Below are 57,671 nucleotides of genomic sequence, written 5' to 3' on the forward strand. Positions count from 1 at the left end.
AAGTCCTCGTCGGTCAGCACCCGGTGCGTCACGTGGACGGTGGTCTCGGTGATGCCGTACATGTTGACCAGTTCGGGCGAGCCGGTGCCGTGCCGCTCGACCCAGCCGCGCAGTCGCCCGAGGTCCAGCGCCTCGCCGCCGAAGATGATCCGGCGCAGCGCGGTCAGCGGCTCGCCGGCGTGCCGGTCGGCCTCGATGAACTGGTAGAACGCCGACGGGGTCTGGTTGAGCACGGTCACCCCGCGCTCGCGGACCAGCCGGTGGAAGTCGACCGGGGAGCGGGTCAGCCCGTACTCCGGCACCAGCACCTCACCGCCGTGGGCCAGCGCGCCCCACAGCTCCCACACCGCGAAGTCGAAGGAGTAGGAGTGGAACTGGACCCAGACGTCGTGCGGGCCGAAGCCCATGTCGGGCCGGGTGTTCGCGAGCAGCGTCACGACGGCGGAGTGCGGGACGACGACGCCCTTGGGCCGGCCGGTCGACCCGGAGGTGTAGATCACGTACGCCGGGTCGTGCCAGTCGATCTCGGGCGTGGTGGTGTCCTGCGGCAGGTCGTCTCCTTGCGCGAGCACGCGGGCCGGCACGCCCGCCCTGGCCGCCAGCTCCGTGAAGCGGTCGCGCTGTTCCCTGTCCACGAGAACGACCGTCGGGCGGGCGTCGGCCAGGACGTACTCCAGCCGTTCGTCCGGGTGGGCGAGGTCAAGCGGCACGTACGCGGCCCCGGCTGAGACGATCGCGACCAGGGCGACGACCTGCTCAACGGAGCGCGGGACAGCGACGGCGACCCGTTCGCCCGGTCCGGCCCCGGCCGCGCGCAGCGCCGAGGCCAGCTCGTTCTTCGCCCGCAGCAGTTCGCCGTAGGTCAGCGACCGGGTGCTGCCGTCGAGACCGCATTGGGTGACGGCGGTGGCGGCCGGTGCGCGGCGCGCGGCGGCGTCGAACAGCCCGCCCAAGGTCTGCGGGGTGATCCGCGCGGGGTGTCCGGCCCCGCCGGTCACCAGGTCGTCCGGCCGGGTGAGCAGGCCGGTCAGGTTCCGGACGAACGCGCGCAGGATCGCCCGCGCCTGCCCGTCGCGCAGCAGTTCGCCGTCGTAGATCAGGTTGAAGCGGGGCCGACCGTCGAGTACGCGCTCCACCACCAGCGTCAACGGGTAGTGCGGCGCGCCCTCGTTCACGATGTCGGTGATCACGAACTCGTCGCCCGGCCTGCGCAGGCTGTCCACCTCGGTGGCGACGTCGAACACCACCAGGGTGTCGAACAGGGGGCCGCTGCCGGCCTGGCGGCCGATCCTGGTCAGGGAGACGTGCTGGTGCGCCAGCACCGCGCTCTGGTGCCGGCGCACCGAGGCGAGCAGTTCGCGGGCCGTGGTGGTGCCGTCCCATCGGACGCGTACGGGGATGGTGTTGATGAGCAGGCCCACCACGTCCTCGATGCCGGGCACGTCCGCCTCCCGCCCGGACACCGTGGAGCCGAACACCACGTCCTCGCGGTGCAGGATGCCGCCCAGCGTCACCGCCCACGCGCTGTGCACGGCGACGCTCAGGGGCACGCCCGCCGACCGGACGGCCGCGTCGACGTCGTTCCCGTTTTCGTTCCCGTCCTCGACGGCGGTTTCCGCGAACCGGCCGGACGGGGTGTGCCCCTCGGCGACCAGCGAAGGGCCGGGCAGACCGGCGAGCTGGTCGCGCCACACCCGGTCGCTCTCGGCCTCGTCACGCGCGGCGAGGCGGCGTACGTGGTCGGAGAAGCCGTCGTGCGGGTGCCCCGTCCCCGGCGCGTGGTACTCGGCGAGCAGCGCGCGCAGCATCGGGGGCACGGACCAGCCGTCGGCGACGAGGTGGTGCACGGTCTGTATCAGGACGCTCCTTCCCACACCCGTGCGGATGAGGGTGTAGCGCATCAGCGGGCCGGCAACCAGGTCGAACCCGGCGCGGCGGTCCCGTTCCGCGAGGTCACGGATCTCGCCGGCGGTGATGCCGGGGCGATCCAGGGTCGTGAACGGGGCTCGCACGCCACTGTCCAGCACCGAGACCACGCGGCCGTCGGCGAGGGCCACGAACCGGGCGGCCAGGTTCGGGTACAGCGCGAACAGGCGGGTGGCCGCGGCGGCCAGCCGGTCGGCGTCCACGGCACCGTCAACCGCGCCGTCCACTGGGCCGTCCACTGGGCCGTCCGATGGGCCGTCCAGCGTCAGTATCTGCTGCTCGACGTAACTGCCCGCGGAGTCGTCGTCGAAGACCGAGTGGAAGTACAGGCCCTCCTGCAGCGGGGTCAGCGGCAGGATGTCCCGCAGCGCGGGGCCGTCCAGGGCGTCGACGTCGGCCTGGGTGAGGGACACCGCGCCGAAGTCGCTGGGCGAGTGACCGCCCCGCTCCAGCGCGGCCACCCCGATCAAGGCCGCCCGGAAGTAGTCGCCGATCGTCGCGATGTCCTCGTCGGCGAACATCCCGTCCGGCCAGGAGATGGTGGTGACCAGTTCGTACGCGCCGGTCGGGCCGGGCTCGGCGATCGCGTTGAACTCCAGGGCGCGCGGCAGGCGCATCCTCGGGTCGCGTCTTTCGCCCAACTGCCCCGTGGCGCCCGCGAGCTGCCAGTCGCCCCACCCGCCCGCGTCGAAGCGGCCGAGGTAGTTGAACAGCACCTGCGGGGCGGGCGCGTCGAACCCGGTCCCGGCCAGGTACCGCAGGGCGCCGTAGGACACGCCGTTGCCCGGCACCCGGGCGAGGTCTTCCTTGACCGCCTTGAGCGCCGCGGACAGGTACTCGGGCGCGGTGAAGTCGGCCGTCGCGCCGGGGTCCACGGTCACCGGGAACAGCGTGGTGAACCAGCCGACGGTCCGCGACAGGTCCGGCTCGTAACCGGCGGCGCCCGCCACGAACCGTCCTTCGCGGCCGTGGCCCTCCAGCTCGATGTGCGCGAACGTCTGATCGTCTCCGAGGTCGCGACGCCACCTGGCGAGTGCGACGGCGAGCGCGGTCAGCAGCACGTCGTTGACGCCCGCGTGGAACCTCGCGGGGATCTCGCCCAGCAGCGCGGCGGTGACCTCGGGCCCGACCGAGACCGCCTGCGCTCTCTCACGCGCGACGGTGTCGGACTCAGCCGGCGGACGCCTGCCCAGCGACCCGTCCGCTCCCGGCAGCGGGCGGGCGAAGTAGCCGCGGTCCGCCTCGAACGCCGCGCGCTCCAGCAGTTGCGTCCATCTCCTGAACGACGTGCCCACCGCAGGCAGCTCGATCGGCACGCCCGAGGTGAGCTGCCGCCACCCCGTGGCCAGGTCCTCCATCAGGACCCGCCACGAAACGCCGTCGATCACCACGTGATGGACGACCAGGACCAGTTGCCGGGCCTCGGGCCGCCAGACGGCGCGAAGCATCACGCCGCCCTCCGGGTCCAGCCCCTCGATGGCGAGTTCGACGCACTCGCCGAGCGGCCGGTCGCTCCGCAGCCAGCGCGCGACAGCCCGGCCCGCCTCCGGCTCCAAGCCTGCCCCCGCGCCCGACCCCGTGCCCGCCCTCGTGCCCGCCCCCGTGTCCGCCTCCGCGTCCGACCGCGCGTCCGACCGCGCGCCCGACCCCGCGTCCGACCCCGCGTTCGCCTCCGGTATGTCGAAGCCCCATCGCGCGCCGCGCGTCAGCCTGGCGCGCAACATGTCGTGCCGCCCGACCAGGGCGGCGAGCAGCTCGTCCAGGAGGTCGGCGGTCAGGTCGGCCGGGGTGTTGAGCACCACCGACTGCACGAAGCCGTCGATCGCGTCCGTCGTCCGGCCGAGCCACTGCACGATCGGCGACCCTGTGACGGAGCCGGTCGCGACATCCTCGCGGTCCGCGGCGGGCACGCCATCACGGCTTGCCGCCGCCGCCACCGCCCGCAGGGTGCCGCTGTCGAAGATCTGCGCCGCCGTGAGGTGGAGTCCCGCGTCACGCAGCGCGCTCAGCAGCGAGATCGCCAGAATGCTGTCTCCGCCCAGCCTGAAGAAGTTCTGGTCGGCACCGACCTCGTCCAGCCGGAGCAGCGACGCGACCGCCGCGCACACCACCCGCTCGTTCTCCGTGGCGGGCGGGAGGAACGCGGCCACCTCGGGCAGCGGCTCCGGCAGCGCGCCGCGGTCCAGCTTGCCGTTCGGAGTGAGCGGGAACTCCTTCATCACCACGACGTGCGCGGGCACCATGTACTCGACCAGGTGCTCGGCGGCCCACTCCCGGACCTCGCCGGCCCGCAGGCCCTCGCTCCCCGCCACCGGGATCACGTACCCCACCAGGTAGGTGCCGCCCGCCGCGTTCTTCTTCGCGACGACGCAGGCGTACCGCACCCGGGGGTGCTCCGCGAGGCCGACCTCGACGTCCTCGATCTCCAGCCGCATGCCGCGGATCTTGATCTGGTTGTCGGCCCGGCCGAGGAAGTCCAGCGACCCGTCCGGCGCGAACCGCGCGAGGTCGCCGGTCCGGTACAGCCGGGAGCCGTCGCCGGCGAAGGGATTCGCCACGAACCGGGACGCCGTCAGGCCGGGCGCGTTGACGTACCCGCGGCCCAGGAGGAACCCGCCCACGTACAGTTCGCCGCCGACGCCGACCGGGACCGGGCGCAGCTCGTCGTCCAGCACGTACAGCTCGGTGTTGGGGTTGGCCCTGCCGATCGACGTCGACAGGCGTTCGGCCGCGCCCCGGTAGATGACGTGCGAGACGCCGATCGTCGTCTCGGCCGGGCCGTAGCCGTGGTACATGGGGATGTCGAGCCGGGTGCGGAAGCGTTCGTACAGCTCCGGGGTCAGCACCTCGCCGCCGCACCACACGTGCCTCAGGCTGGCCAGCCGCCCGGAGTCGCCCGCGATCTCCAGCAGCACGTCCAGCATGGACGACACCAGGTACGTGAAGGTGACGCGCTGCTCGGCGATCACGCTGAGCAGGTGATGCGGGTCGCGTTCGCCGCCGGGTCGCAGGATGACCAGCCTGCCGCCGTACACCAGTGGCAGGAAGATCTCGTTGATGGAGATGTCGAAGGACAGCGGCGCCTTGAACAGCGACGCGTCGTCGTGGCCGAACCCCAGGATCTCCCTGCCCTGCCACAGCAGGCGCTCGCTGATCGCCTCGTGCCGGATCATCGCGCCCTTGGGCCGCCCGGTCGAGCCCGACGTGAAGATCACGTACGCGAGGGCGGCGCCGGGCACGCCGACCTCGGTGTCGTCGGCGGGATACGAGCCGAACCGCCAGTCGTCGAGGTCGAGGCCCACGGCCTCCGGCTCGCCCGCGTCCCGCTCGCCGGAGTCGTTGAGCTGCACGACGACCCGGGCGTCCTCGATGACGACCGCTCTGCGCTCGGCGGGCCACTGCGGGTCGAGCGGCACGAACGCGCACCCCGCCTGGAGCACGCCCAGCAGCCCGATCACCATCTCGGCGGAGCGGCCCAGCGAGATGCCGACGATCTGCTCGGCGGTGAGCCCGCGGGCGATCAGGTGGTGGGCCAACTGGTTGGACAGCTCGGCCGCCTCACGGTAGGTCAGCGACCGGCGCCCGTCCACGATGGCGATGGCGTCCGGCCGGGTCCTGGCCTGCTCCCTGAACATCTCCACGAGGGTCGGGCGGACCCGGTCGACCCTGGTGTCGTTCCATTCGGCCAGGGCGGCGAGCCGGGCCGGCACGCTGGACGGGCCGACGGTGCCCAGGGGCCGATCGGGGAAGTCGGCCAGATCGTCCAGCGCGAGCTGTGCGTCGGTCAGCGAGACGCTCTTGGGGACGGTGATGCCGCGGCCGTCCGCGCCGACCTCCCAGCCGCCGTCCCCGCCGTTGTCGACCCATCCGAGGACGTCGGCGAACAGGGTGCCGGGGGTGAGGTCGAGGCTGTCGGGGCCCTGGCCCGTCGCCCAGTAGGCCAGCCCGATGGCGCACGCCTTGGTGATGGTGCTGTCGGAGTGTTCGCCGGTCCGCCGGCGCACGTCGGCCAGGCGCGCGGGAGAAAGCAGTGCGAGACGCGTGCTCGGTTCCGTCATCGAAGACTCAGCCGTCCCTTTCGAAGGATGAAGGTTCTTGCCATGCGCGCCACAGCCGCGCGTACCGGCCCTCCAGGGCCACCAGTTCTTCGTGGGTTCCCTGCTCCACGACGCGGCCGGTGTCCAGCACGGCGATGCGGTCCGCCGCCATCGCCTGGGTCAGCCGGTGCGCCACGTACAGCGTGGTGCGGCCCGCGCACGCGGCCGACACGGCCCTGTCCAACTCGGCGGCGCCCTGGCTGCCCGCCTCCGCGGTCGACTCGTCCAGCACCACCACCGGGGATCGGCCCAGCATCAGCCGGGCCAGGGCGATCTGGGCGACCTTGGTGCCGTCCAGGCGCTCGCCGCCCTCGCCGACCAGGGTGTGCAGCCCGTCGGGCAGGGCCGCGACCCACGTGTCGGCGCCGACCCCGCGTAACGCGTCCATCAGCTCGCCGTCGCTCGCCTCCGGCGCGGCCAGCCGCAGGTCCTCGGCGAGCGGGCCGGAGAACACGTGCGTCTCCTGCGTCAGGATGCTCACCAGGGCCCGCGCCCCGGCCTCGTCCAGGTCGGCGAGGTCGGCCGACCCGATGCGCACGGACCCGGCCTGCGGGCTGCCGATGCCCGCGATCAGCGCCGCCAGGGTCGACTTGCCCGCGCCCGTCGCCCCCACCAGCGCGAGCGAACCGCCCGCCGGGATCACGAGGTCGACCTCCCGCAGGACCGGCCGCTCGGAGCCGGGATAGCTGAACGTCAGCCCTTCCACCGTCACCGGGTACGGCCCGCCCTCGACGGGCACGGCGCCCGCGCGGCCCTCGGATCGTTCCTCTGGGGCCTCGCCGAGCACCCCGACCAGCCGGGTCAGGCTCGCGCCCGACTTCTGCGCCTCGTCGAAGGTGAACAGGATCGCGCCCAGCGGATTGAACAGCCGGTGGAACAGCAGCGGGGCCACCGACGCCTCGCCCAGGGTGACGGAGCCGGTCTCCAGCAGGACGTACCCGACCACGATGATGAGGACCAGCCCGATGAACTCGGCGCGGTTCTCCCTGCCGACGAACCGGCCGAAGAACCGGAACACCTCGACGCCGAGATCGCGCACCCGCCACGACTCGCTGGTGACCCGCTCGCGGAAGACCTCCTCAAGGCGGTACGCCCGGACGGTGCCGATCCCGTTCAGGCCGCTGATCAACGCCTGCGCGCGATCGGCCTGGGCCTCCCGCTGCCGCCGGTAGAGCGGTGCGGACCTGGGGAGATACCACCGCAGGGCCAGCCCGTACGCGGGCAGCGCCCCGGCGCCCGCCAGCCCGAGCCGCCAGTCCAGCCCGAACATGCCGACCGTGGCGATGACGACCAGCACTCCCGACGAGAACACCGTGGGGACGGCCGTGCGGATGCCCTTGGACACCACGGCCACGTCGTCGCCGACCCTGGACAGCACGTCGCCCCGGCCGGCCTGCTCGATCCGCGCGCTCGGCATGCGCAGCACCGCGCGGACGGCGCCTTCCCGCAGTCGCGCGAGCAGCTCCGCGCCCAGCCGCCCGATCAGGTACGTGGACGCCGCCGCGGCCGCCGTGCCGAGCAGCGCGGCGGCCACCATCAGCACCCCGACCGTGACCAGGATCGACCGCGACTCGCCCGCGATCACCCCGTCGACCACCTGGCCGAGCAGGAACACCGGCAGCACCTGGAGCGCCGCCCCGGCCACCGTGGTGAGCACGGTGGCGCTCGTCAGCCACGGCATCTCACGGGAGTGCGCCGCGACCCATCGGGTGGCCTCGCGTCCGGTCGCCGTGCGCAGGATGGCCGTGCCGGAGCCGCTCACGCCCGGACCACGGCAGGCCGGGGACGGGACGTCGTGGCGAGCATCGTGGCGGGCATCGAAGTGGACAGCGTCTTGGGCATCGTCATGGGGATCGTCGTGGGCATCGTTACCCGGCCGACTTGACGAGCTCGTCGATCGCGTACGGCAGGGACAGCAGGGTGCTCTGCGACATGGCCGCGCCGATCGCCGGGCCCTCGCTGTCCAGCAGGTACGACACCTGACCGTTCTTGACCGCGGGCAGGTTGGCGAACAGCTCGAACTTCTTCAGCGCCTCCTGGTCCGCCCGGTCGGCGATGACGAAGATGTGGTCGACGTCGATCAGGTCGATGCGCTCGGGGGACAGCACGGTGTAGAAGCTGCCGCCCGCGATCCTGTCGATCTCCGCCGCGCCCTTGAAGCCGATGCCCGACACCAGCCGTCCGCGTACGTCGGTGGTGGTGAACGGCGCGACGGAGTTCTTGTACCAGGACACCGCGACGGCGGTCCTGCCGGCGAACTCCGGGTGCGCCTCGCGGGCCGCGTCGAGCTTGTCCTGGATGTCCTTCACCATCCGCGCGCCCTCGTCGGCCTTGCCGAGCGCCTTGGCGATGTGCACCGCGTTGTCCTGCCACGGCGCGCTGAACGGCTCCGCCTCGGCCTTGGTGCGGCCCACCGTCGGGGCGATCTTGGAGAGCCGGTCGTAGGCGGCCTGGTCGATCTCGGAGTAGACCGCGATGATCAGATCCGGCCGCAGGGCGGCGATCTTCTCGTAGTTCGGGCCGGAGTCGCCGTTGTTCATGACGACCTCGGGGCGGGCGTCACCCCACTTGTCCTTCACCCAGGGCCACTGGGTGTTGAGGTCGGGGGACCTGCCCGGCGGGTTCGGGTACTGGTCGACCATGCCGACCGGCTTCACCCCGAGCGCCAGGACGGCCTGGTCGTCGGTGTAGCCGACGGTGACGACCCGCTGGGGGGCGCCGGCGATCCGCGTGGACCCGAACGCGTGCTCCACGGTGACCGGGAACGCGCCGCCCGTGGTGGCCACGGGGTCGCTGCCCGGCGTGTCCGTCGGGCCGGAGCCGCATCCCGCGATGAGGCCCGCGCCGAGCGTCGCGGCGGACAGTGCCGCCGCGATCCGCCGCAAGGTCTTCGTGACCGTTGTTCGTTGGAGGAGCATCCGGAATCCCTTGCTTTCGTGCGATCCGCCGCAGCCCTGACGTGGAGCAGAAGAACCGTAACACGCCGATATTAGGTTAGGCTAACCTTACCTTCAGCTCTTTTTGAGGTTCGCCCTCACCAGCAGGTAGACGAGGAAGGGGCCGCCGATCGCGGCGGTGACCACGCCGACCGGGAGAGCGAGCGGCAGCGCCGTACGCGCCACCAGGTCCGCGCCGATCAGCAGCAGCGCGCCCACCAGGCCGGAGGCCACCAGCGGCGGCGTCGGGTACCGCGTCAGACGCATCGCCACCTGCGGCGCCACCAGCGCGACGAAGGGGACCGGGCCCGCCGCGCCCACCGCCACCCCGGCCAGCAGCACCGCGCACAGCAGCAGGACCGCCCGTACCATCGAGTGCCGGACGCCCAGGCCCGTCGCGACCTCGTCACCGAAGTGCAGCGGCCTGAGGTGGAACGCGACGCACGACACGACGGCGATGAGGGCGAGCGCGCACCACAGCGCGACCCGGACCTCGCCCCACGACCGGTCGTCCAGCGAGCCGACCAGCCACGCCTGGGCCCTGGCCACGTCCCGGAGGTCGGCCGTGGCCAGCAGCCAGATCGTGAGCGCCTGCGTGACGGCGCTCACCGAGATGCCGATGAGGATGAGCCGCAGGCCGTTGATCCCGCGCCGCCAGGCCAGGAAGTACACCAGCAGACCGGTGCCGAGACCGCCCGCGAGCGCCGCCGCGGACAGGCCCACGGAGTCGGCGATCGCCGCGGCTGCCCCACCCGACACCGTCACCAGGAACACCGCGACCGCGCTCGCGCCCCCGGTGATCCCCAGGATGTCCGGGCTGGCCAGCGGGTTGCGCGCGATGGACTGCGTGAGCGCCCCCGACACCCCCAGCGCGACGCCCACGACGAGCCCGGCCAGGGCACGCGGCATGCGCAGATCCATGATCACGAATTCGTCGACCCGCTCGCCCCGGCCGACAAGCGTGGCGATCACCCGGGGCAGCCCGATGGGGAAGTCCCCGACGGCGATGGACCGGCAGAACACCAGGAAGGCCGCCGCCGCCAGCAGCAGCGTGACGAACACCATCCAGGGCCGCCACACGAACGACGCCCGGCCGATCCGGACGCCCGGCGTCACCGTACGCCGCACTGCCGTCTCGTTCATATCGTCCTGAACTTTCCGCGCCACACCAGCGCCGCAAAGAACGGCGCACCGGCCAGAGCGACGACGACGCCCGCCTGCAACTCGCCCGGCCGAATCACCACGCGCCCCACGATGTCGCAGACCAGCAGGACGACGGCGCCGAGCAGGCCCGCGCACGGCACCAGCCAGCGGTAGTCCGGCCCGGTGAGATACCGGGCCACGTGAGCCACCATGAGCCCGAGAAACGCGATGGGACCGCACGCCGCCGTCGTCGCGCCCGCCAGCAGTGTGATGGCGACGACGCCGACGACCCGGCTCCGCGCGACGTTCACCCCCAGCCCTCTGGCCACGTCGTCACCCAGGTTGAGCAGGTTCATGGCGGGCAGCGTGGTCGACGCCAGCACCAGCCCGGCCGCGACGAACGCGGTCACCGGCCAGATGACCTCGAATCCGGCCCCGGCCACGGAGCCCGCGTTCCAGAAGCGCAGCGCGTTCAGCGACGCCTGGTCCGACAGCGAGACCGCCGTGGTCATCGCCGTCAGGAACACCGCGACCCCCTGCCCGGCCAGCGCGAGCGTCAACGGGTCGCCCGCTCCCCTGCCGATGCTCGCCAGCCCGAACACGACGACGCCGGCGGCCGCCGCCCCCAGGAAGGCGAACCAGACGTACTGGAACGGATTGGACAGCCCGAACAGCAGGATCACCGACACCACGGCGAACGACGCGCCGGAGTTCACCCCCAGCAGTCCGGTGTCGGCGATCGGGTTGCGCGTGTACCCCTGGATCAACGCGCCGGCGACCCCCAGGGCGAGGCCCGCCACGATGGCGAGCACGGTCCTGGGCACCCGTACGGTCCACACGATGAGCGCGATCTCGGTGAGCCGCTGGTCGGAGCCCGGCGCCGCGAACAACCCGTGCCACACCTCGGCCGGACTCAACGCGCGTGCGCCGACGGCCAGCGACACCACCCCCGCGACCAGGAGGACCGCCGCGAGCGTGCCCAAACCCACAACCCTCCGCCGGTGGGCTCGCGTGGCCTCGGGCGCGGGACGTCTCTCCACGGTCGTAGTCGTACTCATCGACGTGCGTCGTTCCTCTGGGGACGTGCGGCCAGGAGGACATCTCGATCATCAACTTAGGTAAGTCTATCCTTAGTCGTTGGTTGACGGTAGGGACGGAGGAGGACAGCGTGAACGACACCTTCGCCAGGTACGGGTTCCCCGACAAACCCGGCACGGACGAGTTCTGGGCGGCGGTGGCGGCGGCGCGAGCACTCGCATCGGTATCCGCCCGCGACGGCTGGACGACCCTGTTCCTGTGGCGCGGCTCCCCGGCGAGCGTCGGGTTCGAGAGCTGGTCCGAGCCGGTCCCCTTGCGCCGATGGGGCGACACGGACTGCTGGTACGCCGAGGTGGCCATGCCCGCGCGGCTGCGGGTGACGTACCAGTTCCGCACGGACGACGCCGCGTACGCCGACCCGTTCAACCCGGTCGGCACCGGTGCCGACCGGTCCGTCGCCGCGACCCCGGACGCTCCCGCCCAGCCGCACTGGCCCGCCGTCGGCCCCGACGACGTCCTGCCCCTGCCCGGCACCCGCCTGCGCTGGGCCGGCGAACGACTCGGCGGGCGGCGCACCGTTCGCGTCCACCCGGTGGGCGGCGGCGGGCCGTTGGTCCTGCTGCTCGACGGAGACGACTGGCTGTACCTGCACCCGGCCATGACCGCGTTCGACTCGGCCGTCGCCCATGGCGAGATGCCCCCGGTCACGCTCGTCTTCCTGCCCGCCCGGGACAGGGACGCCGAGTTCGGGTGCGAGCCGAAGCTCTGGGAGGCGATCCGGGACGAGTTGCTGCCACTGGTCGCCGCGAGCGGCGTACCCGCCGGTCGGGGACCGTTGGTGGTCGCCGGGCAGAGCCTCGGCGGGCTGAGCGCGATGTACGCGGCACTGGAGTTCCCCGATCTGGTGTCCGGCCTCGCCTGCCAGTCGGCGTCGTTCTGGTGGACACCCGACGCCGCGCACCTGGCCGACCCCATGGGCGGCCCGATCGGCGGCGCCATCGCCGCCCGCCTGCGCGAGCGCCCCGATCTGTCCGGTCTGCGGGTCGCGTTCGACGTGGGAGAGCACGAGACCTCGATGCTGCCGCACTGCGAGCTGGTCGAGACCCTGACCGAACAGGCCGGTGCGACCGTACGCGTTTCGCGGTCGCCCTCGGCCCACGATCGAGCAGGCTGGCGCCACGCCCTGCTCAGAGACGTCGCCTGGGTGCTCGCCGGCGCTGAGGGGTGACGGCCGGTCCGGCCGACCGGACGCCGCCGGTCGCGCCGATCGGCCGTCACCCTGAGTCCCGCGCCGGCGAAGGTCAGCGCGAGAGCGCGTAGGCACCGCCCACCCGTACGGCCACCGCGTCGGCGATCTCTCCGGCCCGCACGGCGGTGTTGGACAGCAGCGTCGAGGTCAGACCATGGGTGTGCTCGGTCGCCCCCTGCACGTAGATGCCGCAGCGCACATGCGCGGACGTGGCGATCCGGTAGTCGCGCTCGATGCGCAGCGCGCCCGAGGGCAGCCGCTCGCAGTGCTCGCCGGTCGCGCCCAGCAGCGTCAGCGGGTCGCCCGGCCGGTAGCCGGTGGCGTAGACCAGCGCGTCGGCCTCCAGGACGGTCCGCTCTCCGCTCGGCAGGAACTCGACGGTGGCGCGCACGCCGTCGGCGCCCTTGGCGACCTCGACGACCCTGGACGCGTTGAGTATGCGCAGCCGCTGCTCGCCCCGCACCGTTTCCTGGTAGTGCCTGCGGTACAGCTCGTCGATGAGGTCGAGGTCGACCACCGAGTAGTTGGTGGAGGCGTGGTAGGCGAGCAGGCTCTCCTTGACCGGCTCCGGCGCGCCGAAGTAGTGGTCGACCGCGACGGAGTCGAAGATGCGGTTGGCGAACGAGCTGTCGTCGGCGGGGGTGTATCCGTACTTGGAGAACACCGCGCACACCTCGGCGCCGGGGAAGCGGCCGTGCAGGTGGTCGGTCACCTCGGCGGCGCTCTGGCCGGCGCCGACCACCACGAACCGGCGGGGGTTCGTGACCGAGGGGAGCCGGTCGAGGAACTCCTCGCTGTGCCAGACGCGCTCGTCGCCGACCGTCCCGTCGGGCAGCACGGGGACCAGGCCGACGGCGATGACCAGGTTGCGGGTCCGCCGGGTGCTCAGCTCCCCCTCGCCCCCGCGGACCACCACGTCGAGGTAATCCACCGCGCCGTCCACGGTGACGGGGGTGACCGCGACGACCTCCGAGCCGTACTCGACCTGGTCGGCGAAGGGCGCCGCGGCCCACTCCAGGTAGTCGTGGAACTCCAGGCGCGACGGGAACATCGTCTTGTGGTTGATGAAGTCCAGCATCCGGCCGCGCGCCTTGAGGTAGGACAGAAAGCTGAACTCGCTGGTGGGGGTGCGCATGGTGACCAGGTCCTTGAGGAAGGAGACCTGCATCGTGGTGCCTTCGAGGAGCATGCCGCGGTGCCATCCGAACGTGGGTTGCTTCTCCAGGAACACGGCGTCTATGCGCTCGCCGGTACGCGCCTGACGCTCGCGCAGCGCGATGGCCAGGGCGAGGTTGGAGGGTCCGAAACCGATGCCGACGAGGTCGTGGACGGGCTGCTCGGCAGTGGGCATGGAGGGCCTTTCGAGAGAGCGGTCCGGGGTTGCGGGCCATGGGTGGAATCAGCATCCAACTTAGGTTAGGCTCGCCTAATTAGGCGAGCCTAACCTCTATTCCACTCACCTCACAAGGAGAGCGCTGATGCGGGTCGTGATGTTCGGCTACCAGACCTGGGGGCACCGCACCCTCCAGGCCCTACTGGACTCCGGGCACGACGTGGCGCTGGCGGTCACCCACCCTCAGAGCGACCACGCCTACGAGAAGATCTGGAGCGACTCGGTGGCCGAACTGGCCGGGGCCAACGGCGTCCCGGTCCTGCTGCGCAACCGTCCCGACGACGAACTGCTGCTCACCCTCAAGGAAGTCGGGCCTGACCTCATCGTCGCCAACAATTGGCGCACCTGGATACCGCCCGAGATCTTCACCCTGCCCGGGCACGGCGTCCTCAACGTGCACGACTCGCTGCTCCCGGCCTACGCCGGGTTCTCCCCGCTCATCTGGGCGCTCATCAACGGCGAGAAGGAGGTCGGCGTCACCGCCCACATGATGAACGCCGAACTCGACGCCGGGGACATCGTGGTGCAGCGCGCCATCCCGGTCGGCCCCGGCGACACCACCACCGACCTGTTCCACCGCACCGTCGACCTCATCGCCCCCATCGTCGCCGAGGCCCTCGACCTCATCGCCTCCGGCCGTACCGACTGGACGCCCCAGGACCGCTCCAAGGCCAGCTTCTTCCACAAGCGCTCGATCGAGGACGGCAACATCGACTGGACCTGGCCCGCCGAGGACATCGAACGGCTGGTACGCGCCCAGTCAGACCCCTACCCCAACGCCTTCACCTACTACAAGGGCGAGCGCATCCGCATCCTGAAGTCCTCCACCTCCAAGGGCGTCTATGGCGGCACCCCGGGCCGGGTGTTCATCCGCGAGGGCGACGGCATCGTCATCGTGGCCGGCGCCGAGGCCCGCCGCGGCCGCAGCCACGGCCTGGTGATCGAACGGGTCCGCACGCAGGACGGCACCGACCTGCGTGCCGACGAGGTGTTCACCACCATGGGCGGCTACCTGTCCCGCCACCCGTGAGGCACTCGACCGCCGGCCCGCCGGCGCTCGGCCAGGCGACCCCACACTGACCGCGACGACGATCGCGAAAGAATTAATTCTGACGATTGCGGATTTCCAGGACACTGACCGCGCTTTTTACGCCCTTTCGGAAAAGGCCGTCGAAGGCCGGAGATAGACATCTTGGCGACGAGGGGACAGCCGGGCGACAGCAGCAGGACAGGCGAGCCGCATAAAATTCTCACCGGATACGGGCGGTTTCCAGATGAGCCGACGTCCGCTCTATTGTCACCGGACGGACGGGAAATGCCGCGCCATGCCTGTCCACGCCGTACACCGACTCTTCTCGGAGGCAATGCCAACATGCGTAAGCGCACACGCGTCGCTGTCGTCACCGTCGCGTCCGGACTGGCGCTCGGGCTGCTGTGCGCCCCGGCGAACGCCGAGCCCTCGCCGGGCTCTCCCGGGCTCGGCGACCCCATCTACAAAGGGGCGGGCAACGGCGGGTACGATGTCGAGCACTACGGCATTCGGCTGGCCTACCAGCCGAGCACCGACGAACTGTCAGGGCACACCACCATCCGCGCGACCGCGACCCAGGACCTTTCTCAGTTCAACCTGGATTTCGCGTTGAAGGTGACCTCGGTGCGGGTGGGCGACGCTCCTGCCGCGTTCCGCGTCGACCCGGCCGACAAGACCGAGCTGGTGGTCACACCGAGCCGGCCGGTGCAGAAGGACCGGCCGTTCGAGGTCGTCGTGGCGTATGCCGACGTCCCATCGCAGGTGCAGGTGGACGGTGTCCAGGTCTGGCATCGCACCGCGACGGGCGGCCTGTCGGTCGGTCAGCCCCTTAGCGCCGAGACCTGGTACCCCTCCAACGACCACCCCTCCGACAAGGCGACCTACGACGTGTCGGTGGCCGTCCCCGACGGCACCACGGCACTGTCCAACGGGATCCTGTCCGGCCGGGCTCATGAGCGGCCCGGGTGGACCAGATGGAGCTGGCGGGCCGGGCAGCCGATGACCAGTTACCTGGCGTTCATCGCGCTCGGCCGGTTCGAGTACCACGAGGGCGCCAGCCCTCGCGGGCTGCCGTACTACACCGCCTACGACGAGTCGCTCGGAGAGCGACTGCCGATCGCCAAGCAGACGATCGAACGCACCCCTGAGGTCACCGACTTCCTGGCCACCAAGTTCGGCGCCTACCCCTTCGACTCCATCGGCGGGGTCGCCACCAGCGGCTTCGGCTTCGCCATCGAGAACCAGACCAGGTCGGTCTACGGCACCTCCTTCTGGGACCGGCCGAACCCCGACTGGGTGGTGGCGCACGAGCAGGCGCACCAGTGGTTCGGTGATTCCGTGTCGCCGGCGAACTGGTCGGAGATGTGGCTGAACGAAGGCTTCGCCACGTACGCGGAGTGGCTGTGGTCCGAGCACAATGGCCGCGGCACCGCCGCGGAGCTGGCCGACGCCTTCTACGCCCGCTACCCGGCCGACGACCCCTTCTGGCAGCTCGTTCTCTCCCCCGGCACGAAGCTGTTCGCCGCCGCGGTGTACGAGCGGGGCGCGATGACGCTGCACGCGCTGCGCACGGAGGTCGGCGACGACGCCTTCTTCCGCATCCTGCAGACGTGGCACCTGAGCAAGCGCGGCGCGAACGCCACGACGGCCGAGTTCGTCGCGCACGCCGAGCGGGTGTCGAGGAAGCCGCTCGACGCCCTGTTCAAGCAGTGGCTGTCCACCCCGGCCAAGCCCCCGGTCGGGCCCAACGGCAGCGCGACCACCTCGGTCGCCGCACCGGCCGTGGTCGCCGACATGGCCAAGCTCCACCAGCACCTCGCCGCCCACCGGCACTGACCCTCGATCGTCGTACGCGGTCGCGCGGCGTGACACCCCAACCGAGCCCGAGGTCTCCGGGTCGCAGGTTCCTCTTGGTCGATGAACCTTCGCCGGAGACCTCTCCGCTCATCCGGGCCACGACACACCGCTTCTCAACGTTTCGCGACGACCCTAGTCGCGACCGCGTACCGGCTGTCCCGCCTCCGCCGCCGCCTCCCGCACGCCGGTCGGGACGGGGAGCGCGTGGCCGGGGACCGTGATGTCACGGACCGGCAGAGTGCCGTTGATGTCGGCCGCAGCCTAGTAATCGGCGTTCTCGTTCCTCCGTCGTGTTTCTGTCTCGTGAAACCCGCAAACATGGCGCATGAAAGCCCGCAGTCTTTTCCCCAGGAATTGGCAGCGCAATTCACGCGTTGGTCGGCGCTGACCGGGATCACTGTCGAGGTCTGGGCCCTGCCGAAAGAAGAGCTGTCCGGCGATGTCGCGACCCTGATCCAGGACACGATTCGCGGCGTCTTCTCGGCGATCGAGCAGCATGCGCGGGCGCGTACGGTCTCCATCGCCCTCACCCTCGCCGCCGGCGGTATCCGTTTGACGGTCAGCGACGACGGGGGTGACATGCCGGTAGACCAGCTGGAGAGCCGGCTGACCGCCGAACGCGCCAAGTTCGCCGCGTTGGGTGGCGGCCTGACCATCAACGTCGTGAAGCTGGAAGGCGCAACGGTGAGCGCCGCCATTCCCCGTTCTGCTCTTCGCGCCGAATGACAGACGTGGCTCACGTTCGGCCGGCTGTGACATTTCGCCGGGCTGCTTCGTCGGTGAGGTGTGACCAAGGGAGTCGGCAACATGATGACCACCCCATCCGAGCCGGGAGCCGGCCGGCTCGATCAGGGCCTGAGCGAGATCATGAGCGAGCGGCGCCAGTTGATCAACCTCGCCTACCGGCTCCTCGGCTCTCTGGCCGAGGCCGAGGATGTCGTCCAGGAGACCTACGCCCGCTGGTACGCCATGACCCGGCAGCAGCAGGAGGCCATCGAGTCGCCCGGCGCCTGGCTCACCACGGTCGCCAGCCGCATCTGCCTCGATCTGCTCGGCTCGGCACGGGTCCGGCGCGAGAGATACGTGGGCGAATGGATCCCGGAGCCGCTGCCCGATCGTACGGAGTGGAGCGAGGGGCGGCCGGGCGGCAGCGCGGTCGACCCGGCCGCGCGGGTCACCCTGGACGAGTCGGTCAACATGGCCTTCCTCGTCGTGCTCGAATCGATGGCCCCGGCCGAGCGGGTCGCGTTCATCCTGCACGACGTCTTCCGCTACTCCTTCGCCGAAGTGGCCGAGATCGTCGGCCGTACGCCCGCGGCCTGCCGCCAGCTCGCCTGGCTGGCCCGGCGCCGTGTTCACGCGTCTCAGGCACCCGCCGCTCCGACGGCCCAGCAGGCCGGAATCGTCAGGGACTTCAAAAGGGCATGGGAGGACAAGGACATCGACGCCCTCATCGGCCTCCTCGACCCCGACGCCACGGGGACAGCCGACGGCGGCGGCCTGGTCAACGCCATGCTCCGCCCGATGGAAGGCGGCGAGCGGATCGCGCGCGCCTTCGTCACCGTCGCCGGCCTGGCAGCGGACCTCACGATCCTGGAGCGTACGGTCAACGGCCGGCCCGGTCTGGTGGCCCAGCAGGGCGGTGTCACCGTGGTGGTGCTGGCCTTCGACGTCGCAGGCGAACGGATCAGGCGCATCTGGTCGGTGCTGAATCCCGAGAAGCTCCGGCCCTGGACGACGGCGCGTCTCGTGCTCGACCAGAGGACTCGATCTCGGACCAGGAAAGGGAGCGATCGATGACCATGACGGAGCGGGAAAAAAGCTCGCTGGCCGGGAGGGTTGCGGTCGTGACCGGGGCGGGGTCCGGCATCGGCGCGGCGACCGCGGCGACGCTGGCGGCCCTGGGAGCGCGGGTGTGCTGCGCCGGACGTACCCTCCAGAACGTCGAGCGGACGGCCGAGGAGATCGTGGCCGCCGGTGGCGAGGCGTTCGGGTGGCGGGCCGACGTGGCATCGCCGGAGGACAACGAGGCGATGGTCCGCGAGACGGTCGCCCGTTACGGGGCCGTGCACATCGCGCATCTCAACGCGGCAACGGGGCACTGGGCCGGTGTTCTGGACTACCCGCTGGCGGAGTGGGACCGCACGATGGCGGTGAATCTGCGTGGTGTGCTGCTCGGACTCCAGGCGGCGGGCCGGGCGATGCGCGAGGTGGGTGGCGGCTCGGTGGTGGTCACCTCGTCGGCGGCCGGGCTCACCGGGGTCCGGATGTCGGCGGCGTACGCGGCGTCGAAGCACGGCGTGCTCGGCTTGGTCAAGTCGGCCGCCCTGGAGTTGGGGCCGATCGGCATCCGGGTCAACGCCGTCTGCCCGGGGTACATCGCCAGCAACGATCTCACCCGGAAGATGGGCGAGGAACTCGGCGTCGCCGGCCGGTTCCCGCTGGGCCGACCGGGGCACAGCGAGGAGGTCGCGAACCTGGTCGCGTTCCTGGCCGGCGAGAACGCGTCGTTCATCACCGGCAGCGTGTTCACCATCGATGGCGGCTGGCTGGCAGGCGGCATCGACCTCGGACATGACGCCGAGGATCAGACAACCGGCGCCGGCCGGATCGCCGCCATCGCCGACTCCTAGCGCGGACCGGTCGTCAGGCCGACGTCATGGCGCTGGTGATCGCGGCATGGACCAGGGCTTTCTCGTCGCTGGTCAGGTCCATGGGGCGGTGGGTGAAGGTGTTGTCCGTGTGGACGCGGACCTGGAGCCCCGACGACCTGGCACCGGCGGTCAGGAGGCCGGTGATGCCGAGCAGGAGGGATGCCGACCTGGTGGCGGAGTCCACGTCCTGATGCTGGTCGAACTCCGCCGCGAGAGCGCGGAGACCTCCGGCGAGATCCGGCTCCGGCACGGTGAGGGCTCCGGCAACCCGGCGTGCCTGCTCGGCGGACCTGTCCTCCCAGTCCGACCAGCGCCGGCCGGGCCACCGCTCCCCGACGTCCAGCAGGGCGCCGCGCAACGTCCGAGTGGTCCAGATGCCGGCGGTCCGGTCATCGAGGTCGAGGTGGACGCCGGCCGCGACCTTCTCGGGGCAGGAAGTGATCGTCGGCCAGGCAGAGCGGTCTTCGTCCAGGAACCCCGGCCCAGCGCCAATGACCTCTGGGGCCGAATCGACGAGGTAGGCCCACGTCCGGCCCTGGTGAGTCATGGTGACCAATTCGTCGCACCATTTTTCGCCCACCTTCAGAGTCGGCCGAGATCGTGCGGCCGCCTCGGGGACGTGGCCGGCTGCCATCCGGATCTGCTGAAGGCCGTCATACGCCCATTCCACCCGCCAGCCGGGCCAGGTCCGGGCGAGTGTGGTCAGGGCCGCGAGCCGGTAGGTCTGATCGCCGTCGCAGGGGCAGAAGAACAGCAGTCGCCGTTCGTCATGGTCGATCAGGCATGCGCCCTCGCATTCATACTCCCAACTGCGAGTAGAAGAGCCTGAGAGCGCCATCCTGCAGAGTGGCATAGTTTGCGCGACTTCCCATGGCCATACCGTATCCGGAGCATCACTGACGGTGATGACCGTTCTGGAAAACTCGTGCCGGGGTATCCCGGTGGGCCCGGGTCTGACGACGACGCGGATCAGGGGTGTGCCCGCCCTTCGCCAGGTGGCGGTGGGCCCACGGTCGTGCCCGGCGCGAGCGGGCATTCGACGCTCTGCCGGCAGCCCGCCTCCTCGGGCCGCTCCAGCAGCCGTGCCAGCAGGTGGGCCGCCTGCCGGCCCATCTGCTCCCGTGGCACCACCAGGCCGGTCCAGTCCGTGTCGGACCCGCGTGCGCCGACGGAGTCGCCCAGCACGACGAGGCTGAGGTCGCCGGGGATCGACAGCCCTCGTCGCCGGGCGCACGTCAGGATCTCCTCGGCGAGGATCTCCTGCTCCGCGACCACCCCGGTGATGCCGGCGTGCCGCATCTCGCCGAGCAGGCCGTCCACGTCCTCGGCGGACTCGATCGTCCACACAGGACCCGCGAGGCGGCGGGCCCCGCCGGACGGCACCGCCCGACGGAAGCCCTTCTCCCGGTCGCGGCTGGGCTGCGCGTCGCCGTCGCCGACGCGGGCGTACGCCACCCGTTCGTGCCCCAGCGCGAACAGCCGCTCGGTGAGCTGCCGGGTCGCCCCCGCGTAGTCGGCGGCGACGTAGGACACGGGCGCGCCGGACACCTCCCGGTGTCCCACGTAGACGAACGGGTAGCCGCGGTCGCGGAGGCGTTCGATCTCCTCGACGTTCGGATCGCGGCCGAGCAGCAGCGCGCCGTCGGTGATCGACAGCCGGGTCGACCCGTCGCGGAAGATCTGGCGCTCGCCGCCGGCACTGGTGAACAGCAACAGGTCGTACTCGAGTTCGGCGGCCGCCTGCTCCATGCCGAGCAGGAACGGGAAGTAGAAGTCGACGCTGGTCGTGGGAAAGACGGGCTCGAACGTGTGCACGCCGATGATCTTGTTGCGTCCGCCGGCGAGGGAGCGGGCCGAGGCGTTGGCGACGTACCCCCACTCGCGGATGGCGGCCAGCACCCGCTCCCGGGTCGCCGAGCTGATCCGCACCTCGGACTCGCGCTCGTTGAGCACCAGGGAGACGGTGGCCTGACTGACCCCGGCGAGGCGCGCGATGTCGGCCTGGGTAGGTCGTTTCACCGGTCCACGGGTCATCGCCGCCTCCTGCTCATGCGTACAACCCGATGAACGCTGAGTCTGGGTTCGGAGAACGGCGATGTCAACAGGGCTGGGGAAAACGAGCCGCCGGTAATCCGGTCGAAATGCTAATGCCCATTAGCATCTGGCGCCCGGAAACGATCTCGACTAGCGTCCGGGGCACTCGCCCCAGGACACGACCTCCTCGTACGTCTGCCGAAACTCGCCCTGTACTGAAGGAGAGCCCGCGTGAGCACCCCCATCAGCCGTCGCGCCTTCGCCACGACGCTCGGCGTCGCCGCCGCCGCGGTCGCCCTGCCGTCCCCTGCCCAGGCCGGGACCGCCCGGCTCGCCGAGCCGTTCTTCGTGGAGACCACCCTGTGGGACTCCGACGTCGATCCGCTCGCCAGCTACCACGTCCACGCGCTGGCCGTCCTGCCCGACGACACGATCCTCGCCTGCACCGAGGGCCGCCACGAGGTCTGCGACGCCGGCCCGCACGACCTGCTGGTACGCCGGAGCACCGACCGCGGCGCCACCTGGAGCCCGACCCAGACGGTGGCCCAGGCGGTCAACGGCGAGACGTGGTCCAACCCCACCTTCGTCGTCGACCGCACGACCGGCGAGGTGTTCCTGTTCCACAACCTGTGCGAGAAGCTGCCGGGCAACACCACGTGCTCGTCCGATTCCGGCACGGTTCACGTCATCTCCAGCACCGACGGCGGCGCCACCTGGAGCGAACGGCGCAGCCTGGCCGGGCTCTTCGACCACTTCCCTTACGACTGGGCGATGCACGGCCCGGGGCCGGGGCACGGCATCCAGCTCGACTCGGGCAGGCTGCTGCTGACCGTCGCTCACCGGACCGTCATCACCGGGGTGCCGGCCGCCGAGCGCAACTACGGCGCGTCGAGCCTCTACAGCGACGACCACGGCCGCACCTGGCGCGCCGGCGGCGAGATACCGCTGGGCGACGGCCTGCCGGCGGTGGGCGAGGCGCGACTGGTGCAGCGCGCGGACGGCACGATCGTCGTCAGCAGCCGGCCGGGGTCGGGCAACGACTGGCCCAGGGACATCGCGGTCAGCACCGACGGCGGCCTCACCTGGTCGCAGCCCAGGATGGACTTCAGCCCCGGCCTGTTCAACGGAGTCGACACCGGCCTGGCCAGGTACACCGGCGGGCCGGGCGGCAACGAGCCCGGCCGCGTGCTGTTCAGCAGGCCGGACGCGCCGATGCGGTGGAACATGACCGTCGCGGTCAGCTACGACGAGGGCCACTCGTTCCGCTACAGCAGGTCGATCAGCCCGATCCGGGCCTACTACTCGGACCTCGGGCGGCTCTCCGACGGCACCATCGTGCTCCTCTACGGCTGTGACGGCGACCTCGACGGCTCCCCGCGGCGGGTGGCGGTGGCGCGGTTCAACCTGGAATGGCTCACCCAGGGCCGCGACAGCCTGGCCACCGGCCCCGGGCTCACCGAGTGCACACACGACCTCGGACGCACCGCGCAACACGCCACCGTCTCGGGCGGCACCGTGGCCGTGGTCGAGGAGGCCACCGCGCGTGGCGGCGCCCGTGCCGCGTTCGTCCCCGGCGCGGCCGGCGCCTTCATCGAGTACCCGTTCACAGTCGCCCGGAGCGGCACGCACGAGTTGTGGCTGCGCTACTACCGTTCCGGCGACGGCGGCCTGGTGACGGTGACCGTGGACGGGCAGACCCCACGAACCTCGGCCCTCGACCTGACCGCGTTCCGCGGCGACGGTTACGACGTCGTGCTGCTGGACACCAGGTCGTTGCAGCCGGGCCAGCACAAGATCCGCTTCACCCTGGCCGGCCCCGGCCGCGGCGGCGGCACGGCCGTCTCACTCGACCAGCTCAGCCTGGTCCAGGCGCCGTTCCCGGCGGACGTGCGCGAAGAGATCACCGTCGACAACGGCGGCCTCGGCTTCCAGACCACCGGCACGTGGCCCAGCAGCCGGGGCATCCCCGGCTACTACGGGTTCAACTACCTGACCCACGCCCGCGGCGACGGCACCAGCGTGGCGCGGTGGCGGCCGGCCCTGCCCGGCGAGGACCGCTACGAGGTCCTGGTCTCCTACGCGGCCGACCCCAACCGGGCCACCAACGCCACGTACGTCGTCCACCACGCCGACGGCACCACCTCGGTCGCGGTCAACCAGCGGCAACGCGGCGTGCCCGACGTGCGTACCGGCGAGTGGCGGTCGATCGGCACCTTCCGGTTCCGCGCCGGCCTCGACGGATACGTTGAACTCGGCGACGGGGCCGACGGCGTGGTCATCGCCGACGCGGTCAGGTTCCGGCGGGCGCCACGGCGATGACGGCCGAGACCCCGGCGCCGGGCACTGCGCGGACGGCCGAGGGCACGGACGCGCCACGAGGCCCGGAGCGCCCGGTCCTCATGACGCGGCACCAGCAGCCCGTCAATGGGGCCCGAAATTGGGATTGGGGAGCCAGGTCGGCTGCTTGCCCGTGACAATGCGGCCATGGACCGTCGGGTATGTCCACACCCCCTTGACATACCTCGTGTCGATTCCCCCGAAGAACTTGACCTCAGACATGTCCCGTCTCATGAATTTGTGAATGGGACGGCTGCCTCCCGGCGCCAAGATCTCGAACACCTGCCCCTTGTGCCCGACAAAAGCCTGCGCGGTCTCCAATTCGGGTGACGTGAAGACGACACGCAGCGGCCTGATCCAGCCCCCCGCAGGATTGGGTTCGAACCCCTCCCGCCAGATCACCTCAGGTGCGCGCTCATCAGCGCGGTACACCGTGCGCAGACGCTTCGACCCGCGCGCCTCGAACAGTGCGGCAAGGTAGTCGCCATCGAGTCGCGCGGCGAGCGTACGCCGCCCGGGCGGGGCCGCGCCCATGGGTCCGCGCCCCGCCCGGGCCGCTCTGGCCAGTGGCTGGGCGGTGGTGCGACTGCTCGTACGAAGCAGCCTCGCGGCCCGCCCGAACATCGTCACCGGCCCGCGCCGGGCCGATTCCAGGAGCTGTGTGAACCCCTTGCGCAGGATGAGCCGGGTGACGACCGTCCTGGCGGCCAGGCCGGCCCCGGGGACGGCCGCCAGCCCCTGGGTGGCGAGGAGCGGGTACAACCGGGAGATGATGAACACGTTCTGGGCCATCACCAGGCCGACGCCTGCCATCTGGGCCCCGCCCATGAGCCGGGCCGCCCTCGCTCCGTTGGCGACCTGCGCACGTTCCCCCTCCTCAGCCGTGTACGCGGCCGCCAGCGCATCGGGAGCCTGGCCCGCGTTGTGGGTCAGCACCCGCGCGACGTGACCGTCCGCGCCACGGCCGATGCCGTCCTGCGCGTTCGCGGAGGAGATCCAGCGCGCCGCCGAGGCGTTCAGCGCCTGCGGGTCGGCATCGGGCAGCGGCGGGGCCGGCATGCCGAGCAACTGCAGCAGAGCGCCGATCGAAGCGGAGGCATCCGGAGTCATCAGACCTGCTTCCCGTCGAGGTGGCCCCACGACGTGTCGCCACCGAGAGTAGAGTCGAGCGGTTCATAGGGGATTCGTCGGCCAAGTGGAGGAAGGGCAGCCATGGCCCAGGAAAACGCGCCGGCAACTGGCCTGTTGGTGTCCCATCCCCACCTGCGGGAGTCCGGCTCGGGGCTGGGCCGGCTGTCGGGGGATCTGCGTGCTGAGGCGACGGCACTGAACGACGCCGTGTCGCAGGGAAACCCGTGGGGAGACGCCGGCGACCTCGGCACCGCGATGCGAGAGGCCGAGCGAGCGCTCACCCGGCGGGCCTTCGAGACATACGTGTCGAGCGCCGACCGATACGACGTCGCGGGCCAGAACCTCGGGGCGATGTCGCGCGACCACCTCGACACCGAAGACGAGATCATCGCACGTTACAGCGCGATCGGCCGCTCGGCCGCGCCACCGGACTGACCTGGCTGGTCGAGCGGCTCGAACCCGTCCCTGGGCAGGTGGACGCCGGCCGCGCTCGACGCGTTGACGGCGACATCGACGTCCGCGGGCAGCAGCTTCGCCAGTTCGCCGCCGAGCATCGACTGCCACTCCTGACGCGTGTCGGGAAGGTGGCCCTCGTGGGAGTAGGTCAGCACCAAGCCTCTCCCGTCGTCGTCGTGGAGGACGGGAATCGCGCCGTTCTCCCCCGCCCCGACCAGGATTTCGGATCGCAGGAACAGCGCGGCGATGGATTCGCCGTCGAGGTAGTCCGCCGAGCCGAGCTGGATGGCCAGGTCGAGTGGATCGGTCGGCTCCGGGTAGCCCATCGCTTCTGGAGACGGCCGGTAGCCGGGATTGCTGCGGAACTCCCCGGTGATCTCCCCTCTTTCGTCCGCGTGCCAGGCCCCGACGACGCCGTAGGGCGGCACGTGGCCGTCCGCGTCGAAGTAGGGGTCGACGACGTACAGCCACTGGCTGGGACGATCACGGGCGGCGGCGCGCAACTCGTCCGTCAGGCTGGGTGGCGGGAGCATGGCGGGCCTCAATCGTCCAGCTCACGAATGCGGGCCAGCTCGCCCAGCACTTCCTGGAAGGCGTGGTCGTACGCGCGCTCCGCGTTCTTGAGCTCGGCCATGGCGGCCGCGGGATCGCTGATCAATGCGGCCAGGTCGTCGTTCTCGCCGAACATCGCGCCCATCAGCCCGTTGACCTGTCGCTGGAAGTCACGAGCGGCGTCGCGGCTCGTCGCCACGATGAGATCGGCAAGATCCGCCGATGGCATCCGCATGACTCGCGGGTCGAGTTCGAGCTTGACGATCCCTTCCCCGTTGAAGTCGACGGCGACCAGCCGGTTCCGCGCCTGTGCCCGGCCGACCGCCGCCGAAATGCGCTGCTGTAACTCCTGCGCCTGGACGAAGTGCTGCTGCGCCTCGCGGAACATGTTCTCCACCTCGGTACTCCCGAAGTCATCCGACGCGGGCACCACACATCATCTCCACATCCGTCCCGTACCAGACCAATGGCTCCAGATGTCTACCGTGCCGAACCGAACGAAGCGTGAACCCCACGGCTGCGACAGGTAAACGATCTTCCGGGTGACGCCACGGCGGCCCCCGCCGCGCGGTGCGGCGGGGGCCGGTCAAGGACCGGTCAGCAGCAGCCGACCCGCGCCCCGGAGGCGGAGACGTCCTGGCCGCCCGGCTGCTCCACGGGCCCGCCGCACACGCACGCCCCGGTCGTCGCGTCATGGTCCGTGGCCGATTCGCCGGCCGATTCGCCGGCCGACTTGCCCAGCGTGTCGGCGTCGGCCTTGACCACATAGACCTCCCAAGGCTCGTTGCCGGGGCCGTGCACCCACGCCTTGTCCTGCAGGGCGTAGCAGCAGGAGGTGTCGTTCTCGGTGAAGGTGGCCAGCCCGGCGTCCTTGAGCCGCTGGGTGGCGGCGTTGACCTGGGCGGTGTCGGTGACCTCGACGCCGAGGTGGTCCATGCGGGTGTCCTGGCCCTCCTCGCCCTCGATGAGCACCAGCTTGAGCGGGGGCTCGGCGATGGCGAAGTTGGCATAGCCGGGCCGCAGCTTGGCCGGTTCGGCGCCGAACAGCTTGGAGTAGAAGGCGATCGAACTCTCCAGATCAGCGACGCGCAGGGCGAGCTGGACGCGTGACATGACGATCTCCCATCACGTTGTTTCGATGAATGTCTAAGCAGTCCCGAGTTTGCGCTCCTGCTTAGGAATCTGTCAAATTAGAGGCATGTCGAAGCAGGAGTTGCCGGTGCTCGCCGCCGAATGCTGCGCGCCGCTGGTCGCCGAGCCGGTCGACCAGGACGAGGCGGCCGAGCTGGCGCGGGTGTTCAAGGCGTTGGGCGACCCGATCCGGTTGCGGCTGCTGTCGCTCATCGGCGCGCACGAGGGCGGCCGCGTCGCCGGTGACGGGGTCTGCGTGTGTGAGCTGACCGGGGCGTTCGCGGTGACCGCGCCTACCATCTCACACCACCTCAAAGTGCTGCGCGAGGCCGGGCTGATCGACAGCCAGCGGCGCGGCACCTGGATCTACTACTGGATCGTCCCGGCCACGCTCAAGCGGCTGACCGGCGTGCTCGCCCTACCAGAAACGCTGCCAGAAGCCCTGCCGGAAGCCCTGCCGGAAACGCGACCCAAGACGCGGCCCGAGACGCGGCCCGAGGCGCTCACAGCGGACGCCCGGTGAGCCTGACCGGGGTGAACCTGGCACGCCGGGCGCTGGCCGAGTTCACCGGCACCGCCGCCCTGGTGGCCGTGGTGGTCGGCTCCGGCGTCATGGCGACCGGGCTCTCGCGCGACGTCGGGGTGCAACTGCTGGCCAACAGCCTGGCCACCGCGGCGGGCCTGGCCGTGCTCATCGTGGTCCTCGCGCCCGTGTCCGGCGCGCACTTCAACCCGGTCGTCACCTTGGCGGCCTGGTTCCTGGCCCGCCGGGAGGCTGACCCGGCGGTGCGCGGCCGGGAGCTGGCCGCCTACCTGCCCGCCCAGGCGGCCGGGGCCCTGGCCGGAGCGGTGCTGGCGAACGCGATGTTCGGGCTGCCTGCCGTCCAGCTCTCGACCCGGGACCGCTCGGCGCCGCACCTGCTGCTCGGCGAGGTGGTGGCCACCGCCGGGCTCATCGTGGTGGTCTTCGCCCTGGCCCGGCAGGGCCGCCCGGCGCTGGCACCGGCCGCGGTCGGCGGCTACATCGGCGCCGCCTACTGGTTCACCTCGTCGACGTCCTTCGCCAACCCCGCCGTCACGCTCGGCCGGGCCGTCACCGACACCTTCGCCGGGATCGCGCCCGCCTCGGTGCCCGGCTTCGTCGCCGCCCAACTGGCCGGGGCCGTGCTCGGCGGCCTGCTGCTGGCCGCCCTGTTCCCGAACGCCTCACAGCCCGGCACGGCGCCCGTCCCTGACGCCGTCCGCGAGACGGCCACCGCAGACCTGCCCCGATAGGAGAACCATGTCCGACCAGCGGGACCACCCCGAACAGCCGCAGGTGTTGTTCGTCTGCGTGCACAACGCCGGCCGCTCGCAGATGGCCGCCGCCTTCCTCACCCACCTGGCAGGCGATCGCGTCCTGGTCCGCTCGGCCGGATCGGCACCCGCCGACCAGGTGAACCCCGCCGTGGTGAAGGCGATGGCCGAGGCCGGCATCGACATCTCCGCCGAGATCCCCAAGGTGCTCACCGTCGACGCCGTTCAGGCCAGCGACGTGGTCATCACCATGGGCTGCGGCGATGCCTGCCCGATCTTCCCCGGCAAGCGCTACGAGGACTGGCAGCTCGACGACCCCGCGGGCCAGGGCGTCGACGCCGTACGCCCCATCCGCGACCAGATCGAGGCCCACGTCCGCGCGCTCATCGACGACCTCCTGCCCGGCGAACGGGGACCAGCGGCACGACCGTGACGGCCGCCGCCATCACGGTCGTGCACGTGGATCGTGCCACGCGGTCGACGGCGGCTCGCGGGAGTTCGTGATGAACCCGCAGGCGTCGTTCGCGCGGCGCGGACCTCGCCGCCGCCGATGTGCGGGTCGACCCGGCCACCGCGATGAGCGGCCAGGTTGGAGGTCGATAGTTCAAACAGTGCTCTGCTGTGGCGGGCACAGCCACCCGCCAACTGCACGCCGGCCCTCAGCAACTGCAGCGGCACCCGGATGTTGACCTGCGTCGGCTCGTCGTGCTCGATACTCTGCACGCGCGACCCGGTTCAGCCGCGCCTTGATCGTCGGGTAGCTCACCCCGAAGATCCGTTCCATCTGCTTGATGGAGCCGTGGCACTGCACGAACGCCGTGACGAAGACCTGATCCTCGACGGTGAGCTGAGCCAGTTGCGGCAGCTCGAACTCGCCCTCGATCGCGATGCCGCTGTCTGCCAGGCGGAGTCCTTGATCAAATCAACCCTAATTACCCCTATGAAAAGTAGGTTTTATCGGGATATATTGCAGATGCCTGCTCAGGGCGCGGTGCCATCCCCGGATCAGCCAGGAGGCTGAAGGCCGACACCCGGCATTCACCTCCTTTCGACGACGAACCATCCAGGAGGCAGCACATGGCCAAGCAATTCGCCGGCGGTCACGCCCGGCCACCCGCTTCGACCAGCGGCGATCGCATTCCCGCGGCCATTTCCTGACGCCGTTCGCACGGCTCGGCGAGCACTTTTCGCCGGCCGTCGCGGCGTAAAGCCCGACCGCATCTCCCGGTCCTGGACGACCTCGCCGTTCCGGACAGGTTCGCCATGCTCTCATGAGTAAGGAATGACATGACTGACAACCACGTGCGGCAAAAAGCGCGCGACCATCTCTGGCTGCACTTCACCAACCACGCGGCGCTCCACGCGGGCGGCGAAGTACCTGTCGTGACCCGCGCCGAGGGCGCCTACTTCTGGGACGACAAGGGGCGCAGGTATCTCGACGGCCTGTCGGGGCTCTTCGCGGTCAACGCCGGTCACGGGCGGCCCGAACTCGCCGAGGCGGCCGCGCGGCAGATCCGCGAACTCGACTACTTCCCGATCTGGAACTCCGTCCACCCGCGCGCGGCGGAGCTGGCCGAGGCGCTGGCCGAGCGGGCGCCCGGCGACCTGAACCGCGTCTTCTTCACCAACAGCGGCAGCGAGAGCGTCGAGACCGCGTGGAAGCTGGTCAAGCAGTACTTCAAGGCGATCGGGCAACCCGCACGGCACAAGGTGGTCAGCCGCGCGCTGGCCTACCACGGGACGACTCACGGCGCGTTGTCGATCACCTCGCTGCCGCCGGTGCGCACGCCGTTCGAGCCGCTGGTCCCCGGCGCGCACAAGGTCCCCGCCACCGACATCTACCGAGGACCCGAGCACCTGCGCGACGACGAAGAGGCCTACGGCCGGTGGGCCGCCGACCGGATCGCGGAGGCCATCGAGTTCGAAGGCCCGGAGACGGTCGCCGCGATCTTCCTGGAGCCCGTGCAGAACTCCGGAGGCGCGATCCCGCCGCCCAAGGGCTACCTGGAGCGGGTGCGCGAGATCGCCGACAGGTACGGCGTCGTCCTCGTCGCCGACGAGGTGATCACCGCGTTCGGCCGCATCGGCGACTACTTCGCGATCAACCGTTTCGGCGTCACCCCCGACATCATCACGGGAGCGAAGGGCATCACGTCCGGATACATCCCGTCAGGGGCGGTGATCGTGAGCGACCGGCTGTTCGAGCCGTTCACGAAGAAGGAGAACACCTTCGCGCACGGCCTCACCTTCGCCGGCCACCCCGTCGCCGCGGCCGTCGGCCTGGAGAACCTGGCGATCTTCGAGCGGGAGAAGCTCAACGAGCGGGTCCGCGCGAACGAGGACCGGTTCCGTTCCGCGCTGTCCGGCCTGCTCGATCTCCCGATCGTCGGGGACGTCCGCGGCGCCGGCTACTTCTGGGGCGTCGTGCTGGTGAAGGACCGGGCGACACGGGAGACCTTCACGCCGGCCGAACGACGGCGGCTGCTGGACGAGTTCCTGGCGCCCGCGCTGCGCGAGGCGGGGTTGCACGCGCGGCTCGACGAGCGCGGGGACCCGGCCGTCCTGCTCGCTCCCCCGGCGATCGTCGGCGAGCCCGAGTTCGAGTTCATCGAGCAGGTGCTCCGCTCGGTCCTGGCCGCCGCATGGCAGCGCCTCTGACCGCGGCTCGATCCGGGCAAGCCGGCACCCAGCGGTCGTTCGGGGTGTACGTGTCGCGCCGGATCGGGTACTTCGTCGCGGTCGTTCTGGCGGTCTACACGCTGGCCTACTTCCTGCTCTACGCGCTTCCCAGCGACCCCGTCGCGCTGATGCTGGACCGCAGGTCGCTGGGGGCGGGAGGAAGCACCCCCGAGCAGCTCGCGGCGTTGCGCGCGCGTTACGGCCTCGACCAGCCGCTGCCGGTCCGGTACGCGGCCACGCTCGGGCAGTTCCTCTCCGGCGACCTGGGCGTGTCCTTCCAGTCGGGCAGGCCGGTACTCCAGGTGCTCGCCGCCGTGGCGCCGAGCACGCTGGCGCTGGCCGGGTTCGCGCTCGCGCTGGCCATCCCGTTCTCCCTCGCCCTGGGGCTGCTGACGTCGTGGCGGCGCGGCAGTGTGGTTCACCGGGTTCTGGTGAACGTGCCGGCGCTCATCTCCGCCATCCCGGCCTTCTGGCTCGGTCTGCTGTTGCTGCAGGTGTTCTCGTTCGAGCTGCGGTGGCTGCCGGCCACGGGCGGGAGCGGCCCGGCGGGGCTGGTGCTGCCCGCGGTCGCGCTGGCGCTGCCGGTCTCCGCCATGCTGACGGCCGTACTGGTGCGCAGCCTGGACGACGTCCAGGGCGCCGGCTTCGTGGCGTTGCTGCACGCCCGAGGGCTGCCCTGGCGGCGCGTGTACCTCGGGCACGTGGTGCGCAACGCGCTGCTGCCGTTCCTGACGCTGATGGGGCTCACCGTGGGCGGCGTCCTGGTGGGCACGGTGATCACCGAGACGGTCTTCGCCCGCGAAGGGCTCGGCCGGCTGCTCGTGGCCTCGGTCGAGACGCAGGACGCGCCCGTGGTCCTCGCGATCGCGGCGCTGGCCGGCGTCGTGTTCGGGGCGGTGAACCTCGTCGTCGACCTGCTGTACCCGGTCATCGATCCCCGGCTCAGGACGCGCGTGACGGGGGCCGCCCGATGACCGCCGCGATCGGCGTGCGTACCCGCCGCAGGACCTCGGCCCGGTACGGCGCCACGGCCTTCCTGGCTATCGTCGGTTTCGCGACCCTCTTTCCCGGCGTCGTCGCGCCCGGAGACCCGCTCGCCGTGGACGTGTCACAGCGGTTGCTGCCGCCCTCCTTCGATTATCCGTTCGGCACCGACGAGCTGGGACGCGACCAGCTCAGCCGCGTCGTGCATGGGGCCCAGACGAGCCTGTCCACCGCGTTGCTCGCACTCGTCCTCGCGTTCGGCCTGAGCATCCTGATCGGCCTGCTCGCGGGCTACCTGGGCGGCCTCGTCGACCGCGTGCTGATGGCGGGCGTCGACGTCCTGCTGGCGCTGCCCTCCCTGCTGATCTCGCTGTTGATCGTGTCCGGGCTGGGCGCGGGGCCGGTCAAGCTCGCGGTCGCCATCGGCATCGCGTCGGTGCCGGCCTTCGCCCGGGTCACCCGGGCCGAGGTGCTCCGGGTCAGCTCCCAGACGTTCGTGGAAGCCGCCGGCGGTTACGGACTGCCCCGGCACCGCATCCTGACGCGCCACGTGCTCCCCCACGCCAAAGGACCGATCACCGCGCTCGCCGCGCTGGAGCTGGCGAGCATGGTGCTGGCGGTGTCCGCGCTCAGCTTCCTCGGCTACGGCACGAGGCCGCCCGACCCCGAGTGGGGAAACATGATCGCCGCGGGGCGCGACCACTTCGCCACCGCGTGGTGGCTGACCGTGCTGCCCGGCGCCGTGCTCGCGGGCGTCGTGCTGGCGCTGCACCGCATCGGCCGCGCGCTGGGCCTGTCAGAAGTGGGGCTCGTGTGAACGCCCCGCGCGAGCGGAACGCGTCGCATCCGCCGTTGCTGCGCCTCGACCGCCTCAGCGTCACCTACCCGGGCCGCCGGGGCGTGGCTCCCGTCGCGGCCGTCGCGGACCTGTCGGTCACGGTCTCCGGCGGCCAGACGGTGGCCATCGTCGGCGAGTCGGGCTCGGGCAAGTCGACGACGCTGCACGCGCTCCTCGGCCTGCTGCCACGGGAAGCGGAGGTGCGCTACCGGGCGCTGGAGATCGGCGACGACACCGGTCTCTCCCACGCCGTGGACGATCCCCGCGAGCTTCGCGGGCGGGCCGTGGGCCTCGTCCCCCAGGATCCGGCCAGGGCGCTGGACCCGCTCGTCCGGATCGAGCGGAACTTCGCCGAGCTGCACCGCCACTTCCTGCGGATCGGGGACAGGGCCGAGAGCAGGCGGCGCACGATCGAGACGCTCCAGGCCGTGGGGGTCGACCGGCCGGAGCTGCGGCTGCGGCAGTACCCGCACGAACTGTCCGGGGGTCTGCGCCAGCGCATCCTCATCGGGCTCGCGCTCGTCGGCCGGCCACGGCTGCTGCTCGCCGACGAACCCACCTCGAACCTGGACACCACGGTGCAGCGGCGGGTGCTCGATCTGTTCGACACGTTGCGGACGGAGCGAAGCCTGGGGCTGCTGCTCGTCACCCACGACCTCGCCGTGGCCGCCGAGCGCGCCGACCATCTCCTCGTCGTCCGTCACGGGCGCGTCGTCGAGTCCGGCCCCGTCCCCGCGGTCCTGGGCGATCCCCAGGACCCCTACACCCGGCAGTTGCTGACCTCCCTGCCCAGCAGGTTGCCGCCCCGCCCGCAGCCGAAGCCGGCGGACCCTCCCCCGGTCGTCCTGGAGGCCAGGGGACTCAGCAAGTCGTACGCCGGCGGGAGAGGACGCGAGAGAACCGACGCCGTCCAGGACGTCGGCATCCGGCTGCGCCGCGGCCGGAGCATCGCGATCGTCGGAGAGTCCGGTGCGGGGAAGTCCACGCTGCTCCGCCTGATCACCGGGCTGGAGCGGCCCGACGCGGGAACGGTGCTGCTGCAGGGCGCGGCGCAGCCCTCGCGCGCGAGGGCCGGCACGGCGTTCACCCGGCGCGTACAGCTCGTCTACCAGAATCCCGCGAGCAGCCTGAATCCCGCCCTCCGCGTCGGCCGTGTCGTCGCCGAGCCCTTGGAGGCGCATCGCGTCGGCACCCCCGCCTCGCGCGCCGAGCGGGCGCGCGAGCTGATCCGGCAGGTCGGCCTGCCGGAGGAGGTCGCCGACCGGCGTCCCGCGCAGTTGTCCGGCGGGCAGCAACAGCGCGTCGCGATCGCCAGGGCGCTCGCGCTCGAACCCGACGTGGTCGCTCTCGACGAACCCGTCTCCGCACTCGACCAGGCCGTGCAGTACGAGCTCCTGCGGCTGCTGATCGGCCTGCAGGAACGGCTCGGCATCGCCTATCTCCTCGTCTCCCACGACCTCGGCGTCGTCCGGGCGATGGCGGACGAGGTGCTCGTCATGCGCCGCGGGCGCGTGGCGGAGTACGGGCCTGCCGGTGAGGTGTTCGACCGGCCCGCCAGCCCCTACACCCGTTCGCTCCTCGACGCGGTGCCCCCACTCGCCCTGCCCCGCCCCTCGCCCCTCGGCCCCCCGCCCGTCTCATCCCCGCCCGCCTCGTCCCCATCGGAAAGGACAGCACTGTCATGACCCGTCGACCCATGGTCGGCCTGTTAGCGGCTCTCGGCGCGACCGTCCTGCTCGCCGGCTGCGCCACCGGCGGCAACGCGGAGTCCGCGGCCGGACCGGGCGCCCACCTGCGCGTCGCCTACGGGGCGTATCCGGACTGCCTGGACTACGCCCAGTCCAACCCCGTCGCGATCTTCGGCAGGCAGGTGCTCGACACGCTGCTCAGCGTGAACCCCGGCAGCGGCGAGCTGGAGCCGTATCTGGCCGAGTCGTGGAAGGTCGACGACGGCGGCCGGAGCTACGAGTTCACGATCCGCCAAGGCGTGACGTTCAGCAATGGTGAGCGGCTGACCGCGAAGGTCGTCGCGGACAACTTCGCGACGCTGTGGCGGTTCGCCGAGCAGGGCGTGTCGCCCACGGCCGGCGCCTACCTGCGCGGTTTCGACCGCGCGGAGGCCGTGGACGAGCGGACGGTGCGGGTCGTGTTCACCGCGCCCAACGCCGGTTTCCTCCAGGCCAACACCGAAGGCCAGTTCGGTGTCATCGCCCCCGCGTCTCTCGCCAGGACGCCGGAGCAGCGATGCGCGGAGGGGACGATCGGCTCCGGCCCGTTCGTCCTCGACCGTACGGTGCCGGGCGAACGCGTCGAGTACGTGAAACGCGCGGGCTACAACTGGGCGCCGACGGCCTTCGGCCGGACCGGGGAGGCGGCGCTCGACCGGCTGACGATCCAGATCGTCCCCGAGGAGAGCGGGCGCGCGGCCGGGCTGATCGCGGGCGACTACGACGTGGCGTACTCGATCTTCCAGACCGGGGTGAACCAGGCCAAGGGCCACGCCGACGTCACCAGTGTGCTGGCCCCCAACCGGGGAGTCGTGAACAGTTTCCTGCCCAACACCAGCGATCCCGTGCTCGCGGATCCGGCGGTGCGACAGGCACTCCAGCACGGGATCAACCGGCAGGAACTGGTCTCCTCCTTCTACGGCAGCGGGGTCGAACCCGCGACCGACGTGGTGTCGCGCGGGCACCCCTACTACCGCGACCGCAGCGACCTCATCCGCTACGACCCGGACCTGAGCCGCCGCATCCTGGACGACGCGGGCTGGGTCGTAGGCGCCGACGGCGTCCGGGTGAAGGGCGAGCGGCGGTTGGAGTTCAGCCTCGAGTTCGTCAGCGGATCCATCGGGGCCGTCCAGTCCGGCTGGGAGTACGTGCAGACACAGCTCAAAGAGCTGGGGATCGCGCTGCGACTCGCGCCGATCTCCACCGCCCAGCAGACCGATCTACGCAACTCGGGCAAGTGGCAGCTCGCCATCGCCCAGGGCGCCGCGCGCGGGGACGCCGACGGCATCGCCGCCTACTACTCCACGCGGCTGACCGTCTACCAGGGGCTGGCGCCCCGGCAGGAGATCGACGACCTGCTCGCCGAGCAGGCCGGCACGCTCGACCAGGACAGGCGCCACCAGATCGTCGACGAAGCCGTGGAGAAGATCCTCGAGGAGGGCTACGGCATCCCGCTCTACGACTCCTCCCAAGTGCTCCTCGTCCGGAACTCGGTGAAGGGACTGACCTTCCCGATCAACTCCTGGGAGCCCATCTTCTATCGCGTCGAGAAGAGCTGAGCCCGCGACTTCCGAGAGGCCGTGATGAACGAGTTCAGGCAAGACCTCAACGCGCCGAGACCGGCGACTCCGACAGTGCTGCTCAACTCCCAGTACCTGACGTCGAGCCACGACTGGCGCAGCGCCGAAGGGCGCGCCCACTCGCCGTTCGAGGTCGCCACCTTCGTCCGACAGGCGCAACAGGCCGAGGCCGCCGGGTTTCACGCCATCTTCCAGGCCGACTTCTCCGGAGTGGTCCGGGAACGGCTCAGGGACGGCCCGCCGCTCTCCGCGTTCGAGCCCTTCCAGTTGTCGGCGCTCGTCGCGAGCGCCACCTCCCGCATCGCCGTGATGCCCACGGTCTCCACGCTGTACACGCACCCGTTCACCTTCGCCCGCAACCTGGCCAGTCTCGACCGGATCGCCGGCGGCCGGGCCTGGGTGAACGTGGTCTCCTCCTTCCGGGACGGCACTGCCATCGGCATGAAACGCGACGTCCCGGCCGGGCAGCGCCACCTGCAGACCGAGGAGTTCCTCCACGTCGCACGACGCCTGTGGGCGAGCTGGCCGCCCAAGGCCAACGTGCTCGACGTCGCCGGCGGGCGGTTCGTCGACGGTGAGCTGATCGCCGATGTCGACCACATCGGCGAGTTCTACGAGCAGCACGGGCCCATCGACACCGCGCCCTACTCCTCCGACTTCCCCTTCACCCTTCAGGCGACCTCGTCCCTGGAAGGACTGCGGCTCGCGGCCCGCACCGCCGACGCCGTGTTCGCGGGAACCCCCACGCTCGCGGCCGCGCGGGAGTTGCGCCGCATCCTGCGCCGGGAGGTGCGGCGCGCCGGGCGCGACGAGGACAGCGTGGCGCTGCTGCCCGGCGCCTTCATCCACGTCCTCGACCCAGGTGCCGGGCCGGCCACGTGGACGCGGCGGCAGCCCCCTCGCACGCCCTTCGCCGACGCGGCGCTGGCGCAGGTCCGCTCCCGGTTCCCGGCCCTTCGGCTGCACGGGCTGCGGCCATCGGACCCGTTGCCGGAGGACGTGATCGACGACGACCCCGACGTCGTGTTCGCCAGGTTCGGCTCGCGCTACCTGCCGGCCTGGGACGTCGCGCGAACGCCGGGCCAGAGCGTGGCCGACTTCGCGCTCGCGGTGGCGCCCCTCGGCGAGCACGCCCAGTTCGCCGGGACCGCGGAGCAGATCGGCGACGAACTGCGGCGCTGGTACGACGAGGGAGGCGTGGACGGATTCCAGTTGATCCTCGGCAACGAGTTCACCACGGTCTGCGACCGCGTCCTGCCGCGCCTGCTCGGCGTCGCCTGACGATGACCGCCGTCAAGACGACCGCCTTCAAGAAGGGGCAGACATGTGCGGAATAGCCGGCTGGGTGGACTACTCGGGGCTCCCCCCGGACGCCCGATCGATCGCGGAGCGGATGAACGACTCCCAGACGAGCCGCGGCCCCGACGGAGCCGGCATCTGGAGCTCCCCCCGGGCGATCCTGGCGCACCGGCGGCTCTCGGTCATCGACCTCGCGACCGGCGGCCAGCCGATGACGCTGGGCGGGCCGTCAGCCGGCAGCAGCCGGCTCGTCCTGACCTACAACGGAGAGCTGTACAACTATCGCGAACTCCGTGCCGAACTCGTGGCGCGCGGGCACCGCTTCCGTACGCACAGCGACACGGAGGTGGTGCTCAACGCCTGGGCGGAGTGGGGCCCGCAGGCCGTCGAGCGCTTCAACGGGATCTTCGCCTTCGCCGTCTGGGACGACGACCACGAGACCCTCTGGCTGGTACGCGACCACCTGGGGGTCAAGCCGCTGCACTACCACCTGACGACCGGCCGGTTGATCTTCGCGTCCGAGGCGAAGGGGATCCTCGCCCACCCCGAGGTGCCCACCGTCATCGACGAGGACGGGCTCAGGCAGTTGGTCCTGCCGCTGATCAAGTTTCCTGGGGCGAACCCGTACCGGGGTGTGGCGGAGGTGCTCCCCGGTCAGATCCTGTCCTTCTCCCGCGACGGTGTGCGCCGCACCCAGTACTGGGACCTGCGGGAGGTCATCACCCGGACCGACCGCCCGGCGAGCCTCGACGACTCGGTGGACCGGTTGCGCTTCCTGCTGGAGGACACCGTCGCGCGGCAGACGATCGCCGACGTGCCGCTGTGCTCCCTGCTCTCCGGCGGGCTGGACTCCTCCGTGGTGACCGCTCTCGCCAACGGCCTCCCGGGGCATCGCGGCGTGGGGTCGTTCTCGGTCGACTTCTCCGACGCCGCGGGCGCCGTGGACTCCCGCTCGGCGCTCGACCGGCGGTACGCGCGCGAGGCGGCCGCGTTCATCGGATCGACGCATTCCAACGTCGTCCTGGACGCCGCGAAGCTGTCGGACGTCGCGGTGCGGGACGCCGCCGTCCGCGCGCGGGACCTGCCGAACGGCTTCGGCGACCTCGAGATGAGCCTGCTGCTCCTGTGCGCGGAGATCCGCAGGCACGCCACCGTCGCGCTGTCGGGAGAGGCCGCCGACGAGATTCTCGGCGGATATCGGTGGTTCCATGATCCGCGGGCCGTCTGGGCCCCCACCTTCCCGTGGATCGCCGACAGCCCCGCCCACGGCTACCTCCACCAGCGGGTGCTGGGCACGCTGGCCCCGGAACTCGTCGAGAAGCTGCGCCTGGAGGAGTACCTGCACGACGAGTACGCCACGGCGCTCGGCGGCCTCGGCTTCCACCCGGGGTTGAGCCGCGAGGAGCGCAGGCACCGCGAGATCATCTACCTCGGCCTCACCTATTTCCTGCCGATGCTGCTGGACAGGAGCGACCGGCTCAGCATGGCCAGTGGCCTGGAGATCCGCGTTCCCTTCTGCGACCACCGCATCGTGGAGCACGCCGTGACCCTGCCGCGGGACGTGCACAACGCAGGAGGGCGCGAGAAGGGCGTTCTTCGCGACGCGGCCAAGGGACTCCTGCCGCCGAGCGTGCTGGAGCGGCAGAAGTCCCCCTATCCGACGACCCCCGATCCCGACTATTCGCAGCGCATCGCGCGGCAGGTCACCGAGGTCGTGACCGCCCCTCCCGGCGACCTGAGGGAGATCTTCGCCGAGCGCCTGCTCGATCCGCGCGAGATCGCGAACGCCGCGAGGTCGCACGGATTGGTGAGCAACTTCGAGGGCGAGGTCATCCTCAACTTCGCCTCGTGGTTCCGCCAGTACCGACCGCGGCTCGTGGCGTGAAGCCACGAGATCGACATGACGGCAGGCAGTGACGAGGCGGTCGTCGCCGGCCGCCTCTGGCGTTACTGACGAGCCACTGACCGACTTGGACACCGAACGACACCGAACGACACGAACGACATCGAAGGAGGAGTCATGACGGATTCCGCGTACGACCCGGCTTGCCGGGAGCCCACGATCGTGGCCGGCGGGGATCGCCGGAGCGCGCTGTGGAGGCGACGCCTCTTCGAAGCGGAGGCGGGTCTCACCCGGTTCGTCGTGGAGAGCCGCGCCGGAGCGTTCATGCACGAACTGCTCCATGTGAAGCACGCGATCTTCGAGTCCCTGCCGCGGGCCGGTGCCGGGGAGTCCGACTGGAAGGCGGCGTTCTTCCGGGCACAGGCGTTGATGGAGCAGTTCGTGGTGTCGCGGTTCGGTCACGACCAGCTCGCCGCCTGGGCCGCCGCCAACAGCGCCGTCTACGCCGCGGTCGACGCCGCGCCCCGGCACGACGCCGCCGTGCCGCTCCAACGGCTGCACGACCAGGCCGACCTCTACCGGTCAGAGGTCGAATGGGTCGAACGTGACGAGAGCCGCGCGGTCCTGAAGATCCGCCACTGCGCGATCTGGGACTACCGCGAGCTCGCGCGAAGACGCGGGGTCACGATCACCCTGCAGTCCCCGTGCGAGTACTGCGTGCCCGCCACGACCGCGATGATCACCAACAAGGGGCTGCGCGCGCGGTGCGAGCTGACCGACGGCGAGCACGGTCACGGCTGCCTGTGGACGGCCTCCGGCCAGAGCCCGGGTCATGACACCGGTCAGGGCACCGCCCAGGGCGGCGAGGACTGAGGCCGTGTCCGACATGAGCTCCTTGGTGGAGACCCGTGACTGGGTGCACTTCCGCCGGCTGCCCGCCCGGCAACAGCCCGATTGGCCCGATCGGGACGAACTCCACGCCGTCCTGCGCTCCCTGCCGCAGGACGACCTCGTCACACGTGACTCCGTGGACGAGCTGTGGATCGCTCTCGCCGGGCTGGAGTCCGGCGGACTCGTCCTGCAACTCGGCGACTGCGTCGAGGACATCGACGAAGACGTCGGCGCGGTCACCCGCCAGAAGCTGGGATTCCTCGACGAGGCCAGGTCCCGGCTGCGCCACCGCACCGGTCGCGAGGTCATCGCGGTCGGCCGCCTCGCCGGCCAGTACGCCAAGCCGCGCTCGAGCGACCACGAGATCGTCGACGGCGTGGCGCTCCCGAGCTTTCGCGGCCCGATCGTGAACTCCCCCCACGCGAGCCTGGACGCCCGCATCCCGTCGGCGCACCGCGTCGCACGGGCCCACGCCGCCGCCCAGCGGGCCTACGAAGTGATCGACGCCCACAACCGCGCCGCCGGCCGCGACGCGCCCGTCTGGACCAGTCACGAACTGCTCCTCCTGGACTACGAGCTGCGCTTCCTGCGCAACGACGCGCCCAGGAACCATCTCGCGACCACGCATTGGCCCTGGATCGGGGAGCGCACCCGGCAGCGCGACGGCGCGCACATCGCGCTCGCCTCGACGTTGAGCAACCCGGTGAGCGTGAAGCTCGGCCCGAGCGCCTCGCCCGATGAGGCGGCACGCCTCGCGCAGCGGCTCAACCCGCACGACGAACCGGGCCGCCTGACGTTCATCGTGCGGATGGGACACCAGTACATCGACCGGCTGCGGCCCGTCGTCCGCGGCGTGCACCGGCGGCTCCGGCACGTGCACTGGATCTGCGACCCGATGCACGGGAACACGATCACGAGCCGGAGCGGCCTCAAGACCCGCCACGTCGAGCACGTCGTCGCGGAACTGCGCCGCTTCCAGGAGATCCTGCTGGACGAGCGGCGGCACCCGGCCGGTCTGCATCTCGAGGCGACCCCCGACGACGTGTACGAGTGCTCGCACCACCACCGCGAGCCGACCGACCCCTCCCGTTACCGCACGTTGCTGGATCCCCGGCTGAACCCGGAGCAGACCGCTCATGTGCTCGACCAGTGGTTCGTCTGACCACGTGCCGAACCTCACGAAGGAGACAGACCCATGCCGCGCTCACTCCTGGACCTGGAGGACGCCGACGCCGGCCCGATCGATCCCCGCGAGTACCTCGAGGCGGCGTTGCGCTGGCACTTCTCGGAACGGACGGGCTCCAGGCTCTGGCTGACGCTCGCCGAGGACCTGGACTTCGACCCCATCACCGACATCACCTCGTTCGACGGGCTCAGCCGGTTCCCCGACATCGGGCGCCATCTGCGGGACAGCAGCATCGAGGACCTCGTCCCCCGCGGCCTCGAACACGAGCCCCCGCCCTCGGTGTTCGAGACGGGAGGCACCACCGGCTCGCCCAAACGGCTCATCTACACCGAGCGCTGGATACGGCGAGCCCTGGCGTGGAAGACCGAAGAGCTGACGGGCGCGGGGTTCCCCGTCGGCCGGCCCTGGCTGGTGGCGATGCCGTCCGGTCCGCACGCCTTCGGGCACACCACCCGCCTTCAGGCTCGGGCGCTGCGCTCGGTGCTGCACACCGTCGACCTGGACCCCCGCTGGGTGAAGAAGCTCATCGCGGCCGGTGGCGCGCCGGACGCCTACGTCGCCCACCTCGTCGAGCAACTGGGCCACATCATTCGCAGCCAGAACATCGCGGCGGTCACGACCACGCCCCCGATCCTCTCCGAACTGCTCCTGCACGAAGAGCTGACGGACCGGCTCCGCCGGACGCTGAGGTATCTCGCGCTCGCCGGGGCGCACCTCGATGACGACACCTATGACCTGATCGCCGAAGCCTTCCCCGACGCCGTGATCCACAACATCTACGGGAGCACGATGGTCCTGACCACGGCCAGGATCCGGCCCGGCACCGCGTCGCCGCCGGACGCGGTCTACGACGGGTACTCGCCGTTCGTCCTGTTCAACGTGGTCGATCCCGACACCGGCGAGCCCGTCGCGTACGGCGAGCGCGGCCAGGTGCGGATGAGCCACCTCAGCAGCGGGGTCTTCATCCCCAACAACCTCGAACGGGACTCCGCCGTCCGCGTGCCGGGCCGCGCGGGCGGGATCGGCGACGCCCTCACCGGGATCCGCCCCCTGGCGACCTTCGACGGCGACCGGGTGATCGAGGGGGTCTACTGATGACCACCGCCCCGCCGGAACAGGACGGCCGCCTGATTCGCCTTCCCGCGCTCACCCATCGCGGCAGGGTCGAGACGCGCGCCGTGGAAACCGTCCATGGTGTCGACGGCAGCGCGCTGGCGGTGCTCTCGCTCTGTCCCGACCTGCTGGTCGCCCAGGCGGTCCAGGCCCAGCGACGGGCTCCCGCGCCACCGCCGCGGGAGCGGGCCGCGCGGCTCGCCGAGGCCGCGCGGCGCTTCCGCACCGACGTGCTCGGAGGGCTGTCGTTCGCCGAGCACTGCGACCACGTCACCCGGGTCTCGGGCCACAACCGGAGCCTGACCGAGCAGTTGAGCCGGGCGGTGGCCGACGCGATCGAGCAGGCGCCGGAACGCGCGGACCAGGCCCGGCCGAACGGGTCGGCCCGTGCGTGGAGCGACATCGGCCGCCGTTCTGGCAGCGGGGTGTGGACGCGGCGCGGGGAGACGCTCGGAGCCGTTCTCTCCGGGAACCTGCCCACGATCCAGAACGGCTGGCTGCAAGCCCTCGCACTCGGATACCGCGTCGCGGTGAGACCGTCGCGACGTGAGCCGTTCACGGCGTACCGGGTGGTGGAGGCCCTTCGCGCGGCTGGATTCCGCGACACCGACGCGGTGTATCTCCCGTCCGCGCACACGGGCGCGACCGCCCTGCTCCGCCGCGCGGACCTGGGACTGGTCTACGGCGGCGACGACGTCAAGACCAGGTACGAGGGCTCAGCCACGATCAAGGTCGGCGGGCCAGGACGTTCCAAGACCCTCGTCGACCGCGCGCACGTCCTGCCTGAGGCCGTCGAGTCGGTCGTCGAGGCGGTCGTCGAGTCGGTCACCGCGCTCTCGGGCGTCGCCTGCGTCAACACCACGGCCGTCTTCGTGGAAGGAGATCACACGCGGTTCGCCGCGGACCTCGCCGCGGCGCTGACCGCGCGGGCGCGGGCCCGTCAGACCACGCCGGAGCACCTCGGGCCACGGGTGACGGACGACACGGCCAGGGCGATCGTCGACCACCTCCGCCGTCGGGCCGCGCACGCCCGGCCCGAGATCCCCCTCGACCAGGTGGCCACTCCGCACCCGGCGGGCGGGGTGGTGCTCGGGCCCGCGGTGTTCACCGTCGACGACCCGCGCGACGACGTGCTGGGGGCGGAGCTGCCCTTCCCCTGCGTGTGGATCGCGCCGTGGAGCCGGGCGGACGGGCTGGGACCGCTGCGGGAGTCGCTCGTCGTCAACGCCATCTCCGACGACCGCGGCCTGATCACGGACCTCCTCGGGGACCCGACCATCCAGAACGTCCACGTCAACGTCCCGACGGTGCACAGCGACGGCAGGCTCCCCCACGAGGGCTTCGTCGGCGACTTCCTCATGCGGAACAAGGCGGTCGTGTCCGCGTGAGACACCGCCCCGACCACCACCGAGTGACAAGGAGCGACGTGGAGATCGTCAGCCCGCGGGCGGCTCGATGGGGAGCAGGCCGAGACTGCGTCCCTTCTTGAGCGCCGTGACCCGATCGTGCACGCCGAGTTTGCGGTAGAGATTCTCCTTGTGCTTGACCACGGTCTTCTCTGTGATCTGGAGCCGGCTGCCGATGGCGTGCGCGGTCAGTCCTTCGTCCAGGAGCGCCAGGACCGCCATTTCGCGGAGCGTGATTCCGTATTCGGCCGGGTCACCGAGTTTCGGCATATCGAGGACGACCTTCTCGTACGCGGACACCGTGTCGAGGAGCGAACGAGCCAGATCGGCGAATTCGAGGTCCCGGTCGGTGAACCCGTGGCCGCTGCGGCTCATGATGACACCCCGGATCTGTCCGGGGCGGGAGTTCAGCGGGAGCGCCAACTGCCGGTCGATCCCGATGGCCGCCTTGCCCGCGCGATACCCCTCGCTCTTCCACCAGCGGTCGTCGGCGACCTCGTCCAGGGAGTGCGGGGTGCGGTCCCGGGTGTGCGCGTAGTGACGCAGCAGTGGGTGGGCACGCATGTGGGCGTGGATCAGCGCGTCCAGCGGGGCCTCGTACAGCCAGTCGGGTGAACCGGTCTGGGCGTGGCCGGTGCCGGCCCGCCAGTCGAGGTCGATGAGGACGGCCAGATCCACCGGCAGGTCGGCGATCAGCCTCTCCATGAGCAGCGGCCACACACGCACCGGTTCGCGCTCGGTGAGGATCGCCATCGCGAGGTCGTGGAGGCGTTTGGCGTCGTGGCCCGACAAAGCCGTCATGACCGCAGTGTGCAGGATCGAAGGAGATTCTGCATGTGATGCATGAATGGCGGTGAAAAGGCACTACGAACTTCTTCGTATATCGGATTCGGCCCGTTTCTTGGGACGCTGTGGTCCGCCGTAAAACGGGCACGGAATTCGGCGTACGGAGGTCGTGGGTGGACACCACGGAGAGGCGGTCGCCCGCTTCGGCGGAGCGGGACGACGAGTCCGGCCGCGGCGCCGTCCGCCGGGCCACCGCGCTGGCGGGGCTCGGGTCGGTCGCCGACGTGGTGGCGGTCGCGCAACTGGTCACCACCGAGTCGCGGCACGGGGTGCTGGTCGCCGGTCTGCTGTCGGTGCTCACCGGGGTGCTGGGGCTGATCCAGCTCCACGGGCGGCCCGTCGGCCTGCGGGTCATGGTGATGGTCGCGCTGATCGCCGTCGGCGCCGGGCTGACCGGCGCGATGACCCAGCGGTACTACGCCGACGCGGTCGCCGGGGGCCTGCTGCCCGCTCCCGTGGACGCCGGCACCGCGCCCGTCACGCCGTCCGCGTCCTCGACCGGCACCGCGCCCTCGACCGGCGCCGCACCCTCGACAGAGACCTCGCCGTCAACCGGGACCTCACCGTCGACCAGAACCTCACCGTCATCCGGGACCTCGCCGTCGACCGCGGCCTCGCCGAAGGACGGGGAGAAGATCCGCGAGGGCGAGGCGTCCCTGCGGGACCAGGACTACCTCGACGTCGAATCGGGCCGCACCGGCACGATCGACCCGGCCACCAGCGACCTGTGGTACGTCAGCCCGTACCGCTCGTTGTGGACGGCCGGCGGCGGCGAGTACCCGATCACGCCCGTCGACGCGCGCCCGGGCCCCGACGACTGCGCGCAGGCCCTGACCGCGAGGGAGTACGACCAGGTGGAGGTCGGCAAGCTGGCGCCCGGTGACTGGGCCTGCGCCCGCACCGCCGAGGGCAACCTCGTCGGGATCCGGTTCCCCGCCATCCCGACCGGCGACGCCCCGCTCAAGATCTCCTACACCGTCTGGCACTGGACCCCGCAGGAGTAGTCATGCCCTACGCGCTCGCCAGGAAGCTCGTCGCATCGGTGATCATGACGCTGGTCGTGGCCCTGACGGCCGCGATGGACTATCCCGAGCCGCTGCCGGACTTCGCCCACCCGCACGCGCCGCACTACCCGTGGTACCAGCCGGTCAACGCGGCCACCACCCGGCCCGTCCTGATCATCCGCGGCGGCTTCACCGACCTGCCCTGGCCCGCGGCCAAGGACGACGCCTGGCTCGGCCGGCGGTACTTCGGGCCGGGCTACCCGAGCGTGCGCGACTACTTCGCGCAGAGCTCCGGCGGCCGGGTGGACCTCACCCGCGCCCGCGAGAGCTCCGGCGTCCACGACGACGGGATCGTCACCGTCGACTACGGGCTCACGCTGGCGCAGTGGGAGGCGCTCACCGACGAGCAGATGATGCGCCACGGCGTGAACGTGGCCGACCCCCTGGTGGACTACTCGGCCTTCGACCGCAACGGCGACGGCCGGCTCGGCCAGGACGAAGTGGTGATCGTGGTCCTGCAGTCGGTGCCCTTCGACCCCGGCGACTTCACCGGAGGATGCGGCGCCGCCCGCGGAGTCTCCCCCGGCCCCGCGCTCGACGGAATCGACCTGGACGGCCGGACCAACGTCTGGGCCAACAGCGCGGTCAACCAGATCACTCTCGACCACGAGATGATGCACGCCGCCTTCGGCCTGGACCGGGACTTCCACGGATACCCCATCCACGGCTTCGACGTCATGGGGAACACCTGCTCCGACGGCGAGTGGTACGTGGAGCTCAACTCCTGGCACAAGATGCACCTGGGCTGGGCGAAACCGACGATCGTGACGCGGGACGGCTACTACGACGTCCCCGCCTGGGACACCAGCGACACCGCGTTCCTCCTGTACGATCCCGATCGCGGCACCGACGACTACCTCCTGGTCGAGAACCGGTGGCGGCGCCCCGGCACCTACGACGCCGACGTGAGTGACAACGGCCTGGCCGTGTGGCGCATCGACGAGAGCCAGTACTACAACGACGCACCCGACGCCTACCCGATCAGGCTGCAGGGCCCGTGCTGGGACTACTCGTGCACCTACGAAGCCTGGGACGCGAGCGACCCCGCGACGCCACTGCGGACGATGGACGGCCCCTGGCGCGACGGCACGCCCGGCAACGTCGCGGTCCGGATGGTCCAGGAGGCCGGGCCGACGACGAGGGCCTACTTCGACGTGCCGGGTCCGGGGGCCGCCGTGGACTGCTTCGACCCGTACACCCCGACCCGGCGGCGCGAGGTGCAGGTCATCGCCGGGCAGACCGCCGACCTGCGACTTCCCGTGCAGAACACCAGCGAGCAGGCCGGAGCCGTCAGCCTGGGCCTGGCCGGGCAACCGGAGCCGGGCTGGTCATGGAGCGGGCACACCGCCGACCTGGATCCCAAGGCGGCCACCGTGGGCCGGCTGCTCGTCACCACCCCGGCGGACGCCGTACCCGGCGCCTACCGACTGTGGCCGCAGGCCACCTGGCTCGCCGACCCGCGGCACGCGTCCACGTGCGACGTCACCGTCCGGGTCGTCGCGCCACCGGAGGCGAGCTGGGGATACGCCTCCACGCGCGCGCTCCAGTACCAGGCGCCGATCGGCGAGGCGGTCACGCTCGACCCGTCCTGGCAATGGGGCACCTGGCGGCGCGACGCCGATCCGGCGCAGGCGGGCAGGCACGCCACCATGGTCCGTACGGCGACCGGCCGCTACACGGTGACGCTGCCAGGTCTGGGAACGACGCCGGGCGTCGCGCACGCGGGCGCGGGTGTCTCGTGGGGGCACATCGACGCCGCCTGGTGCCAGCTCGACTCCGTGACCAGGAGCGGCGCCGACAAGCTGCTGGACGTGGCCTGCTTCGACGGCACGGGAACGGCGCAGAACCTGCCGTTCGCCGTCTGGGCGAGCGGGCCGAGTCCCGGCCAGAGGCCGCAGCTCCTGGCCCGTTACCAAACGATCGGCGGTTTCGGCGACGCGGTGCCACTGGTGAACGACGACACGTTCAACTCCGCCGCCGGCCCGGTGGAGGTGCGCAGGACCGGTGAAGGCCGCTACGAGGTGACGGCCGTCGGCGAGGTCTACGACGCCACCGGATACGCGCGGGTCACCGCGCTCAACAGCGCCCGCGCCCGATGCCGCGCGGCGAGCGTCGAGGACACCGGTACGGCCCTGCGGATCGGCGTGGAGTGCACCGGCGCGGACTTCCAGCCGCGGAGCACGCCATGGCTGCTGTCCTACACCGAAGGCGTCGGCGCGCACCACGATCCCACCGTGCCGGCGGCGTACGCGAGCACGACAGGGGACCCGTCGGCGCCCGGCATCGACACCAGAAGATCGTGGAGCAGCACCGGCGAACTGCCGACCATCGCGCGTACGGCACCGGGCGTGTACGACGTCAACTACCAGGCCGTCGGGAACCCGTTCACCTATCCGGCCGACCTGGTCGACGTCGCCGCCGTGGGCCCGCAGGCACGTTCGTGCCGGGCGCTGTCGTGGAACTCCTACAGCTATCCCGGCAGGCTGCGCATCGTCGTGCACTGCTACGACGCCGCGCGCCGGCCAGCCGATGCCCACTTCGCCTTCGCCTACCTCCGCGCCCCCGATCGGCCCTGATCAGGCCGCGCATCACGCCGCCATACCGGACGGTCCGAGGGGCTTGCGCCCGACCCACCTAATCGATTAGAAACGTCGTCATCTAATCGATTGGATGCAACATGGCGTTTACCTTCGAACCAACCGTCGTCGTCGTCGGATCCGTGAACCTCGACACGACCATCCGCGTCGCCATGCTGCCCCTCCCGGGCGAGACGGTCTTCGCCGCGACGAACCACCACCAGCTCGGCGGCAAGGGAGCCAATCAGGCCGTCGCCGCCGCGGAGGCCGGCGCGTCGGTCACCATCGTCTGCGCACTGGGCGACGACCCCGCCGCGGAACAGGCCCTCGGCTGGCTACGGTCGCGGGCCGTCGAGGTCCGGCCGGTGCGCGACCGGACCCGTCCCACCGGCCGGGCCTGGGTCATCGTCGACGACGACGGCGAGAACGCCATCGTCGTCGACCGGGGCGCCAACGCGGCACTCACGGCCGACCTGGCCATCGCCGCCGTCCTCGACAGGACGCGCGGCGGCGACAGGGCCACCACCACGCTCGTCGCCCAAGGGGAGGTCGATCCCGCGGTCGTCCACGCCGTCGCCGCGTTCGCACGGGAGCACGGCCTGCGGTTCGTGCTGAACCTGGCGCCGGTCATCGAGGTCAGCGAGGCGACGCTCAGGACGGCCGCGCCGCTGATCGTCAACGAGGGCGAGGCGACCGCCCTCGCCCGCCGCCACCTCGGTGAGGAGTCGCGCCCTGCGGACCTCGCCAGGCGATGGGGCATCGACGTCGTCATCACGCTCGGCGCCGAGGGCGCGGCGATCATCTCGCCCGACGGCGAGATCCGCCGGGTGCCGGCGCCTCCGGTCGACGTCGTCGTGGACACGTCGGGAGCGGGCGACGCCTTCGCGGGAACGGTCGCCGCCGCGCTGAGCCGGGGCCTGTCCCTGTACGAAGCCGCGGAGCACGGCGTCGCCGCCGGGGCTCGTGCCGTGCGCCGATGGGGCGCATCGGGCATCGGAGATGAACAAGGAAGTAATCGATGAAGATCAACAAGGTGAGGGCCGGCGTGCTGGCCCTGCTGATAGCGGCGACGGGCACGACACTGGCCGGCTGCGGCGCACCGCCCGCGAGCGGCGGTGCCGGCGGGGCGGCGCCGTCGCTCTGCATGGTCACGGACACGAACGGGATCGACGACGGCTCGTTCAACGAGCTGACCTACGCCGGGCTCACCCGGGCAGGCGGCACCAAGCCGACCGTGACGATCTCGCGCACCCCCGACGACTACGTCCCGAACGTCGAGAGCCTGGTCAACGGCGACTGCAGAATGATCGTCGGCGTCGGGTTCAACCTGGTCGACGCCATCAGGTCCGCCGCCGAGGCGAACCCGGAGATCCGGTTCGCGATCGTCGACGACGGCTCGATCGACCTTCCGAACGTGACGACGATCACCTTCGACATCACTCCCGCGGCGTTCCTGGCCGGGTACACCGCGGCGAGCTACTCGACCACCGGCGTGGTCGGCACGTACGGCGGCACGCAGATCCCGCCCGTCACCGCGTTCATGGACGGCTTCGCCCGTGGCGTCGACTACTTCAACAGGCAGAACAAAGCCTCCGTGACGGTGGTCGGATGGAACGTCGCCAAGCAGACGGGGACGTTCGTGGGCGGCTACGCGGCGGGCGTCGAGGCCAAGACGGTCACCCAGAGCCTGCTGGACCAGCGCGCCGACGTGCTGATGCCGGTCGGCGGTCCGATCTACCAGTCCGCGGCTGAGGCGATCCGCGACCGCGGGACGTCCGCCGCGCTCATCGGCGTCGACACCGACGGATACGAGTCGGACCGGAAGTACCAGAGCCTGTTCCTCACCTCGGTGCTGAAGCACGTCGACGTGGCGGTCGCCCAGGCGGCCGGCGCGACGGGGAACGCGGCCGGCGCGGCCGGCACGGCCGGCTACGTCGGCACCCTGGCGAACAACGGCGTCGGGGTCGCGCCCTTCCACGACTTCGCGGACCGAGCCGGCACCGCCCTTGGCGCGGAGCTGGACAAGATCCGGGCCGGACTCGTCGACGGCTCCATCAAGCCGTGACCCGGAACGGAGGCCAGACCTCATGAAACTCGAGCTCCGCGGCATCACCAAGCGGTTCGGCGGCCTGACCGCGAACGACCACATCGACCTGGTGGTCCAGTCCGGCGAGATCCACTGCCTGCTCGGTGAGAACGGCGCGGGCAAGTCCACCCTCATGAACGTGCTCTACGGCCTGTACCAGGCCGACGAGGGCGAGATCCTCCTGGACGGCGTGGTCCAGCGGTTCTCCGGCCCGCGCGACGCGATGAACGCCGGGATCGGCATGGTCCACCAGCACTTCATGCTCATCCCCGTGTTCACGGTCGCCGAGAACGTGATGCTCGGCAACGAGCCCACGGGTGCCGGTGGCACGCTCGACCTCGACGCCGCCCGGGCCCGCGTGCGGGAGATCTCGCAGCGCTTCGGGTTCGACCTCGACCCCGACGCGCTCGTGGGAGATCTCCCGGTCGGCGTGCAGCAGCGGGTCGAGATCATCAAGGCGCTCTCCCGTGACGCCCGGATCCTGGTCTTCGACGAGCCCACCGCCGTGCTCACGCCCCCGGAGACCGACGAACTGATGGCGATCATGCGCCGGCTCAAGGAGCGCGGCACCGCGATCGTGTTCATCACCCACAAGCTGCGTGAGGTGCGCGAGGTCGCCGACCGCATCACGGTGGTGCGGCTCGGCAAGGTGGTCGGCGAGGCGTCGCCCACGGCCGGCGACGCCGAGCTCGCATCGATGATGGTCGGCCGCGCGGTGGAGCTGACCGTGCGGAAGGCGCCGGCCGAGCCCGGGGACACCGCGCTCGTGCTGCGCGACCTGTCCGTGATCGACGCGCGCGGCCAGTACGTCGTGTCGCACGTCGACCTGGCGGTGCGGCGCGGGGAGATCCTCGCGATAGCCGGCGTGCAGGGCAACGGCCAGACCGAGCTGACGGAGGCCATCCTCGGGCTGCAGCCGCGGGTCGAGGGCTCGATCACGCTCGACGGGGTCGAGCTGGCCGGTCGCACGCCGCGGCAGGTCCTCGACGCGGGCGTCGGGTTCGTGCCGGAGGACCGCGCGCGGGACGGCTTCGTCGCCGAGTTCACGATCGCCGAGAACCTCATGCTCGACCGCTCGAACGGCGCTCCGTTCGTACGGGCGGGCGCGCTGCGGCTCGATGCGATCGAGTCGTTCGCCCGTGCCGCGATCACCGAGTTCGACATCCGCGCGCAGGGGACCGGCACCAACGTCGGCCGTCTGTCCGGCGGCAACCAGCAGAAGGTCGTGCTCGCCCGCGAGCTGAATCGCGAGCTGCGGCTGTTCGTCGCCGCCCAGCCCACCCGCGGCGTCGACGTCGGCTCGATCGAGTTCATCCACCAGCGGATCGTTCGGACCCGCGACGCGGGGGTGCCCGTGATCGTCGTGTCGACCGAGCTCGACGAGGTCGTCGCGCTCGCCGACCGCATCGCCGTGATGTACCGCGGCGAGATCGTCGGCGTCGTGCCCGGTGACAGCCCGCGCGACGTGCTCGGTCTCATGATGGCCGGCGCCGCACCCCAGGCGGTGGCGCCATGACACAGGACACGCCCCGCTCCCATCGGATCCTCAGGGAGATCTCCGGGGGCAACGCCGTCGTCTCCGTCCTCGCGATCGGGCTCGCCCTGCTGGTCGGCAGCGTCCTCATCGTGCTCACCGATCCCGAGGTGCAGGCGGCGTCCGGCTACCTGTTCGCGCGTCCCGCCGACGCCGTCCTCGCGGCCGGCGACGCCGTCGCGGGCGCGTGCTCGGCGCTGTTCCAGGGCGCCGTCTTCAACGGGACGCGCGTGGGCTGGGCGAACCAGATCAAGCCGCTCACCGAGACGCTCACCCTCGCGACCCCGCTCATCGCGGCCGGTCTCGGCGTCTCCGTCGCGTTCCGGAGCGGCATGTTCAACATCGGGGGCCGGGGGCAGATGCTCGTCGCGGCCGCCGTCGCCGGCTGGATCAGTTGGTCGTTTCCGATGCCGTACCTCCTGCACCTGCTGGTCTGCGTGCTCGGCGCGATCGCCGGCGGCGCGCTCTGGGGCGGCATCGCGGGTGTGCTCAAGGCCAGGACCGGCGCGCACGAGGTGATCGTCACGATCATGCTCAACTACGTCGCCTTCTACCTGGTGTCGTTCCTGCTGCGCACCCCGGGGGCGCTGCAGGCGCCCGGTTCGAACAACCCGAAGTCGCCGGCGGCGCTCGACACGGCGGTGCTGCCGACGCTGTCGGATCTGCTCGGCGTCGGCTCCTTCCGCCTGCACGCCGGGTTCGTGCTCGTGGTCGCGGCCACGATCCTCGTCTGGTGGGTGCTGAACCGTTCCGGCCTGGGCTTCCGGTTCCGGGCGGTCGGCGAGAACCCGGACGCGGCGCGGGTGGCCGGCATCGAGGTGCGGCGCGTGTACCTGGTCGCGATGATGATGTCCGGCGGCCTCGTCGGCCTCGCCGGGGCTTCGCAGGTGCTCGGCACGACGACCACGGGCTTCGGTTCGGGGGTCGACGCGGGCATCGGCTTCGACGCCATCACGGTGGCGCTGCTCGGGCGCTCGCGCCCGTGGGGCGTCTTCGCCGGCGGCCTGCTGTTCGGCGCGCTCAAGACGGGCGGGTACGCGATGCAGGCGGCCCAGGCGGTCCCGATCGACCTCATCCTCGTCGTGCAGGCCGTGATCGTGCTGCTGATCGCGGCGCCGCCCCTCGTACGCGCCGTGTTCCGGCTGCCCGCCCCGGCCGCCGCCACCCGGCTCCCCCGCAGCCCGAAGGCGGTGACCAGGTGAGCAGCGTGAGCGGCACCGCGACGAACACCGTCAGTGCCAGGACGGCCGTGAGCCGCGACTGGAAGGCGCCGATCGCGCTCGACGCGTTCGCCGTCGTCGCGCTCCTCCTCGGCTTCGTGGTCACACGGACGGGAACGAGCACCTTCGGCCTCACGGCGCCCGGCGACCTCGTCGCGCTCGCCCCGCTGGCGGTCCCCACGGGCGGCACCGTCGCCGCGCTCGCCCTCGTGCTCGCCGGGCTCGCGGTCGCGGCCCACGCGCTCGTGCTGTTCGGCGCCGGACGGCGGGTGCCGCGCCGGCTCGTCGCGGTGTTCGCGATCGTGTTCCTCGTCGCGTTCCTGACCTGGGCGTCGGCGGGACAGACCGTCCCCGTCACCGGACTGCTGATCGGCGGCCTCGCGCTCGGCACCCCGCTGATCTTCGGCGCCCTCGGGGGCGTCATCGGCGAGCGCGCGGGCATCGTGAACGTCGCGATCGAGGGCCAACTGCTGCTCGGCGCGTTCTCGGCCGCCGTCGTCGGGTCGGTCACCGGTCAGCCCGTCCTCGGGCTCGTCGCGGCGATGGCCGGCGGTGTGCTCGTCGCTCTCGTACTCGCCACCTTCGCGATCCGGTACGTCGTCGACCAGGTCATCGTCGGCGTCGTGCTGAACGTGCTCGTGACCGGCCTGACGGGCTTCCTGTACGTGAAGGTGCTGAAGTCCGACGCCGAGCTGTTCAACGCGCCCGACCGGTTCCCCGTGCTGCCGATCCCCGGACTGTCGGCGATCCCGATCGTCGGGCCGGTGATCTTCCGGCAGACGATCATCGTGTACCTCATGTACGTCGCGGTGTTCGCGGTGTGGTTCGGCCTGTTCAGGACCCGCTGGGGGCTGCGGGTCCGCGCGGTCGGCGAGCACCCGACCGCGGCCGACACGGTCGGCATCGACGTCAACCGCACCCGGTTCTGGAACGTCGCCCTGGCCGGCGCGATCACCGGTGTTGGCGGCGCCTACTTCACCCTCGACTCCGTCGGCGCGTTCACCAAGGAGATGACGAACGGCATGGGCTTCATCGCCCTCGCGGCCGTCATCTTCGGCCGATGGCATCCGATCCGGGCCACGTTCGCGGCGCTGCTGTTCGGATTCGCCACGAACCTCCAGAGCATGCTGGGCATCATCGGCTCCCCTGTGCCGAGCGAGTTCATGCTCATGCTGCCCTACGTCATCACCATCTTCGCGGTCGCCGGCCTGGTCGGGCGGTCCCGCGCGCCGGCGGCGGGCGGAAAGCCCTACCTCAAGTCCTGAGAGTCCTGCACCAAGTCATGGAACACACAGAAACAAGGAGAAGATCACCCGTGCCCCAGAGTCTCGTCATCGACACCGACACCGCGTCCGATGACGCCGTCGCCCTGTTGATGGCCGCGCGCGACCCACGCTCGCAGATCCGCGCCGTCACGATCGTCGCCGGGAACGTCCCCCTCGCGCAGGGCGTCCGCAACGCGAAGGTCACCCTCGAACTGGCGGGGGCCGCCGACGTGCCGGTGTGGGCGGGATGCCCCGCTCCGCTCATCCGCGAGCTCGGGACCGCGCAGAACGTGCACGGCTCCGACGGGATGAGCGGAACGCCGCTGCCCGAACCGCGGATGGCGACGCAGGACGGCCACGCCGTGCTCGCGCTTCTCGACCTCGCCCGCGACGAGCCCGGCCGGCACACGCTCGTGACGCTGGGCCCCCTGACGAACATCGCGGCCGCCATCACGATCGACCCCGAGTTCCTCACCAGGTTCGCGCACACCTACCTGATGCTGGGCACCAGCGACGGCAACGGCAACGTGACCGCGATCGCCGAGTACAACGCCTGGGCCGACCCCGAGGCGGCGCAGATCGTGCTCCAGGCGCCGGGCGAGAAGACCATGGTCGGCTGGGACATCTCCCGCAAGTACGCGGTGATCGATCCTGACGAGGATCGCCGCCTGCGCGACCTCGGCAGGCTCGGGCAGTTCGCCGCCGACATCAACCGCGACGTGCACGTGTTCGCGGTCGAGGAGACCGGGCTGGCCGGCTACGACCTGCCCGACCCCATCGCCATGGCGATCGCCATCGACCCCGGCATGATCGTCCACGCCGAGGACCTCCATCTGCAGGTGGCGACCGACCAGACCACCCGCGGGCACACCTACGCCGACCGCCGCACCCCACCGCGACCGGTGAACACCCGCGTCGTGACGAGTGTCGACGGCCAGATCTTCCTCGACGCGCTGCGGGCCGCCGTGACCCTCTGACGCCGGTCGGCGCCGGCCGGAGGCCCTCCGGCCGGCGCCGTGCCCACGCGGCAGTAGAGTGGTTAATCATGGTCACGTACGCGGACATCGCTAAGCGGGCGGGCACGTCGACCGCCGTAGTGAGCTACGTGCTGAACAACGGGCCGCGCAACGTCGCGCCCGCCACCAAGGAGCGCGTGCTCACCGCGGCCGCGGATCTCGGATACCGGCAGAACCGGATCGCGCGAGCCCTGCGTTCCGGCCGGACGGGTCTCGTCGGGGTGCTGACACCCGACCCGACCATTCCCTACTTCGGCGAGCTCACCCGGGCGATCGTCCAGGCCGTCGGCGACGCCGACCGGTTCGCGCTCGTGAGCCACGCCGCGGTGTCCGGACGATCCGAGCGCCAGGCCATCGAGGCGCTGCTCTCGGCCCAGATCGACGGGCTGCTCATCACGGCGTTCTGGCCAGACCAGGAGCTTTCCCTCGAAATCGACATCCCAGTCGTCTACGTCCACCACAAACCCGACGGCGTCGAGGGCCTGCTCGTCGAGAGCGACAACACGCACAGCGTCCGCGAGGCGGTGGAGCACCTCCAGGGCCACGGCTACGGCGCGCCGGCATTCTGGGGAGGCCCCGACGACGTCGGCCCCACCGGCGAGCGGATCCGCGCATGGGCCGCGCTCGTCGGCGACGACGGGTCGCTCCGCCGGTCCGGCTACCCCAGCGAGGAAGCGGCCGCCGAGTTCCGGCGACAGCACCGGCTCGGGACACTGCCGAGGTCGCTGGTGATCGCTTCCGACGTCCAGGCACTCGGGATCCTGTCCGCCGCCTACCAGCTCGGCGTGCGCATCCCTGACGACCTCGCCGTCATCAGCCTCGACGGATCCGCCGAGACGGCGTTCACCTCTCCCCCGCTGACGGTCGTGCGGCAGCCGGTGGAGGCGATGGCCGCCCAGGCGGTCGGCCTGCTGACCGGGCATCCCGACGACAGCGAATCGCTCGCGACCCTGACCATCCGGGCGAGCTGCGGCTGCGACTACAGGGCCTGAGCGACCCGCGACCGAATGAGCACGGCCAGCGCGGCGAGAGCCGACAGCAGGACGGCGAGCGACAGCCCGACCGTGATCGTCGGGCTGACCGCGCCCAGCGTCGTCCCGGCGCCGATCCCGACGTAGAGCGCGGAGGCGTTCAGGCCGACCGCGATCGCGCCGTGTGGCCCCGCGGCACGCAGGAGCAACTGCTGGATGACCGGGCTGATCGACCAGGTGGCCGCGCCCCAGACGCCGAACAGCAGACCGGCGCTCGCCGCCCAGGCCCGGTCGGCGTGCGTCAGGGCGACGAATCCCAGGAACACCAGGCACAGCACCGTGAGCGCTCCGACCAGCAGCCGTTCTGGATCGCGGTTCTGGAGCAGGAGGCCGACCAGCGCCGTGGCGGCGACACCCCCGGCCCCGAACACGGCCGACCCGGCCGCGTCCGACCCGACGCCGGTCGCGAGCGCGTCCGACTGGCCGAACACCAGGTAGGCCGATGCCATCGAGACCGCCGTGAGAAACAGCCAGAATCCGCAGGTCGCCAGAGTGCCGAGAAATCGGACCGGCCGCAGCCGGTCCGCCCGATCCGCCGGCGCGCCGCGCACCGCGAACGCCAGGGCCGCGCCGGCGACGCCGAGCAGGGCCGGCGCCATCAGCACTAGTTGCCAGGGGATTCGGTCGGCGAAAGCCCGGGCCACGTCGGGCGTGAACGAGGTCGCCCCCGCCAGGACGGCGAACGCGACCCCCGTGGCCGCGGCCGACCGCCGCGCGGCCCCGGCCGCGGAGAGGAGGGCCGGGACGAGGGTGGCCGCGCCGATCGCGGCGATCGCCCGGGAGGCGGCGAAGGCGCCGTGAGTCGATGCCAGCGCGCCGAGCCCACTGGCCACGACGACCAGCGCCGCGCCGATCGAGATGACGCCGCGCCACGAGAGCCGATGGCCGAGGGCCGGCGTGAACGGCACGCAGACCGCGTACGCGACCGAGTAGACGACGGTCGCGAGGTGGAGCCGGTCGACGTCCGTGCCGAGATCCCGCGCCACCGCGTCGGCCAGACCCGCGGGGAGGAAGGTGCTCATCCCGGCGGCCGCGAGACCGAGAACGACGACGATGAACCTCACGCGCCGCGGGCCCGAGACCAATCGGCGGCCACCTGTTCGCGAACCGTCACGTCACCGATGTTCAGCGCGATCACGGCCAGCGCCGCGCGGTGCGTGTCCTCCTGGTAGGACGCGCAGCAGTCGGCGGGCACCTGAACCTCCCACCCACGCTGGAAGGCGTCGT

At 71.3% G+C, this 57,671-nt stretch carries 48 protein-coding genes (1 of these 48 running past the window's edge); 32 read left to right on the top strand and 16 right to left on the bottom strand.

The features are described from left to right. The 5 genes from ABD844_RS33600 to ABD844_RS33620 form a co-directional block, all read right to left on the bottom strand. A partial coding sequence (locus tag ABD844_RS33600; RefSeq protein WP_344886932.1) for an amino acid adenylation domain-containing protein occupies positions 1–5,984 on the bottom strand: 5,984 nt, incomplete at its 3' end. A gap of 7 nt (positions 5,985–5,991) precedes the next feature. Then, positions 5,992–7,785 carry an ABC transporter ATP-binding protein gene (locus ABD844_RS33605; protein ID WP_344886934.1) on the bottom strand — a complete coding sequence of 598 codons (1,794 nt, stop codon included), beginning with the start codon at positions 7,783–7,785 and terminating at the stop codon, positions 5,992–5,994. Between the two features lie 106 nt (positions 7,786–7,891). After that, the gene (locus ABD844_RS33610; protein ID WP_344886936.1) at positions 7,892–8,941 is read right to left on the bottom strand and encodes an iron-siderophore ABC transporter substrate-binding protein; all 1,050 of its coding nucleotides are present in this window, start codon (positions 8,939–8,941) and stop codon (positions 7,892–7,894) included. Positions 8,942–9,034: 93 nt separating this feature from the next. Beyond that, positions 9,035–10,102, bottom strand: a complete 1,068-nt coding sequence (locus ABD844_RS33615; RefSeq protein WP_344886938.1) for a FecCD family ABC transporter permease — start codon at positions 10,100–10,102, stop codon at positions 9,035–9,037. After that, positions 10,099–11,091 (bottom strand): FecCD family ABC transporter permease, encoded by a 993-nt coding sequence (locus tag ABD844_RS33620; RefSeq protein WP_344886940.1) that lies wholly within the window; start codon positions 11,089–11,091, stop codon positions 10,099–10,101. The genes ABD844_RS33615 and ABD844_RS33620 overlap by 4 nt, the downstream gene beginning before the upstream one ends. 179 nt (positions 11,092–11,270) lie before the next feature. Here ABD844_RS33620 and ABD844_RS33625 point away from each other — a divergent pair, with 179 nt between their 5' ends. Beyond that, complete coding sequence (locus tag ABD844_RS33625; RefSeq protein ID WP_344886942.1) at positions 11,271–12,368, top strand: alpha/beta hydrolase-fold protein; 1,098 nt, start codon at positions 11,271–11,273, stop codon at positions 12,366–12,368. A gap of 73 nt (positions 12,369–12,441) precedes the next feature. Here the strand turns inward: ABD844_RS33625 and ABD844_RS33630 are convergent, their stop codons facing one another. Beyond that, positions 12,442–13,740 carry a lysine N(6)-hydroxylase/L-ornithine N(5)-oxygenase family protein gene (locus ABD844_RS33630; RefSeq protein ID WP_344886944.1) on the bottom strand — a complete coding sequence of 433 codons (1,299 nt, stop codon included), beginning with the start codon at positions 13,738–13,740 and terminating at the stop codon, positions 12,442–12,444. Positions 13,741–13,867: 127 nt separating this feature from the next. Between ABD844_RS33630 and ABD844_RS33635 the strand changes: the two genes are divergently transcribed. From ABD844_RS33635 to ABD844_RS33655, 5 genes are all read left to right on the top strand, one after another. Then, positions 13,868–14,812, top strand: coding sequence for a methionyl-tRNA formyltransferase (locus tag ABD844_RS33635; protein ID WP_344886946.1), 945 nt, complete (start codon positions 13,868–13,870; stop codon positions 14,810–14,812). Positions 14,813–15,154: 342 nt separating this feature from the next. Further along, entirely contained in the window at positions 15,155–16,648 is a 1,494-nt protein-coding gene (locus ABD844_RS33640) for a M1 family metallopeptidase (RefSeq protein WP_344886948.1), read from the top strand. Positions 16,649–16,987: 339 nt separating this feature from the next. Continuing rightward, positions 16,988–17,395, top strand: a complete 408-nt coding sequence (locus ABD844_RS33645) for a sensor histidine kinase (protein WP_344886950.1) — start codon at positions 16,988–16,990, stop codon at positions 17,393–17,395. Between the two features lie 81 nt (positions 17,396–17,476). Next, complete coding sequence (gene sigJ, locus ABD844_RS33650; protein ID WP_344886952.1) at positions 17,477–18,469, top strand: RNA polymerase sigma factor SigJ; 993 nt, start codon at positions 17,477–17,479, stop codon at positions 18,467–18,469. Beyond that, on the top strand, positions 18,466–19,302 hold the full coding sequence (locus ABD844_RS33655; protein WP_344886954.1) for an SDR family NAD(P)-dependent oxidoreductase: 837 nt from the start codon (positions 18,466–18,468) through the stop codon (positions 19,300–19,302). The genes sigJ and ABD844_RS33655 overlap by 4 nt, the downstream gene beginning before the upstream one ends. A 13-nt stretch (positions 19,303–19,315) precedes the next feature. Here ABD844_RS33655 and ABD844_RS33660 read toward each other — a convergent pair whose 3' ends face one another. Together ABD844_RS33660 and ABD844_RS33665 are read right to left on the bottom strand one after the other, a co-directional pair. Beyond that, positions 19,316–19,879, bottom strand: coding sequence for a hypothetical protein (locus ABD844_RS33660; RefSeq protein WP_344886956.1), 564 nt, complete (start codon positions 19,877–19,879; stop codon positions 19,316–19,318). A 413-nt stretch (positions 19,880–20,292) separates the two neighbouring features. Next, positions 20,293–21,357 (bottom strand): LacI family DNA-binding transcriptional regulator, encoded by a 1,065-nt coding sequence (locus ABD844_RS33665; protein ID WP_344886958.1) that lies wholly within the window; start codon positions 21,355–21,357, stop codon positions 20,293–20,295. Positions 21,358–21,588: 231 nt separating this feature from the next. On the opposite strand from ABD844_RS33665, the gene ABD844_RS33670 reads away from it, so the two are divergent. Continuing rightward, a complete protein-coding gene (locus tag ABD844_RS33670; RefSeq protein WP_344886960.1) occupies positions 21,589–23,676 on the top strand; it encodes a golvesin C-terminal-like domain-containing protein in 2,088 nt (695 codons plus the stop codon). A gap of 102 nt (positions 23,677–23,778) precedes the next feature. On the opposite strand, the gene ABD844_RS33675 is transcribed toward ABD844_RS33670, so the two are convergent. Next, on the bottom strand, positions 23,779–24,804 hold the full coding sequence (locus ABD844_RS33675) for a hypothetical protein (protein WP_344886962.1): 1,026 nt from the start codon (positions 24,802–24,804) through the stop codon (positions 23,779–23,781). 102 nt (positions 24,805–24,906) lie between these two features. On the opposite strand from ABD844_RS33675, the gene ABD844_RS33680 reads away from it, so the two are divergent. Continuing rightward, positions 24,907–25,260 (top strand): hypothetical protein, encoded by a 354-nt coding sequence (locus ABD844_RS33680; RefSeq protein WP_344886964.1) that lies wholly within the window; start codon positions 24,907–24,909, stop codon positions 25,258–25,260. On the opposite strand, the gene ABD844_RS33685 is transcribed toward ABD844_RS33680, so the two are convergent. From ABD844_RS33685 to ABD844_RS33695, 3 genes are all read right to left on the bottom strand, one after another. Beyond that, positions 25,221–25,814, bottom strand: coding sequence for a type VII secretion system-associated protein (locus tag ABD844_RS33685; RefSeq protein WP_344886966.1), 594 nt, complete (start codon positions 25,812–25,814; stop codon positions 25,221–25,223). The two genes, ABD844_RS33680 and ABD844_RS33685, sit on opposite strands and share 40 nt — an antisense overlap. Positions 25,815–25,822: 8 nt before the next feature. Then, positions 25,823–26,221, bottom strand: a complete 399-nt coding sequence (locus ABD844_RS33690) for a YbaB/EbfC family nucleoid-associated protein (protein WP_344886968.1) — start codon at positions 26,219–26,221, stop codon at positions 25,823–25,825. A 209-nt stretch (positions 26,222–26,430) separates the two neighbouring features. Then, positions 26,431–26,946, bottom strand: coding sequence for an ArsI/CadI family heavy metal resistance metalloenzyme (locus tag ABD844_RS33695; protein WP_344886970.1), 516 nt, complete (start codon positions 26,944–26,946; stop codon positions 26,431–26,433). A gap of 85 nt (positions 26,947–27,031) precedes the next feature. Between ABD844_RS33695 and ABD844_RS33700 the strand changes: the two genes are divergently transcribed. The 3 genes from ABD844_RS33700 to ABD844_RS33710 are packed head-to-tail and all read left to right on the top strand — an operon-like array spanning position 27,032 to position 28,693. After that, on the top strand, positions 27,032–27,487 hold the full coding sequence (locus ABD844_RS33700) for an ArsR/SmtB family transcription factor (protein ID WP_344886972.1): 456 nt from the start codon (positions 27,032–27,034) through the stop codon (positions 27,485–27,487). A gap of 11 nt (positions 27,488–27,498) precedes the next feature. Beyond that, positions 27,499–28,239 carry an aquaporin gene (locus ABD844_RS33705; RefSeq protein ID WP_344886974.1) on the top strand — a complete coding sequence of 247 codons (741 nt, stop codon included), beginning with the start codon at positions 27,499–27,501 and terminating at the stop codon, positions 28,237–28,239. A 7-nt stretch (positions 28,240–28,246) separates the two neighbouring features. After that, positions 28,247–28,693, top strand: a complete 447-nt coding sequence (locus ABD844_RS33710; protein ID WP_344886976.1) for an arsenate reductase ArsC — start codon at positions 28,247–28,249, stop codon at positions 28,691–28,693. A 171-nt stretch (positions 28,694–28,864) separates the two neighbouring features. Here the strand turns inward: ABD844_RS33710 and ABD844_RS53360 are convergent, their stop codons facing one another. Then, the gene (locus tag ABD844_RS53360; RefSeq protein ID WP_425568705.1) at positions 28,865–29,071 is read right to left on the bottom strand and encodes a DUF2089 family protein; all 207 of its coding nucleotides are present in this window, start codon (positions 29,069–29,071) and stop codon (positions 28,865–28,867) included. On the opposite strand from ABD844_RS53360, the gene ABD844_RS33715 reads away from it, so the two are divergent. The 12 genes from ABD844_RS33715 to ABD844_RS33770 all read left to right on the top strand — a co-directional run bounded on the left by ABD844_RS33715 (position 29,060) and on the right by ABD844_RS33770 (position 43,788). After that, entirely contained in the window at positions 29,060–29,281 is a 222-nt protein-coding gene (locus ABD844_RS33715) for a hypothetical protein (RefSeq protein WP_344886978.1), read from the top strand. The genes ABD844_RS53360 and ABD844_RS33715 overlap by 12 nt on opposite strands. Before the next feature lie 266 nt (positions 29,282–29,547). Continuing rightward, entirely contained in the window at positions 29,548–30,918 is a 1,371-nt protein-coding gene (locus tag ABD844_RS33720) for an aspartate aminotransferase family protein (RefSeq protein ID WP_344886980.1), read from the top strand. After that, a complete protein-coding gene (locus tag ABD844_RS33725; RefSeq protein ID WP_344886982.1) occupies positions 30,903–31,913 on the top strand; it encodes an ABC transporter permease in 1,011 nt (336 codons plus the stop codon). The genes ABD844_RS33720 and ABD844_RS33725 overlap by 16 nt, the downstream gene beginning before the upstream one ends. Beyond that, positions 31,910–32,740, top strand: a complete 831-nt coding sequence (locus tag ABD844_RS33730; protein ID WP_344886984.1) for an ABC transporter permease — start codon at positions 31,910–31,912, stop codon at positions 32,738–32,740. The genes ABD844_RS33725 and ABD844_RS33730 overlap by 4 nt, the downstream gene beginning before the upstream one ends. Continuing rightward, complete coding sequence (locus tag ABD844_RS33735) at positions 32,737–34,446, top strand: ABC transporter ATP-binding protein (RefSeq protein WP_344886986.1); 1,710 nt, start codon at positions 32,737–32,739, stop codon at positions 34,444–34,446. The genes ABD844_RS33730 and ABD844_RS33735 overlap by 4 nt, the downstream gene beginning before the upstream one ends. Then, a complete protein-coding gene (locus ABD844_RS33740) occupies positions 34,443–36,047 on the top strand; it encodes an ABC transporter substrate-binding protein (protein WP_344886988.1) in 1,605 nt (534 codons plus the stop codon). The genes ABD844_RS33735 and ABD844_RS33740 overlap by 4 nt, the downstream gene beginning before the upstream one ends. A 24-nt stretch (positions 36,048–36,071) precedes the next feature. Next, a complete protein-coding gene (locus ABD844_RS33745) occupies positions 36,072–37,349 on the top strand; it encodes an LLM class flavin-dependent oxidoreductase (protein ID WP_344886990.1) in 1,278 nt (425 codons plus the stop codon). A 43-nt stretch (positions 37,350–37,392) separates the two neighbouring features. After that, a complete protein-coding gene (asnB, locus tag ABD844_RS33750; RefSeq protein ID WP_344886991.1) occupies positions 37,393–39,252 on the top strand; it encodes an asparagine synthase (glutamine-hydrolyzing) in 1,860 nt (619 codons plus the stop codon). Positions 39,253–39,387: 135 nt separating this feature from the next. After that, on the top strand, positions 39,388–40,083 hold the full coding sequence (locus ABD844_RS33755) for a hypothetical protein (protein WP_344886993.1): 696 nt from the start codon (positions 39,388–39,390) through the stop codon (positions 40,081–40,083). Positions 40,084–40,096: 13 nt separating this feature from the next. Further along, positions 40,097–41,263 carry a 3-deoxy-7-phosphoheptulonate synthase gene (locus tag ABD844_RS33760; RefSeq protein ID WP_344887134.1) on the top strand — a complete coding sequence of 389 codons (1,167 nt, stop codon included), beginning with the start codon at positions 40,097–40,099 and terminating at the stop codon, positions 41,261–41,263. Between the two features lie 33 nt (positions 41,264–41,296). Beyond that, on the top strand, positions 41,297–42,382 hold the full coding sequence (locus ABD844_RS33765; RefSeq protein WP_344886995.1) for an AMP-binding protein: 1,086 nt from the start codon (positions 41,297–41,299) through the stop codon (positions 42,380–42,382). Then, positions 42,382–43,788 carry an aldehyde dehydrogenase family protein gene (locus ABD844_RS33770; RefSeq protein WP_344886997.1) on the top strand — a complete coding sequence of 469 codons (1,407 nt, stop codon included), beginning with the start codon at positions 42,382–42,384 and terminating at the stop codon, positions 43,786–43,788. The genes ABD844_RS33765 and ABD844_RS33770 overlap by 1 nt, the downstream gene beginning before the upstream one ends. A 48-nt stretch (positions 43,789–43,836) precedes the next feature. Here the strand turns inward: ABD844_RS33770 and ABD844_RS33775 are convergent, their stop codons facing one another. Then, complete coding sequence (locus ABD844_RS33775) at positions 43,837–44,607, bottom strand: helix-turn-helix transcriptional regulator (protein WP_344886999.1); 771 nt, start codon at positions 44,605–44,607, stop codon at positions 43,837–43,839. A gap of 158 nt (positions 44,608–44,765) precedes the next feature. Between ABD844_RS33775 and ABD844_RS33780 the strand changes: the two genes are divergently transcribed. The 9 genes from ABD844_RS33780 (at position 44,766) to ABD844_RS33820 (ending at position 56,405) form a co-directional block, all read left to right on the top strand. Next, on the top strand, positions 44,766–45,656 hold the full coding sequence (locus tag ABD844_RS33780; protein WP_344887001.1) for a hypothetical protein: 891 nt from the start codon (positions 44,766–44,768) through the stop codon (positions 45,654–45,656). A 2-nt stretch (positions 45,657–45,658) separates the two neighbouring features. Further along, complete coding sequence (locus tag ABD844_RS33785; protein WP_344887003.1) at positions 45,659–48,292, top strand: hypothetical protein; 2,634 nt, start codon at positions 45,659–45,661, stop codon at positions 48,290–48,292. A gap of 101 nt (positions 48,293–48,393) precedes the next feature. Continuing rightward, on the top strand, positions 48,394–49,314 hold the full coding sequence (locus ABD844_RS33790; protein ID WP_344887005.1) for a PfkB family carbohydrate kinase: 921 nt from the start codon (positions 48,394–48,396) through the stop codon (positions 49,312–49,314). Next, positions 49,311–50,357, top strand: a complete 1,047-nt coding sequence (locus tag ABD844_RS33795; RefSeq protein WP_344887007.1) for a BMP family lipoprotein — start codon at positions 49,311–49,313, stop codon at positions 50,355–50,357. The genes ABD844_RS33790 and ABD844_RS33795 overlap by 4 nt, the downstream gene beginning before the upstream one ends. Before the next feature lie 22 nt (positions 50,358–50,379). Continuing rightward, the gene (locus ABD844_RS33800) at positions 50,380–51,894 is read left to right on the top strand and encodes an ABC transporter ATP-binding protein (RefSeq protein WP_344887009.1); all 1,515 of its coding nucleotides are present in this window, start codon (positions 50,380–50,382) and stop codon (positions 51,892–51,894) included. Further along, positions 51,891–53,114 carry an ABC transporter permease gene (locus ABD844_RS33805; RefSeq protein ID WP_344887011.1) on the top strand — a complete coding sequence of 408 codons (1,224 nt, stop codon included), beginning with the start codon at positions 51,891–51,893 and terminating at the stop codon, positions 53,112–53,114. Before ABD844_RS33800 ends, ABD844_RS33805 begins: the two co-directional genes overlap by 4 nt. 5 nt (positions 53,115–53,119) lie before the next feature. Next, positions 53,120–54,397 carry an ABC transporter permease gene (locus ABD844_RS33810; RefSeq protein WP_344887013.1) on the top strand — a complete coding sequence of 426 codons (1,278 nt, stop codon included), beginning with the start codon at positions 53,120–53,122 and terminating at the stop codon, positions 54,395–54,397. Positions 54,398–54,447: 50 nt separating this feature from the next. Next, entirely contained in the window at positions 54,448–55,374 is a 927-nt protein-coding gene (locus ABD844_RS33815) for a nucleoside hydrolase (protein ID WP_344887015.1), read from the top strand. Positions 55,375–55,442: 68 nt separating this feature from the next. Then, a complete protein-coding gene (locus tag ABD844_RS33820) occupies positions 55,443–56,405 on the top strand; it encodes a LacI family DNA-binding transcriptional regulator (protein WP_344887017.1) in 963 nt (320 codons plus the stop codon). Here ABD844_RS33820 and ABD844_RS33825 read toward each other — a convergent pair. Both ABD844_RS33825 and ABD844_RS33830 read right to left on the bottom strand, forming a co-directional pair. After that, positions 56,393–57,508 carry an MFS transporter gene (locus tag ABD844_RS33825; RefSeq protein WP_344887019.1) on the bottom strand — a complete coding sequence of 372 codons (1,116 nt, stop codon included), beginning with the start codon at positions 57,506–57,508 and terminating at the stop codon, positions 56,393–56,395. The two genes, ABD844_RS33820 and ABD844_RS33825, sit on opposite strands and share 13 nt — an antisense overlap. Further along, on the bottom strand, positions 57,505–57,671 hold the 3' end of the coding sequence (locus tag ABD844_RS33830; protein ID WP_344887021.1) for a cysteine hydrolase family protein. 451 nt of this gene lie beyond the right edge of the window; the window shows 167 of its 618 coding nt (coding positions 452–618); the start codon falls outside the window, past its right edge; its stop codon occupies positions 57,505–57,507. The genes ABD844_RS33825 and ABD844_RS33830 overlap by 4 nt, the downstream gene beginning before the upstream one ends.

It is taken from the genome of Nonomuraea antimicrobica, assembly GCF_039536965.1.
Lineage (GTDB): Bacteria > Actinomycetota > Actinomycetes > Streptosporangiales > Streptosporangiaceae > Nonomuraea > Nonomuraea antimicrobica.

Excerpts from the sequence above, each read along its gene's own strand:
- ABD844_RS33610 (WP_344886936.1), bottom strand. The coding sequence starts at position 8,941 with ATGCTCCTCCAACGAACAACGGTCACGAAGACCTTGCGGCGGATCGCG.
- ABD844_RS33615 (WP_344886938.1), bottom strand. The coding sequence starts at position 10,102 with ATGAACGAGACGGCAGTGCGGCGTACGGTGACGCCGGGCGTCCGGATC.
- ABD844_RS33630 (WP_344886944.1), bottom strand. The coding sequence starts at position 13,740 with ATGCCCACTGCCGAGCAGCCCGTCCACGACCTCGTCGGCATCGGTTTC.
- ABD844_RS33635 (WP_344886946.1), top strand. The coding sequence starts at position 13,868 with ATGCGGGTCGTGATGTTCGGCTACCAGACCTGGGGGCACCGCACCCTC.
- ABD844_RS33640 (WP_344886948.1), top strand. The coding sequence starts at position 15,155 with ATGCGTAAGCGCACACGCGTCGCTGTCGTCACCGTCGCGTCCGGACTG.
- ABD844_RS33645 (WP_344886950.1), top strand. The coding sequence starts at position 16,988 with ATGGCGCATGAAAGCCCGCAGTCTTTTCCCCAGGAATTGGCAGCGCAA.
- sigJ (WP_344886952.1), top strand. The coding sequence starts at position 17,477 with ATGATGACCACCCCATCCGAGCCGGGAGCCGGCCGGCTCGATCAGGGC.
- ABD844_RS33655 (WP_344886954.1), top strand. The coding sequence starts at position 18,466 with ATGACCATGACGGAGCGGGAAAAAAGCTCGCTGGCCGGGAGGGTTGCG.
- ABD844_RS33665 (WP_344886958.1), bottom strand. The coding sequence starts at position 21,357 with ATGACCCGTGGACCGGTGAAACGACCTACCCAGGCCGACATCGCGCGC.
- ABD844_RS33675 (WP_344886962.1), bottom strand. The coding sequence starts at position 24,804 with ATGACTCCGGATGCCTCCGCTTCGATCGGCGCTCTGCTGCAGTTGCTC.
- ABD844_RS33680 (WP_344886964.1), top strand. The coding sequence starts at position 24,907 with ATGGCCCAGGAAAACGCGCCGGCAACTGGCCTGTTGGTGTCCCATCCC.
- ABD844_RS33685 (WP_344886966.1), bottom strand. The coding sequence starts at position 25,814 with ATGCTCCCGCCACCCAGCCTGACGGACGAGTTGCGCGCCGCCGCCCGT.
- ABD844_RS33690 (WP_344886968.1), bottom strand. The coding sequence starts at position 26,221 with ATGTTCCGCGAGGCGCAGCAGCACTTCGTCCAGGCGCAGGAGTTACAG.
- ABD844_RS33695 (WP_344886970.1), bottom strand. The coding sequence starts at position 26,946 with ATGTCACGCGTCCAGCTCGCCCTGCGCGTCGCTGATCTGGAGAGTTCG.
- ABD844_RS33700 (WP_344886972.1), top strand. The coding sequence starts at position 27,032 with ATGTCGAAGCAGGAGTTGCCGGTGCTCGCCGCCGAATGCTGCGCGCCG.
- ABD844_RS33710 (WP_344886976.1), top strand. The coding sequence starts at position 28,247 with ATGTCCGACCAGCGGGACCACCCCGAACAGCCGCAGGTGTTGTTCGTC.
- ABD844_RS33720 (WP_344886980.1), top strand. The coding sequence starts at position 29,548 with ATGACTGACAACCACGTGCGGCAAAAAGCGCGCGACCATCTCTGGCTG.
- ABD844_RS33725 (WP_344886982.1), top strand. The coding sequence starts at position 30,903 with ATGGCAGCGCCTCTGACCGCGGCTCGATCCGGGCAAGCCGGCACCCAG.
- ABD844_RS33730 (WP_344886984.1), top strand. The coding sequence starts at position 31,910 with ATGACCGCCGCGATCGGCGTGCGTACCCGCCGCAGGACCTCGGCCCGG.
- ABD844_RS33740 (WP_344886988.1), top strand. The coding sequence starts at position 34,443 with ATGACCCGTCGACCCATGGTCGGCCTGTTAGCGGCTCTCGGCGCGACC.
- ABD844_RS33745 (WP_344886990.1), top strand. The coding sequence starts at position 36,072 with ATGAACGAGTTCAGGCAAGACCTCAACGCGCCGAGACCGGCGACTCCG.
- asnB (WP_344886991.1), top strand. The coding sequence starts at position 37,393 with ATGTGCGGAATAGCCGGCTGGGTGGACTACTCGGGGCTCCCCCCGGAC.
- ABD844_RS33755 (WP_344886993.1), top strand. The coding sequence starts at position 39,388 with ATGACGGATTCCGCGTACGACCCGGCTTGCCGGGAGCCCACGATCGTG.
- ABD844_RS33760 (WP_344887134.1), top strand. The coding sequence starts at position 40,097 with ATGAGCTCCTTGGTGGAGACCCGTGACTGGGTGCACTTCCGCCGGCTG.
- ABD844_RS33765 (WP_344886995.1), top strand. The coding sequence starts at position 41,297 with ATGCCGCGCTCACTCCTGGACCTGGAGGACGCCGACGCCGGCCCGATC.
- ABD844_RS33770 (WP_344886997.1), top strand. The coding sequence starts at position 42,382 with ATGACCACCGCCCCGCCGGAACAGGACGGCCGCCTGATTCGCCTTCCC.
- ABD844_RS33775 (WP_344886999.1), bottom strand. The coding sequence starts at position 44,607 with ATGACGGCTTTGTCGGGCCACGACGCCAAACGCCTCCACGACCTCGCG.
- ABD844_RS33785 (WP_344887003.1), top strand. The coding sequence starts at position 45,659 with ATGCCCTACGCGCTCGCCAGGAAGCTCGTCGCATCGGTGATCATGACG.
- ABD844_RS33790 (WP_344887005.1), top strand. The coding sequence starts at position 48,394 with ATGGCGTTTACCTTCGAACCAACCGTCGTCGTCGTCGGATCCGTGAAC.
- ABD844_RS33795 (WP_344887007.1), top strand. The coding sequence starts at position 49,311 with ATGAAGATCAACAAGGTGAGGGCCGGCGTGCTGGCCCTGCTGATAGCG.
- ABD844_RS33800 (WP_344887009.1), top strand. The coding sequence starts at position 50,380 with ATGAAACTCGAGCTCCGCGGCATCACCAAGCGGTTCGGCGGCCTGACC.
- ABD844_RS33805 (WP_344887011.1), top strand. The coding sequence starts at position 51,891 with ATGACACAGGACACGCCCCGCTCCCATCGGATCCTCAGGGAGATCTCC.
- ABD844_RS33820 (WP_344887017.1), top strand. The coding sequence starts at position 55,443 with ATGGTCACGTACGCGGACATCGCTAAGCGGGCGGGCACGTCGACCGCC.